The sequence below is a fragment of the Magnetococcales bacterium genome (assembly GCA_015231755.1).
Taxonomy (GTDB): domain Bacteria; phylum Pseudomonadota; class Magnetococcia; order Magnetococcales; family Magnetaquicoccaceae; genus Magnetaquiglobus.
On record JADGAZ010000007.1, the window covers coordinates 57,672 to 114,291 of the forward strand.

General features: G+C 62.1%; 49 protein-coding genes (1 of these 49 running past the window's edge). 21 read left to right on the forward strand and 28 right to left on the reverse strand.

Features of this window, described 5'->3' with window-relative positions; all coding sequences use genetic code 11:
* The 3 genes from HQL98_06310 to HQL98_06320 all read right to left on the reverse strand — a co-directional run.
* Positions 1-569: the start of an efflux RND transporter periplasmic adaptor subunit gene (locus HQL98_06310; GenBank protein ID MBF0271655.1), read on the reverse strand. 619 nt of this gene lie to the left of the window's left edge; 569 of the gene's 1,188 nt are visible here — the first part of the coding sequence; its start codon is at positions 567-569; its stop codon lies beyond the left edge, outside the window.
* An 86-nt stretch (positions 570-655) separates the two neighbouring features.
* Positions 656-1,051, reverse strand: a complete 396-nt coding sequence (locus HQL98_06315; GenBank protein ID MBF0271656.1) for an SCP-2 sterol transfer family protein — start codon at positions 1,049-1,051, stop codon at positions 656-658.
* A gap of 221 nt (positions 1,052-1,272) precedes the next feature.
* Positions 1,273-2,043: an ABC transporter permease gene (locus HQL98_06320; GenBank protein ID MBF0271657.1), complete on the reverse strand. Its 771-nt coding sequence runs from the start codon at positions 2,041-2,043 to the stop codon at positions 1,273-1,275.
* Positions 2,044-2,427: 384 nt separating this feature from the next.
* Here HQL98_06320 and HQL98_06325 point away from each other — a divergent pair, with 384 nt between their 5' ends.
* From HQL98_06325 to HQL98_06340, 4 genes are all read left to right on the forward strand, one after another.
* Complete coding sequence (locus HQL98_06325; GenBank protein ID MBF0271658.1) at positions 2,428-2,814, forward strand: hypothetical protein; 387 nt, start codon at positions 2,428-2,430, stop codon at positions 2,812-2,814.
* Between the two features lie 124 nt (positions 2,815-2,938).
* A complete protein-coding gene (locus HQL98_06330; GenBank protein ID MBF0271659.1) occupies positions 2,939-3,445 on the forward strand; it encodes a hypothetical protein in 507 nt (168 codons plus the stop codon).
* Positions 3,446-3,482: 37 nt separating this feature from the next.
* Positions 3,483-4,220: an N-acetylmuramoyl-L-alanine amidase gene (locus tag HQL98_06335; GenBank protein ID MBF0271660.1), complete on the forward strand. Its 738-nt coding sequence runs from the start codon at positions 3,483-3,485 to the stop codon at positions 4,218-4,220.
* Positions 4,221-4,286: 66 nt separating this feature from the next.
* Positions 4,287-4,760: a CreA family protein gene (locus HQL98_06340; protein ID MBF0271661.1), complete on the forward strand. Its 474-nt coding sequence runs from the start codon at positions 4,287-4,289 to the stop codon at positions 4,758-4,760.
* A 242-nt stretch (positions 4,761-5,002) separates the two neighbouring features.
* Here HQL98_06340 and pckA read toward each other — a convergent pair whose 3' ends face one another.
* The 4 genes from pckA to HQL98_06360 form a co-directional block, all read right to left on the reverse strand.
* Complete coding sequence (gene pckA, locus HQL98_06345) at positions 5,003-6,625, reverse strand: phosphoenolpyruvate carboxykinase (ATP) (protein ID MBF0271662.1); 1,623 nt, start codon at positions 6,623-6,625, stop codon at positions 5,003-5,005.
* A complete protein-coding gene (locus tag HQL98_06350) occupies positions 6,622-7,896 on the reverse strand; it encodes a glucose-6-phosphate isomerase (GenBank protein ID MBF0271663.1) in 1,275 nt (424 codons plus the stop codon). Before HQL98_06350 ends, pckA begins: the two co-directional genes overlap by 4 nt.
* A gap of 127 nt (positions 7,897-8,023) precedes the next feature.
* Complete coding sequence (locus tag HQL98_06355; protein MBF0271664.1) at positions 8,024-9,103, reverse strand: M23 family metallopeptidase; 1,080 nt, start codon at positions 9,101-9,103, stop codon at positions 8,024-8,026.
* Complete coding sequence (locus HQL98_06360) at positions 9,100-9,753, reverse strand: protein-L-isoaspartate(D-aspartate) O-methyltransferase (protein ID MBF0271665.1); 654 nt, start codon at positions 9,751-9,753, stop codon at positions 9,100-9,102. The genes HQL98_06355 and HQL98_06360 overlap by 4 nt, the downstream gene beginning before the upstream one ends.
* 234 nt (positions 9,754-9,987) lie before the next feature.
* On the opposite strand from HQL98_06360, the gene HQL98_06365 reads away from it, so the two are divergent.
* Positions 9,988-11,745: a hypothetical protein gene (locus HQL98_06365; protein MBF0271666.1), complete on the forward strand. Its 1,758-nt coding sequence runs from the start codon at positions 9,988-9,990 to the stop codon at positions 11,743-11,745.
* Positions 11,746-11,817: 72 nt separating this feature from the next.
* Here the strand turns inward: HQL98_06365 and HQL98_06370 are convergent, their stop codons facing one another.
* The 14 genes from HQL98_06370 to tolB all read right to left on the reverse strand — a co-directional run bounded on the left by HQL98_06370 (position 11,818) and on the right by tolB (position 28,367).
* Positions 11,818-14,211 carry a phenylalanine--tRNA ligase subunit beta gene (locus HQL98_06370; GenBank protein MBF0271667.1) on the reverse strand — a complete coding sequence of 798 codons (2,394 nt, stop codon included), beginning with the start codon at positions 14,209-14,211 and terminating at the stop codon, positions 11,818-11,820.
* Between the two features lie 78 nt (positions 14,212-14,289).
* Entirely contained in the window at positions 14,290-15,324 is a 1,035-nt protein-coding gene (gene pheS / locus HQL98_06375; protein ID MBF0271668.1) for a phenylalanine--tRNA ligase subunit alpha, read from the reverse strand.
* 262 nt (positions 15,325-15,586) lie between these two features.
* A complete protein-coding gene (gene rplT, locus HQL98_06380) occupies positions 15,587-15,949 on the reverse strand; it encodes a 50S ribosomal protein L20 (protein ID MBF0271669.1) in 363 nt (120 codons plus the stop codon).
* Positions 15,950-15,976: 27 nt separating this feature from the next.
* A complete protein-coding gene (gene rpmI / locus HQL98_06385; GenBank protein MBF0271670.1) occupies positions 15,977-16,174 on the reverse strand; it encodes a 50S ribosomal protein L35 in 198 nt (65 codons plus the stop codon).
* A 29-nt stretch (positions 16,175-16,203) separates the two neighbouring features.
* Entirely contained in the window at positions 16,204-16,794 is a 591-nt protein-coding gene (locus HQL98_06390) for a translation initiation factor IF-3 (protein ID MBF0271671.1), read from the reverse strand.
* Positions 16,795-16,809: 15 nt separating this feature from the next.
* Positions 16,810-18,723, reverse strand: a complete 1,914-nt coding sequence (thrS, locus tag HQL98_06395; GenBank protein ID MBF0271672.1) for a threonine--tRNA ligase — start codon at positions 18,721-18,723, stop codon at positions 16,810-16,812.
* Between the two features lie 5 nt (positions 18,724-18,728).
* A complete protein-coding gene (locus HQL98_06400) occupies positions 18,729-20,117 on the reverse strand; it encodes a phosphoglucosamine mutase (protein MBF0271673.1) in 1,389 nt (462 codons plus the stop codon).
* A complete protein-coding gene (gene folP / locus HQL98_06405; protein ID MBF0271674.1) occupies positions 20,114-20,938 on the reverse strand; it encodes a dihydropteroate synthase in 825 nt (274 codons plus the stop codon). Before folP ends, HQL98_06400 begins: the two co-directional genes overlap by 4 nt.
* A 380-nt stretch (positions 20,939-21,318) precedes the next feature.
* Positions 21,319-23,310 (reverse strand): ATP-dependent zinc metalloprotease FtsH, encoded by a 1,992-nt coding sequence (gene ftsH, locus HQL98_06410; GenBank protein ID MBF0271675.1) that lies wholly within the window; start codon positions 23,308-23,310, stop codon positions 21,319-21,321.
* Positions 23,307-24,485: a tRNA lysidine(34) synthetase TilS gene (tilS, locus tag HQL98_06415; GenBank protein MBF0271676.1), complete on the reverse strand. Its 1,179-nt coding sequence runs from the start codon at positions 24,483-24,485 to the stop codon at positions 23,307-23,309. Before tilS ends, ftsH begins: the two co-directional genes overlap by 4 nt.
* The gene (gene queC / locus HQL98_06420; protein MBF0271677.1) at positions 24,482-25,162 is read right to left on the reverse strand and encodes a 7-cyano-7-deazaguanine synthase QueC; all 681 of its coding nucleotides are present in this window, start codon (positions 25,160-25,162) and stop codon (positions 24,482-24,484) included. The genes tilS and queC overlap by 4 nt, the downstream gene beginning before the upstream one ends.
* Positions 25,163-25,164: 2 nt before the next feature.
* Positions 25,165-26,202 (reverse strand): tol-pal system protein YbgF, encoded by a 1,038-nt coding sequence (ybgF, locus tag HQL98_06425; protein MBF0271678.1) that lies wholly within the window; start codon positions 26,200-26,202, stop codon positions 25,165-25,167.
* Between the two features lie 42 nt (positions 26,203-26,244).
* A complete protein-coding gene (gene pal / locus HQL98_06430) occupies positions 26,245-26,793 on the reverse strand; it encodes a peptidoglycan-associated lipoprotein Pal (GenBank protein ID MBF0271679.1) in 549 nt (182 codons plus the stop codon).
* 224 nt (positions 26,794-27,017) lie between these two features.
* Positions 27,018-28,367 (reverse strand): Tol-Pal system protein TolB, encoded by a 1,350-nt coding sequence (gene tolB, locus HQL98_06435; GenBank protein ID MBF0271680.1) that lies wholly within the window; start codon positions 28,365-28,367, stop codon positions 27,018-27,020.
* A 388-nt stretch (positions 28,368-28,755) separates the two neighbouring features.
* Between tolB and HQL98_06440 the strand changes: the two genes are divergently transcribed.
* Genes HQL98_06440 through HQL98_06450 form a run of 3 tightly spaced genes read left to right on the forward strand, consistent with a single transcriptional unit; the run spans position 28,756 to position 31,073 of the window.
* Positions 28,756-29,691: a sulfite exporter TauE/SafE family protein gene (locus tag HQL98_06440; protein ID MBF0271681.1), complete on the forward strand. Its 936-nt coding sequence runs from the start codon at positions 28,756-28,758 to the stop codon at positions 29,689-29,691.
* Positions 29,692-29,746: 55 nt separating this feature from the next.
* Positions 29,747-30,175 (forward strand): hypothetical protein, encoded by a 429-nt coding sequence (locus tag HQL98_06445; GenBank protein MBF0271682.1) that lies wholly within the window; start codon positions 29,747-29,749, stop codon positions 30,173-30,175.
* A gap of 40 nt (positions 30,176-30,215) precedes the next feature.
* Entirely contained in the window at positions 30,216-31,073 is an 858-nt protein-coding gene (locus tag HQL98_06450; protein MBF0271683.1) for a universal stress protein, read from the forward strand.
* Between the two features lie 170 nt (positions 31,074-31,243).
* On the opposite strand, the gene HQL98_06455 is transcribed toward HQL98_06450, so the two are convergent.
* Together HQL98_06455 and HQL98_06460 are read right to left on the reverse strand one after the other, a co-directional pair.
* Complete coding sequence (locus HQL98_06455; GenBank protein ID MBF0271684.1) at positions 31,244-32,620, reverse strand: sigma-54-dependent Fis family transcriptional regulator; 1,377 nt, start codon at positions 32,618-32,620, stop codon at positions 31,244-31,246.
* Positions 32,613-34,064, reverse strand: coding sequence for a HAMP domain-containing histidine kinase (locus HQL98_06460; protein ID MBF0271685.1), 1,452 nt, complete (start codon positions 34,062-34,064; stop codon positions 32,613-32,615). The genes HQL98_06455 and HQL98_06460 overlap by 8 nt, the downstream gene beginning before the upstream one ends.
* A gap of 312 nt (positions 34,065-34,376) precedes the next feature.
* Between HQL98_06460 and HQL98_06465 the strand changes: the two genes are divergently transcribed.
* The 8 genes from HQL98_06465 to HQL98_06500 all read left to right on the forward strand — a co-directional run bounded on the left by HQL98_06465 (position 34,377) and on the right by HQL98_06500 (position 46,231).
* Entirely contained in the window at positions 34,377-34,565 is a 189-nt protein-coding gene (locus HQL98_06465) for a hypothetical protein (GenBank protein ID MBF0271686.1), read from the forward strand.
* Entirely contained in the window at positions 34,562-35,035 is a 474-nt protein-coding gene (locus tag HQL98_06470) for a hypothetical protein (protein MBF0271687.1), read from the forward strand. Before HQL98_06465 ends, HQL98_06470 begins: the two co-directional genes overlap by 4 nt.
* A 68-nt stretch (positions 35,036-35,103) precedes the next feature.
* Positions 35,104-36,822: a sulfate permease gene (gene sulP / locus HQL98_06475; GenBank protein MBF0271688.1), complete on the forward strand. Its 1,719-nt coding sequence runs from the start codon at positions 35,104-35,106 to the stop codon at positions 36,820-36,822.
* A 96-nt stretch (positions 36,823-36,918) separates the two neighbouring features.
* Entirely contained in the window at positions 36,919-38,376 is a 1,458-nt protein-coding gene (locus tag HQL98_06480) for an NADH-quinone oxidoreductase subunit M (GenBank protein MBF0271689.1), read from the forward strand.
* A gap of 15 nt (positions 38,377-38,391) precedes the next feature.
* Entirely contained in the window at positions 38,392-41,688 is a 3,297-nt protein-coding gene (locus HQL98_06485; GenBank protein MBF0271690.1) for a DUF2309 domain-containing protein, read from the forward strand.
* 47 nt (positions 41,689-41,735) lie between these two features.
* A complete protein-coding gene (locus HQL98_06490; GenBank protein MBF0271691.1) occupies positions 41,736-43,217 on the forward strand; it encodes a hypothetical protein in 1,482 nt (493 codons plus the stop codon).
* A 9-nt stretch (positions 43,218-43,226) separates the two neighbouring features.
* Positions 43,227-44,735: an NADH-quinone oxidoreductase subunit M gene (locus HQL98_06495; protein MBF0271692.1), complete on the forward strand. Its 1,509-nt coding sequence runs from the start codon at positions 43,227-43,229 to the stop codon at positions 44,733-44,735.
* Complete coding sequence (locus HQL98_06500) at positions 44,732-46,231, forward strand: NADH-quinone oxidoreductase subunit M (protein ID MBF0271693.1); 1,500 nt, start codon at positions 44,732-44,734, stop codon at positions 46,229-46,231. The genes HQL98_06495 and HQL98_06500 overlap by 4 nt, the downstream gene beginning before the upstream one ends.
* 139 nt (positions 46,232-46,370) lie before the next feature.
* On the opposite strand, the gene HQL98_06505 is transcribed toward HQL98_06500, so the two are convergent.
* The 4 genes from HQL98_06505 to dnaB form a co-directional block, all read right to left on the reverse strand.
* A complete protein-coding gene (locus tag HQL98_06505; protein ID MBF0271694.1) occupies positions 46,371-46,742 on the reverse strand; it encodes an SPOR domain-containing protein in 372 nt (123 codons plus the stop codon).
* Positions 46,739-48,286 (reverse strand): SPOR domain-containing protein, encoded by a 1,548-nt coding sequence (locus HQL98_06510; GenBank protein ID MBF0271695.1) that lies wholly within the window; start codon positions 48,284-48,286, stop codon positions 46,739-46,741. Before HQL98_06510 ends, HQL98_06505 begins: the two co-directional genes overlap by 4 nt.
* Positions 48,287-48,437: 151 nt before the next feature.
* Complete coding sequence (gene alr / locus HQL98_06515) at positions 48,438-49,583, reverse strand: alanine racemase (GenBank protein MBF0271696.1); 1,146 nt, start codon at positions 49,581-49,583, stop codon at positions 48,438-48,440.
* A gap of 5 nt (positions 49,584-49,588) precedes the next feature.
* Entirely contained in the window at positions 49,589-50,977 is a 1,389-nt protein-coding gene (gene dnaB / locus HQL98_06520; GenBank protein MBF0271697.1) for a replicative DNA helicase, read from the reverse strand.
* Between the two features lie 133 nt (positions 50,978-51,110).
* Between dnaB and radC the strand changes: the two genes are divergently transcribed.
* Entirely contained in the window at positions 51,111-51,812 is a 702-nt protein-coding gene (gene radC / locus HQL98_06525; GenBank protein MBF0271698.1) for a DNA repair protein RadC, read from the forward strand.
* Between the two features lie 124 nt (positions 51,813-51,936).
* On the forward strand, positions 51,937-52,704 hold the full coding sequence (locus tag HQL98_06530; protein MBF0271699.1) for an ankyrin repeat domain-containing protein: 768 nt from the start codon (positions 51,937-51,939) through the stop codon (positions 52,702-52,704).
* A gap of 31 nt (positions 52,705-52,735) precedes the next feature.
* Here the strand turns inward: HQL98_06530 and fur are convergent, their stop codons facing one another.
* Positions 52,736-53,167: a ferric iron uptake transcriptional regulator gene (gene fur, locus HQL98_06535; GenBank protein ID MBF0271700.1), complete on the reverse strand. Its 432-nt coding sequence runs from the start codon at positions 53,165-53,167 to the stop codon at positions 52,736-52,738.
* Between the two features lie 191 nt (positions 53,168-53,358).
* On the opposite strand from fur, the gene HQL98_06540 reads away from it, so the two are divergent.
* Genes HQL98_06540 through HQL98_06550 form a run of 3 tightly spaced genes read left to right on the forward strand, consistent with a single transcriptional unit; the run spans position 53,359 to position 56,407 of the window.
* The gene (locus HQL98_06540; protein MBF0271701.1) at positions 53,359-54,189 is read left to right on the forward strand and encodes a hypothetical protein; all 831 of its coding nucleotides are present in this window, start codon (positions 53,359-53,361) and stop codon (positions 54,187-54,189) included.
* A complete protein-coding gene (locus HQL98_06545; GenBank protein MBF0271702.1) occupies positions 54,186-55,229 on the forward strand; it encodes a cation transporter in 1,044 nt (347 codons plus the stop codon). The genes HQL98_06540 and HQL98_06545 overlap by 4 nt, the downstream gene beginning before the upstream one ends.
* Positions 55,226-56,407 (forward strand): acylneuraminate cytidylyltransferase, encoded by a 1,182-nt coding sequence (locus HQL98_06550; GenBank protein ID MBF0271703.1) that lies wholly within the window; start codon positions 55,226-55,228, stop codon positions 56,405-56,407. The genes HQL98_06545 and HQL98_06550 overlap by 4 nt, the downstream gene beginning before the upstream one ends.
* The last annotated feature ends 213 nt before the right edge of the window (positions 56,408-56,620 follow it).

The following is a 56,620-nucleotide window of genomic DNA, read 5'->3' on the forward strand; positions in this document are numbered from 1 at the left end:
AGTTTGGCTTCGAGTTCCTGGAGTTTGGCCTGGGCCTGGGTGCGGGCCGACTGGGCCTGATCGATCTGGGTGCCCTGGTTGTAGATGCGGGCGCGACGGGAGAGTTCCGGGTTGTCCAGACCCACCATGCTGCTCATGGGGCGGGTGACCATGTAGTCGAGCATGCGGGGCATGCCCATGCCGGTGTTGTCGGCTCCGCCGTAGTCCGAGCCGCTGTAGACCTGACGGGTGTATTGCACCCGGGCGTTTTTCCAGTTGATGTCCGCCGCGTCCAGGGCGGCCTGGGCCGAACGGCGCATGGCCAGCAGATCGTCGTTGTCCAGGGCCACCAGAACCGTACCGCTTTTGAACCAGTCCCCTTCCACGCCGGCCAGATATTCCACCCGTCCCGGCATTTGGGCCGTGAAGGAGACCTCCTTGAAGGGGACCACCGTTCCGCCCAGTGTGGTGGTGGCGCCGATGGATCCGGCTTCGACCGTGATGATGTTCCCTTCGGCCCGTGCTTGCGGCGCGGCCAGAGTCACCACGAGCGCGGAAAGAAGCGCGGTGAGCGTTTTTTTGCTTGTCATGACGTGCGTGCCCCCTTGACCGTGCGAGAAGACCCCGGCTTGGCAAGGCCGGGGTGTGTGCGAGCAAACCGTGGCAAAACCGATGATTACACCCGTCCCATCACCGTGAAGGACTTGATGAACGGTCCGGCCATGCGGGGATCCTTGATCATCGCGCCATAGTCACCCACCTCGAACTTGAGTTTACGGGTGGTGTAGGCCATGCCCAGTCCCATCATGCCCAATCCTTTTTCGATCCATTTGCCCCAGTTCTCTTCGCTGGCGCGCAGATCCCAGTTGATTTCCTCTCCGGAAAACGCACCGCTTTTGACTGCTTTGCCACCTTCGATCACCAGCACCCCCCGTGGTGCGGCCTCGCCTTCGATTCCATAGGCGATGGTGGAATTGAAACCGATTTTGGCCAGGGCATCGCCCAGTTCGGGTTCGTTGTTCCATTCGGTCTGGAAACGATTCATCCATTGCGCGGAAAACAGATCGGACATATGTTTGATTCTCCTTTGTATTTTCTTTTATTTGGGTGCAAGTTCCGCGTGATCCGACCGGGTCGGTGTCACGAATTCAGCGCCCGGTGACTCCCGTACCGGGTCTTTGTTCACAAATAGCCCTGGATTATAAGAGAATCCTGTTCTTTTCGCCAATCCTTTTTGATTGTGTGGTGTTCGATCCTTGCGGGCAAGGGGTGATCGGCGGGAACCGGTTCTTTTTAAACGATGATGCGTCGGGAGATGTGTTTGACGGCCAAGGGAAAGAACACGGCGGCGCTCACCAGCAGCACCCCCAGGTGCCATAATGGATTATCGAAGGGCAGACCGGTGGTCAAGGGGCGGATCAGGGCCACCACATGGGTCAGGGGCAACAACTCCGTCGCCACACGCAAGGGCGCCGGGAGGGTTTCCAGGGGATAGAAGACCCCGCAGAACAAAAACATGGGTGTGATGACCAGAGTGAAATAATACATAAAAAAATCGTAATTGGGTGAGATCGCCGTCATGATCATCCCCAGGGAGCCGAACACCACCCCGGACAAAAACACCACCGGCAGGGCCAGTACGGCGGTGGAGGCGGGAATGGCGCCCATGATCGCCCCCACCAGCAGGATGGCCGATCCGGAAAACAAGGATTTGGTCGCCGCCCAGCTCACTTCGCCGGCCACGATGTCGGCGATGCCTACCGGCGTGGCCAGCATGGCGTGAAAGGTCTGCTGACGGGTCATGCGGGTGAATCCCCCGTAGATCGCCTCGAAGGTGGCGGCGTTCATGGAGTTGGAAGCCAGAATGCCGGCGGTCAGATAGACCGGATACGATACCGGCCCCATGGACTCCACATAGCGTCCCAGTCCGTAGCCCATGCCGAGCAGATACAAAAACGGCTCGCCCAGATTGCCCACCAGGGATGAGGCGGCATTCTTGCGCCAGACCATCAGATGGCGGCGCCATACCTGGATGAACAAAAGCGTGGGCAGAAATCGGTTCATCGGGTCATCACCTCGGCGGTCCCCCAGGGGATCGGGAACGGTTGAAAGGGGTGGAACGGAAAGGGATGGGCGGTTTGCCCTCCAGGCGGGTCTGGTTTTTCGGTGGTCGGGATCGGGAGAGAGGCTTTTTATTGGGAAGGGCCTCTGTCAAAATTGGCATCATAGCCGTTTGTCGGCCTTTCAGGAAGCGATTCCGGGGGTTGGTTTTGGCTTGAAGGGGTCGATGGTGGGGTTGATGATTCGGTCCCGGGTGTGGCGGTCCGGGTGTGGGGCGTGGATTGCGATCTTTTGAGGTGGTCGATCCGGGGTCGAAGGTGTTAGGCTTAAAGCCTTTGGACAGCGATCATCGGGCCGTACGGTCTGTGTTTCGGGAGGGTAACGATCATGCGTGTCACAGGTGCAGCCTGGATGGTGTGCGGGGTGTTGCTGCTGGCCTCGGGGGAGATCGCCGCCGAGGAGAGTGGCCAGAGCGGGGCTTCCGGGAACAAAACCAGCGAATCCACCTCTGCCTCCACCCCGGTCGGAACAGAACACCCCCCGGCCACCACCACCCCGGCCACCACCACTCCGGCTTCCACCACCACCCCGGCCACTTCCGGCACTCCGGCCAGCGCCACGCCCGCCCCCCCGGGTTCCACTCCAGCCACGGCCTATGCCACCCCCCCGGTCTTCGCCACCCCTCCCGCTTTCGCCACGCCCCCGGCCTTCGCCACCCCTCCCGCCTTCGCCGCTCCCCCGGCTTTTGCCACCCCTTTGGTCCCTGCCCGTTGAGGAGGCAAAGGGGGGTATTTTCGCAACGTGGACGTGGTGGGGCAAACCGGCTACACTGTGCCATCCTGACGCCCAATCTGAAACCTGATTTTTTGGCCCGGAGTGGCGAAATCGTATCGTGATCATGCCCGTCAAACCTTTTGATGTCTTGATTCTGTCGTCCCTGGTGGGGTGGCTGTGTTGCGGCGTGGCCGGTGCGGGGGGGGGCGAGGTCACCTCGGAGGCCCAGCGTTCCTGCCTGCTGGAGCATGTCAAGTCTGCCAGAAGCGCCCTGGCCGCCCAGCATCTGCAACAAGCCTGCGCCCGCCGTTTCCCTCCCGAGTCCAGATCCCCTTCCCTGGAGATCGGACCGGAGCGGGAAGACGAACTCCACGCCTATGACCAATGCCTGTTTCGCCATCTGTCCGGGGTACAAAACGATGCCAGCGCCCAGGCCATGGAGCAGTTTTGTCACGATCAGTTTCATCCCGGGGAGTCGGCGGTCAACCGTCCCGTCCGAACCGATGGACTGTTGGAACTGCTCAATCGGATCGACCGTCCCTCGAAAAGTCGGGAGTCCCAACCCGCATCCGCTCCGGTGATCGACGGAGAGACGTTTGTTCCGTTGGCACCTGCCAAGGCCGGTCGCTGACCGGTGGCCATTGACCTCGCATCAGGGTAAATCCATCGTGTACGTCTCTGTGCTGTATACCGTGTTGGCTGTGTTGGCTGTGGTGTTTTCACAGGATCTGTGGGCAGGCTCTTGCGACTGTTCCGTGGCGGTGGATGTGGGGCATGCCCTCTTTTCCGCCGGTGCCACCAGCGCCCGGGGCAAGCCGGAATATGAATTCAACCTCTCCATGGGTACCTTGATCCACGACGAGTTGATCAAAAATGGCCTCTCCCGTAGTTTTCTCATCGTCAACCCGCCGGGACTCAAGGATCGGGTGCGCATCGCCGAGGAAAAACAGGCGGATCTGTTCGTGTCGGTGCATCACGATTCCGTGCAGTCGTTTTATCTGCGCAACTGGACCGTCGATGGCAAAAATCAGAGATATTGTGATTTGTTCCGGGGATATTCCATTCTGCTCTCCCCCAAGGGGTTGCAGTATTCCACCAGTCTGGAACTGGCCCAGATGATCGGCAGACGGTTCCGCGCCGCCGGATTTCTTCCCGCTTATCATCACTCGAAGAATATTCCCGGTGGCCGTCACAACATGATCGATGAGGAACTGGGCATCTATCAGTTCGATAATCTGGTGGTCTTGAAATATGCCGTGATGCCCGCCATCCTGATCGAATTCGGCGTAATCGTGCATCGGGACGAGGAACTTCAGTTGCAACAGCCGGAAACCCGGGACAAACTGGTGAAAGGTGTGGTGGAGGGCATTCAGGAGTTCAACGTGCGCCACTGTCTGTCCCGCTGACGCGCTGCTGCGGTTTGTTCCGCTGATTTTTTAGGGTCAACGTCTTGCATTTTTGGAGAAATCGATATGAAACAAGGACCGCTTTTCGCCCTGGCTTTGCTGTTGGCCGCTGTTCCCGCCCTCCGGACCGCCCAGGCTGAAGTTCTCGCCACCGTGGATACCGTCTTCAAGCTTCTCGGCCCGGATGACAAGATCGTCATCGAGGCCTTCGACGACCCCAAGGTGGAAGGGGTCGCCTGTCATCTGAGCCGGGCCAAACGGGGAGGGGTCGCGGGGGGGCTCGGCTTGGCCGAAGACACCTCCGACGCCTCCATCGCCTGTCGGCAGATCGGTCCCATCGTCATGAAGGACGATCTCAAGGATGGAGAGTCGGTTTTTTCCAAGAGCACCTCCCTGCTGTTCAAGAAAATGCAGGTGGTACGCTTCCTCGACAAGAAACGGAATACCTTGGTTTATCTCGTCTATTCCGACAAGCTCATCGAAGGATCCCCGAAAAACTCCATCTCCACGGTTCCGGTCATGCCCTGGCGCAAGGATTGATGGGTGGGGCTGGCAAGGGGGGGTCTGGGTTTTTCAAAAGGCGAAAAACCCAGACCCTCCAAGGCGGCGCGCTGCGCTTTTTTCGTGAAAGGATGCGAAAAAAGCGTGTTTGAAAAGTGCGCTTGAAAACAAAGTCAAAGGCCAAAGCAAAGGCAAGACCCTGGGAGAAGAATCTCCCAGGCCCTCACTTTTTTTTCAATGGTTTCAAGGATGCGGTGTCTGGATTTGGATCCGGATCGGGGCTAACGCTGCACCGGTCCGCCGGACAAAATCTCCTGGGGTACTCGATTGGCGAATTTCTCGGCGAAATTGGCTACGAACCGGTCCGCCAACTGACGGGCCTGGGCATCGTAACGGGCCGGATCCTTCCAGGTGGTGCGGGGATTCAGATGCATGGGATCCACGTTGGTGATCTCGATGGGCACCTCGAAACCGAAGGTCGGATCGATCCGGGTGGGCACATGATCCAGATGACCGTCGAAGATCCGGTCGATGATCGCCCGGGTCTCCTGAATCGGCATGCGGAAGCCTTCCCCGTAGGGACCGCCGGTCCAACCGGTGTTGATCAGCCAGCATTTGGCCTGGGTCTGTTGCAGCTTCTTGCCCAGCAGCGTGGCGTACACCACCGGATCCAACGCCATGAACGGCTCCCCGAAACAGGCGGAAAAGGTGGTGGTCGGCTCGGTGACGCCCCGTTCCGTTCCCGCCAGCTTGGCGGTGTAACCGGACAGGAAATGATACATGGTCTGTTCGATGGTCAAGCGGGCCACCGGCGGCATGATGCCGAAGGCGTCCGCGGTCAACAAGATGACGTTGGAAGGATGTCCCCCGTGGCCGCTGAGCTGGATCCGGGGCAACGACGCCAATGGATAGGCGGCGCGGGTGTTTTCCGTCAAGGTGTGATCGTCCAGATTGACCCGTCGGGAGACCGGATCCATGATGACGTTTTCCAACACCGTGCCGAACCGGCGGGTACAGTTCCAGATGTCCGGCTCCGCCTGGGGATGCAGACGGATCACCTTGGCGTAACATCCCCCTTCCAGATTGAACACCCCGTTGTCCGACCAGCCATGCTCGTCGTCACCGATCATGCGGCGGCGGGGATCCGTGGACAAGGTGGTCTTGCCGGTGCCCGACAGACCAAAGAAAATGGCCACATCATCCTGTTCGCCGATGTTGGCGCTGCAATGCATGGACAACACGCCCTGCAAGGGGAGCAGATAGTTCATCAGGGTGAAGACCGCTTTTTTGTTTTCTCCGGCGTAACCGGTGCCGCCGATGAGGGCTTCCCGGCGTCCCAGATGCAGCAGGATGAAGGCTTCCGAACGGGTGCCGTCCACCTCGGGCACCGCCAGGAAACCTCCGGCGTTGATCAGGGTGAAATCCGGTTGCATCACCTTTTCGCAAGGCGAGGCCGGGTGGATGAACAGATTGCGGGCGAACAGGGATTGCCACGCCTGGGTGGTGACGATCCGCACCCGGCGTTGATACTGGGGATCCGCCCCCACGCGACAATCCTGCACGAACAGTTCCCGGTCCTGGAGATAGGCGGTGACCCGGGTACGGAGCTTTTCGTAGGCCTCTTCGGAGAAGGGACGGTTGACCGATCCCCAGGCCACATGGTCGCGGCTGGATGGCTCGTCCACGATGAATTTGTCGTTGGCCGAACGGCCCGTATACTGGCCGGTCTCCACTACCAAAGAGCCGCCGGTGGCGATGCGCCCTTCGCGGCGGTGGATGGCGGTTTCATACAGTTCCGGGGTGGAAAGATCCACGCGGATGGCCCCGGTGTGATGAATGCCCTGTTGAACCAACTGGGCGCGAACCGCGTCGGAATAGGCTTGGGGGGAAAGGGGTTTGGTCATGAGGTCTCCTCCATGAGTGTGCCGGGGGTCGAGGATTCCAGGCGCGCGCGGGTTCGTTTTTTCCCGTCTTCCACGGCGGGCTGGTCAAAGGGGGTGACGCCGAAACATTCGGCCACCAGAGTGGTTTCCATTTCCAACAACACGATCAATTCGCCCAAAGCGACCGGATCGGTGGCGGCCAGACGGAACTCCCGCACCGGCGCCTTGCGTCCGATGAGGGCGTCACGGGTGCCGAGATATTCGGCGGTGAACAGTTCACCCACGGTGCGCCCTGCCAACGGGGCCACCGCCGACAGAGGGGCGAAACGGGTCGGAATCGTCGCTCCCAGGGTGGCGAGGGTGGGATCGAACAGCAAAGTGAACTGTTTGTCCTCGGGTCCGTCGAGATACAGTTGCAACTGGGAGTGTTGATCCACCACGCCTCGGGCTTCCACCGGGGTGAGGCCGTGTTTGCGGCCCTGGTCGTCGATCTTGCCCAGGCTTTCGGCCCATAACTGTCTGAACCAGGTGGCGATGGTCTCCAGACGGGAGCCGTAGGTCAAAAACACGCTCATGTTGCGTCCCGCGGCGGCCATCTCCGCCTGGGCCAGGGCGTGACGCAACGCCGGATTGTTCACCGGATCCGGCTCCAGGCAGCGTTGGGTCATCCGGGTGGCGCCGGCCAGCAAGGCTTCGATATCCGCTCCGGCGAAGGCGGCGGGCAGCAGACCCGTGACCGACAGCACCGAGAACCGTCCCCCCACCGGGGCGTGGGGAATGATCGGCACCTCCAGGGCGCGACCGATCGCGCTCAAAGCCCCCTGGGGGTTTTCCGTGACGATGGCCAACCGGTCCTGGGGGCGTTCTCCGAGCCGGTCCAGCACCGTGAGCAGTTGAGCGAGGGTTTCCGGGGTTTCACCGGATTTGCTCACCGCCAACACGGTGGCGCGGCTCCAATCCTGGTCATACAGGGCCGCCAGTTGAACCGGACAGATGTTTTCGTAAAAGGTGACGGCGCGTCCCTGGCCAGCCAGGGAACGGACCAGCATGTTGCCTCCCAGGGAACTGCCGCCGATGCCCAGCACCACCAGATGATCGGATTGATCCTGAAACCGTTGCGACCATTCAAGCGCCTTGGCGACCTCCTGATCGTTTTCGGTGAGGCGCACGAAGGCAGGGCGAAAAGTTGGATTATGTTTCCAACCCGAAAGGGTGTGCAGCAGAGGGGGAGGACAGTCGGTGGTTGGGGTGAAAAAGGGATGGGTGCGTATATCGAGAGCAGAGGTGTTCACAGTTGCCTATCGTCCCTGTTGGTGTGGCTTGTTTTCCGCTTGCAAAACGATGAGTGACCTGAAAAGCCAGGATTCGGGGCGTGGATTCCCCCAAAAAAAGTGTTGTTCTGACTTTGTCAAACAGGTGTCAATCCCGTTTGGGGAGATACTGTAGGGGATTTTGCGGTGCAATGCTACGGCGGATTTCAAAATGCAGACGGGGAGAGACGGTCACTCCGGATTGTCCCGCCAGGGCGATGGTTTCCCCGGCCCGCACGCTTTGGCCTTTCCTGACCATGATCTTTTGCAGATGGGCGTAGGCGGTCATGAAGGAGCCTCCATGCCGGAGCAGCACCATGTTGCCAAAGGTGGTCAACCCTTGATCCGCGTAGGCCACCACTCCGTCGGCGGCGGCGACGATGGGATCACCCGGATTGGCGGCGATGTCGATGCCGGTGTTGCGCAACGCTCCCATCTGTCCGAAGCGGCCAATGACCCGACCCGTATGGGGCCACACCCAGTACGCCGGGGGATAAGGCGAGAGGGGTTGGGCCTGGGTATAGGTCTGGGGCGGAAGGCTGGTGTCCCGCCCCGCGGTCGGGTCGGGACGCGGAAGGGGATTCCGCAGCGCCAAAGAGGGGGGCGGAATGGTGCCGGGAGGTTCTTCCCAAAGGCGGGGAGCGGGTTTGTCCGGCAGGGTGGGGCGATCCGGTTCGGGTCTGGAGGCCATTTCCGGTTCGGGTCTGGAGGCCGTTTCCGGTTCGGGTCTGGAGGCCGTTTCCGGTTTGTTGGTCATGTCCGGTTTGGCGATCACGGGGGGGGGGAGAGGGGGACGGGGGGCTTGTCCCGGCGGAGTCACCCGCAGCCGTTGGCCTACCGTGAGTTGATCCGGATTGGTGATGCGGTTCCAGGTGGCCAGTTGTTCCACGTCGATGTTGTGGCCCGTGGCGATGGCCCAGAGGGTGTCACCGGGGCGGACCGCGTAGAGAATTTCCCGTCCGGGTTGGGGGGGAGGGGGTTGGGTTTGGGGTTCGGGAGCCAAGTCCGCCGCCAGGGGTGGACCCTTGACCACCCGCACCGGAGCGGCGGAACCGTTGCCCGCTTCCCGGGGCGGAGGCGCGCCGGTGCCGGAACATCCCGACAGCAGGAACAGCAATCCGATCCCTCCGATCCAGGTGCCTCTTCGGAGGGAGACACAGCCAGAAGGTCGGCGGGATTCCGGGTTCACGGTGACTCTTCCTTCCACCCCTGGGCGCCCACCAGAGGCACGAAACAGCAGGGTTCCAGGGTTTCCCGTTGGAGGGCGCCATCCGCCAGACGGATGATGCGGATCAGGTTCTGGGCGCTGCGGCTCCCTTCCGGGGCCACCAGCACACCATTGGGAGCCAGTTGACGCAGCACGTTTTCCGGGGTGATCGGGGTGCCGGCGGTGATGATCACCCGCTCGAACAGCCGTTCTTCCGGCCATCCCAGGGAGCCGTCTCCGACCCGGCAGACCACATTGTGAAATCCCAAACGGCGCAGTCGCTTGCGGGCCGAGTCCGCCAGCGAGGGCAGTCGTTCGATGGTGTAGACTTTGTGGCTCAGTTTGGACAGAATCGCGGTCTGATACCCGGAACCCGTGCCGATTTCCAACACCTCTTCTTGTCCGGTGAGGCGCAACGCCTGACTCATGCGGGCCACGGTATAGGGTTGGGAGAGGGTTTGACCTTCGCCGATGGGGAGGTTTTCATCCCCGTAGGCCCGGCTGGCCAGGGCCTCTTCCACAAACAGATGGCGCAAGGTCTCCCGCATCACCGCGATCACCCTGGGGTCATCGATGCCGTGGTTCTGGAGCAACTCCCTGACCATGCGGTCGCGGGCGCGCGACGAGACCATGCCGTGTTCCGGTACTTTCATGCGTTCAAGAGACTCTGGCAGACGAGGATGGTCTTGGAAGTCCGTCGCGGGCTGGCATGACCTTAGAATGCGGACAGCAGACCGGATGGCCAATCCAAACGGTTATGGTAGACATATTGCAAGAATACGGGTCGGTGCGAAGTGTGTCAACGAAGTTGGCGCGTTTTCGCTGCTGTTTCGGGACTTTTGCCAGGATTACAAGAAGGAGCGGGTATGCAGACCATGGCCAAGGATCCACCCCCCGTCGGGCTGCGGCCCGATCCCTGGCTGGTCGCCCTGGTGCTGCTGGTGCATGCGGGATTGTGGTGGTGGGCCCAACCCATCGTCGAAGGCAGCGATGATCTCTCCTATGCCACCTTCGCCCATCGGATGCAGACCGGCACCTTTTTGTTCGAGGCCCACCATTTCGCCCACCGGTTGGGGATCCTCTCCCCCACGGCCCTGCTGTACGCTCTGTTCGGTGTCAACCCCTACACCACCACCGGTTGGTCTCTGATCTGTTCTCTGCTGACCATCTGGGGGGTGCATCGGGTCGCCTTGCCCCTGGCGGGTCGTCTGGCCGCGCTGCTGGCCGCTTTGGTGCTGGCCACCAACACCTTTTGGCTGGAACAGGCCTTGGGGCTCGGACCCGACCTGCCCGTGGCCGCTTGCGCCTTCGCCGCCCTGGCGGTATTGGCCCAGGCCCGCGCCCCCGGCGGTTGTCGTCTCTCCCCCCGAGAGGCGGGGCTGCTGGTCTCTTTGGCCCTGACGGCGGCGGTGTTGACCAAACTTTCCATCATCTGGGTGATCTATTTCCTGGCTTTGGTCATGCTGCACGATTTGTATCATGGCCGTCATCGGGCCTTGTGGGGCTGGATCGCGGTTTCCGGCGGGGTGATGGGGGCACTTTATCTGGGGGTCTATCAACTGTTGCGGGGGGATCCTTTGTATCATCTCCACGTGGTCAACCAGATCTATAACAATCCCTATGGCATCTGGACCTACTCCGCCGAATCCGGCAACAGTCTCATGGCCCGGCTGACCTATCAGCCGATCCGCATGATCCTGGAAATTCCCGGCTTCGTGACCCTGGTGTTTCTGTCCATCCCGCTGGCGTGGCTGTTTTTGAAAGGGGTGGAGCCGGAGCGGCGCGGGGAGTACCGCTATTGGCTGGGGATGATGGGGCTGGTGTTGTTCGTCTTCTGGTTTGCCACCAATTCGTTTCAGTATTACAACCCCATGATGCTGTGCGGGCGTTATCTGATGTTTCTGTTTCCCCCCGCCGCCTTGCTGGGTGGAGCCATCCTGGCGGGTCTGATCCAGCGGCCACAACGCGGCGCCCTGGTGGTGCCCATGGCCGGAGTCGGAGCCGGGATGGTGGTCGTGTTGCAGGGGTTTGGTTTCTGGAAACGGGAAATCCTGCTGCTGGAGCTGTGTCTGCTGGTGTTGGCCGCGGAACGGTGGTGGCCGGCGGTGGCGAGGCGTCATCAGCGGTGGCTGGCCACAGGCCTGGTGGCGGCGACCCTGGTGATCCTGCCGGTGCTGGCGGTGGGGCAGGGGGTGTTGGGTCCCACGGTCTGGCAGAAGATCTATCGCGGTCTGATGCGTGAATCCCTGGCGCCGTTGCAAGAACCGGTGGTGCTGTATACCGATGCCCGGGTGATCACCACCTTGGAATGGATGGCGGGTTTCCGCAGCCCCGACTTTGTGCAGATGGTCAACTGGCGCACGCCGGGTCTGCGGGTGGTCCTGCCCGCTGGCGGGGCGCGGCGTTGGATTCTGCTCAATGCCCGGGATGAGCAGGCGGACCGTTTGCAGGCACTGTTGAAGGATCCCCCCCGGGAGTGGAAACTGCTGTGGAAATCCCGTCACACTCCCAAAGAGGCGGCCTATCTGTTTGAAACCAGCGAGGCGGATCCGATTCCGACGTTGTTCAGCCGTTTTCCGGAACAGATGACCCCCAATGTGGTGAAACCCAAGAGCGTCCCCTGATTCCTGCCCTGCGCGCCGATGGCCTTCCCGGCAGGATGGGGAATCCATCGGCGCCCGCGCAAGAAGGGGAAATCACTGGCGCATGGTGGCTCCGAAACGGGTGTGGGCGCAGGCGATGACTTGTTCCGACAGGGTTTTGCTCTCCGAGTCGGTGAGGGTACGGTCGTCGGCTTGCAACAGCAGGCTCAAGGTCAGACTTTTGTGACCCTCCGGCACACCGGTTCCGGTATAGATGGCCGTCACCTGCACCCGGCGGATCAGGGTGGGATCTACCGCCAGAATCTCCTGAATCACCGCTCCCGCGGGTGTTTTTTCCGGCATCAGGAAGGTGAAATCGCTTTGGATCCCCGGGAAACGGCTGGTGGCGCTCTCCGACACCCGCGCCGGGGGGCGGGCGGGTAGGGCTTCCAGATCCAGTTCAAACAGATAGACCTCTTTGCGCAGATCCAGTTGTGCCATTTCCTGGGGATGCAGTTGTCCCATCCAGCCCAAAGGCGTGCCGTCGGCGGTGGAGACCTGCGCCTTGCGCATCGGGTGCAAAAAGCTCGGTCCGCCGGCGGTGAATTGGGGCAGCGCGCCGGTCAGTGTGGACAACAAGGACTCCAGATCCCCCTTGAGATCAAAAAAATCCACCCCCCGGGCCGGGGCATGGGGGGAAAGCTCTTCCGCCGGGCCGGTGATCACCCCGGCCAGCCGTTCGTGTTCCGCGAGGGTGCCATCGGCCTGATTCAAAAAGACCCGCCCGGTCTCGAAAAGGCGCAGACGCAGATTGCCCCGGTTGAGATTGCGCTGGGCGCTTTCCATCAATCCGGCGATCAGGTCGGTGCGCAACACCGACTGCTCTTCGGAGAGGGGATTGATCAGCGCCAGAGGGATGGCCTCCCGGTTGAAACAACGCTGGATGGCCGGACTCACGAAAGCGTAGTCGATGGCCTCCTGATAGCCCTGTCCCACCAGCAGGGTCCGCACCCGGTCGGCCAGACGGCGTACCGGATCCGGGGTCGGGGGAGAGGCGGGCACCCGGGGCAGGGTGGTGGGGATCCGGTCGTAGCCGTGCAGGCGGAGGATCTCTTCCAGCAGATCCTCTTCGCGTTTCAGGTCGTGGCGCCAGCTCGGCGGAGTGACCGCGAACCGGGGGGAACCCTCCCCGGAGTCCGGCTCGACCCGGCATCCCAGGGCGGTGAGCAGGGTATTCATGGCTTCCGGGGTCAGGTCGATTCCCCCCATGCGGTTGACCCGTTCGGGCCGGTAGGGAATGGCTTGGGGAGGCGTCCAGGTGTGACCGTCCACCAGGGTGATGGGTCCGGCCTGCCCACCCGCCAGATCCAGAATCAGGCGGGTGGCCCGTTCCATGACCACAGGGAGTGCTTCCGGATCCGTGCCCCGCTCGAAACGGTGGCGGGATTCCGAGACCAGTTCCAGGCGGCGTCCCGTGCGGGCGATGCCGATGGGCTCGAAATAGGCCGCTTCCAAAAACAGATCCGTGGTGATTTCGGTGACGCCGCTCTCCTCTCCTCCCATGATGCCCGCCAAGGCCAGGGTGCGTTGCTGGTCGGCGATCACGGTCATGGTGTCGGTCAGGGTGCGTTCGATCCCGTCCAGGGTGCGCAGGGTCTCTCCCGCTTGGGCGCGACGCACCACCACCGGCAGGGCCAGACGGTTGAGATCAAAGGCGTGCAGCGGCTGGTTGAGATCCAGCAGCAGATAATTGGTGATATCCACCACATTGTTGATGGCCCGCAGTCCCACCGCCTCCAGGCGTTTTTTCAGCCATGCGGGGCTGGGTCCGACGGTCACCCCCCGGATGATCCGACCCGCGTAGCGGGGACAGCCGAGGGGATCTTCCAGCCGCACCGGGGCGATGGCTTCGGGTATCGTGACCGGCACCGGTGTGGATTCCAGGGGCAGCAGGGGCCGGGCGGTGAGGGCGGCCAGTTCCCGGGCCACACCCCGCACTCCCAGACAATCCCCCCGGTTGGGGGTGATGCCCAGCTCCAGCACCACATCGTTTTTGCCCAGGGCGTCGGCGATGGACAGGCCGTCCGGGGTGGCGGGATCCAGGATCAGCACCCCATCGGATTCGGTGGCCAGTCCCAGTTCCTTCAGCGAGCAGAGCATGCCGTGGGAGGTGACGCCGCGGATTTTCCCCAGTTGAATCTCCATGCCATTGGGCAGGTTCGCCCCGACCCGCGCCACCGCCACCTTGTCGCCGGGGCGATGGTTCTTGGCGCCGCAGACGATCTCCAGGGTTTCCGGTCCGACTTTGACCTGACACACGGTGAGCCGGTCGGCGTTGGGATGGGGTTGCACCGTTTCCAGCAGTCCCACCTGAACCTTTTCCAGACCTTGATCCAGGCGGATCAGGGCATCCAGTTCCAGTCCGGCCATGGTGAGCCTGGCGCCGATGGTGGCCGGGTCAAGCGCGGTGTCGATGTGGTCGCGGAGCCAGTCGAGGGTGATTTTCATGCGCGGGTCCAGTCTTTGTGTCGATAAAGGTCGGGAGAGGGGATCGGTGGGTGGAGCCTGGTGTTCTCCGCCATGCCATCACGCATAGCGGCTCAGGAACCGTATATCGTTGTCGAACAGGGCGCGCAGGTCCGGGAAGCCGTATTTGAGCATGGCGAGCCGTTCCACCCCCATGCCGAAGGCGAAGCCGGTGTAGCGTTCCCGGTCGATGCCCACGTTGGCCAGCACGTTGGGGTGGATCAGGCCGCAGCCCAGCACCTCCAGCCAGCCGGTGCGTTTGCAGACCCGGCAGCCTTGGCCATTGCAGAACAGGCAGCCCATGTCCACCTCGGCGGAGGGTTCGGTGAAGGGGAAAAACGAGGGGCGGAAGCGGACCGGCAGGGGGCGTTCGAAGAATTCCACCAAAAAGGCTTCCAGCAGGCCCTTGAGTTGGCCGAAGTGGACCCCTTCATCCACCATGAACCCTTCCACCTGATGGAACATGGGGGTATGGGTGATGTCCGAGTCGCAGCGGAACACCTTGCCCGGGGCGATGGCCCGCAAGGGGGGTTGGCATCCTTTCATGACCCGGATTTGCACCGGTGAGGTATGGGTGCGCAGCAATCGTTTGTGGCCATTCGGGTCCGGGGGCAGGTAGAAGGTGTCGTGCATCTCCCGCGCCGGGTGGTCCGGGGGAATGTTGAGGGCCGCGAAGTTGTACCAGTCGGATTCCACTTCCGGGCCGGAAGCCGGGGGAAAGCCCATGGCGGTGAAGATGGCGATGATTTCGTTCTGGGCGCGGGTCACCGGGTGGAGGGTTCCGGTGGTGCGGGGGCGTCCCGGCAGGGTGACATCCACCCATTCCCGTTCCAGGCGTGTGTTGAGTTCCGCCTGTTTGAGGTGTTCCATGCGGTTGGCGAGGGTCTGGGCGAACTCCTCCTTGAAGGCGTTGGCCATGGCGCCGAGGGTGGCCCGTTGTTCTTCGTTCATTTGGCCCAGTCCCCGCAGGATCTGGGTCAGGCTGCCTTTTTTGCCGAGGGTCTTGACCCGGATGGCTTCCAGATCGGCGGGGGAAGTGGCGGTGGTCAGTTCGGAGAGCGCGGTGGTTTTCAGCAGCGACAGTTCTTCAAGCATGGCACATACTCGGCAGGGTCAGGAATGGAATCCACTATTGAAAAAAAAGAGAGGGTCTGGGAGATTCATCTCCCAGGACTTTGACTTTTAAGATTTTGACTTCAAAACAAAAAATTTTAATTAAATTTTATAATAAAAATTTTATTTTTAAAATCAAAACCCTGGGGGAAGAATCCCCCAGACCCCTTCTTTTTTTCAATAGTATAAATAAAGAAAGGGTTCCGTGGGGAACCCTTGACTTTATTTATTTCGGAGAATGGCGTCAGGCAGCGGCGAGGGCGGCCTTGGCACTCTCGGCGATGCGGGCGAAATCTTCGGGGGTATGCACGGCCATATCCGCCAGCACCTTGCGGTCCAGCTCGATGCCGCTCTTGGCCAACCCGCAGATGAACTGACTGTAGGACAGACCGCTCAACCGGGCCGCGGCGTTGATACGCACGATCCAGAGTTTGCGGAAATCCCGTTTCCGGGCACGGCGGTCCCGATAGGCATACTGCAAGCCATGCTCGACCCGTTCCAGGGCGATGCGGAAACAACTGCCATTGCGGCCACGGTAACCTTTGGCCAGATCCAGAACTTTCTTGTGGCGTGCATGAGCTGACACGCCTCGCTTGATGCGCGACATGGGGGGAACACTCCTTCGTTTTAAGACTTATAAATAGGGCAGCATCTGCCTGACCGCGCGGTTATCCGCCTCGGACATGAGGCAGGTGCCACGCATGTTGCGTTTGCTTTTGGGGGACTTCTTGGTCAGGATGTGACGCTTGAACGCATTGTTGCGTTTCAGTTTGCCGGATCCGGTGGCGGAGAACCGCTTGGCCGCGCCCCGGTGACTTTTGATCTTGGGCATTTCCGATCCTTCGGTTGATGGTTGGTGTGTCAGGGTACTTTTTTGGTCTTCGAGGGTGCCACGACCATGGTGATTTGACGCCCCATCAGTTTGGGCACCTGTTCGACCTTGGCCACATCGGCGACCGACTCTTCCACACGCTTGAGCAAAGCCATACCCAGCTCCTGGTGGGCCATTTCGCGGCCACGGAAGCGCAAGGTGCATTTGACCTTGTCGCCATCCTCCAGGAATTTTCGCATGCTTCGCAGCTTCACGTCAAAGTCGTGCGTATCGGTGCCAGGACGAAATTTGACTTCCTTGATTTCGATGCGCACCTGTTTTTTGCGCGCCAGACGTTCCCGCACCGATTTTTGGTACTTGAACTTGGCGTAGTCCATGATTTTGCAGACGGGAGGCCGGGCTTCCGGGGCCACCTCCACGAGATCCTGACCGGCCTCCATGGCGCGCCGTTGGGCCTCGTAACTGCTGACAACGCCAACCTGCTGACCCTTTTCATCGATCAGGCGCACTTCCGGGACACGGATTTGTTCGTTGATGCGCGTGTTGTCGGTGGGGGCCGGGGGGGCGCGGTCCTTGGTGCTGTTGGGAATGGTAGGTTTGATGATGATCGGTTCTCCCATGATGGTGATGGATCCTTAAGTCCGGTTCGCGGCTTCTTGGAGCAGACGTTGCAGCATGTCATCCACGGGGATCAGACCCAGATCCTTGCCGTGACGATCACGGGGGCTGACCGCCCCTTCCGCCTGTTCGCGTTCGCCGACAATCAGCAGCCAGGGAATCTTCCTCATGGCGTGCTCACGGATTTTATAGCTTACTTTATGATTACGCAAATCCGTTTCCACGCGCAGACCCGCAGCGCGCAATCTTTTTCCCACTTCCACGGCCCAATCGTTGTGGGCTTCGGTAATGGTCAGCACCACGGCTTGCACCGGGGCGATCCACAAGGGGAAGTGACCGGCGTAATGCTCGATGAGAATGCCGAAGAACCGTTCCAGGGAACCCATCAGCGCCCGGTGGATCATGATGGGCCGATGACGCCCTCCATCTTCGCCAATATAGCCGATATCAAACCGTTCGGGAAGGTTGAAGTCCAGTTGAATGGTGGAACATTGCCACTTGCGACCGATGGCGTCGGTGATCTTGACATCGATCTTGGGTCCGTAGAAGGCCCCGCCCCCCACATCCTCGGCATAGTCGAGACCATGACGGGTGATGGCATTGCGCAACGCGGTGGTGGCCTTTTCCCAGATTTCGTCCGATCCCACCGATTTTCCCGGTCGGGTGGAGAGGTTGACCTCGAACTTTTCAAATCCGAACGTGCGCAGGGTTTGCAAAGTGAGGTCCAGAATGGCGCTGATCTCCTCTTCGATCTGGGATTCCCGGCAGAAAATGTGGGCATCGTCCTGGGTGAAACCCCGCACCCGGAACAGTCCATGGAGAACTCCAGACATTTCATAACGATAAACCGTACCCAGTTCGGCCCAGCGCATGGGCAGATCCCGATGGGAACGGATCCTCGACCGGAACACCAGAATATGGAACGGACAGTTCATGGGCCGGATCTGGTAGGACTGTTCATCCACCGTCATGGGATTGAACATCGAATCCCGATAGAAATCCAGATGACCCGACGTGCGCCAAAGATCCAGATTGGCCATGTGGGGGGTGAACAGGAATTCGTAACCCGCTTCCCGATGGGTCTGTTTCCAGTAGTCCTCGATGGTCTGGCGCATGCGCGCCCCCATGGGATGCCACAACACCAAGCCGCCCCCGGCGTCATCCTGGATGGAAAACAGATCCAGTTCCTTGCCCAGACGGCGGTGATCCCGTTTGGCTGCCTCTTCCAGCAGGGTCAGATGGGCCGCCAAAGCCTTTTTGTCGGCGAAGGCGGTGCCATAGATCCGTTGCAGCATTTTGTTTTTCGAGTCGCCCCGCCAGTAGGCGCCGGCCACCCGGGTCAGCTTGAAGGCTTTCAGACGACCCGTGGACGGCACATGGGGGCCGCGACACAGATCCATGAACTCCCCCTGACGGTACAAAGAAAGCGCCTGATCCGACGGAATGTCGCGGATGATCTCCGCCTTGTAGTGTTCCCCCTGGGCCGTGAACCAGTCGATGGCCTCCTGACGCTCCATGAGGCGACGTTCCACCGGCAGATCCCGCTGTGCGATCGCCTCCATGCGGGCCTCGATGGCGGTCAGATCTTCCGGGGTGAAGGGGCGCTCGTAATCGAAGTCGTAATAAAAACCATCTGCCACCGCCGGTCCGATGGTCACCTGGGCCGCAGGATACAGCTCCTTGACCGCGTGGGCCATGAGATGACTGGTGGAGTGACGCAGAATTTCCAGGCCGTCCGGGGTGGAGGGGGTGATGATCTCCACGGCGGCGTCGGTTTCCAAAGGGGTCTCCAGATCCACAAGGCGTCCATCCACCCGACCGGCCAAAGCCGCACGGGCCAGACCGGCGCCGATGGCCGCAGCGATGGCCGCCACGGTCGCGGGGGAGGCGATCTCCTTGATGGATCCGTCGGGCAGGGTGAAACGGGGCATGGGACTTACACTCCTGAAGCGTCGGCAGTACGTTGAATGAGCTGGCACAGGTCATCGACCACCGCGGCAATGGTCGCGGCGCAATCCCCCTCGGCCATGACGCGGATTTTGGGTTCCGTGCCCGAGGCCCGCACCAAAACCCGACCCCGACCTTCCAGGGTGGCCTGGGCGTCGGCGATGGCCTGACGGATGGTGGCATCCTTCAAGGGCTGGGTGCCGCGGGGAATGGTCACGTTCTTGAGAATTTGCGGTACGGTTTCCAGTTGGGCGGCCAGCTCCGACAGGGGACGCTGTTGGGTGACCATCCGTTCCAGAATCTTCAAACCGCTGACAATGCCATCCCCGGTGGTGTTGTAATCCAGAAAGAGCATGTGACCCGACTGCTCCCCCCCCAGATTGCACCCTTCCGCCAGCATGGACTCCAGCACGTAACGGTCTCCCACGTTGGCCCGGATCAGACGCAAATCCCGGGCCGACAGAAACCGTTCCAGGCCCAGATTGGACATGACCGTACCCACCACCGCACCGCCTCGCAGGGTGTTGTGTTCCTGCATCATCATGGCGCTCATGGCCAGCAGTTGATCCCCGTCCAGCAGGCGACCGTTCTCGTCGCACACCAGCAGGCGATCCGCGTCCCCGTCCAGGGCCAGTCCGATATGGGCACCGGTCTCCTTGACCTTGGCGCGCATCAGTTCCGGATGCAAGGTGCCGCAGCCGTGGTTGATGTTGAGTCCGTTGGGCTCCACACCCAGAGGGATGACATCTTCCGCGCCCAGTTCCCAGAACACCTCCGGGGCCACCTTGTAGGCCGCGCCATGGGCGCAGTCGATCACGATCTTCATGCCGGTGAGGCGCAGATCCCGGGGAAAGGTGTTTTTGCAAAATTCGATGTAGCGGCCACGGGCATCCTCGATCCGTTGGGCCCGTCCCACATGGGCCGGGTCCGGGGGATCGCTCACCACCGGATCCTGGAAGAAACGGGACTCGATGGCCAGTTCCACCTCATCCGGGAGCTTCATGCCATTGGGGCCGAAAAACTTGATGCCGTTGTCGTGGAACGGATTGTGGGACGCGGAGATGACCACGCCGATTTCGGCCCGGAAGGCCCGGGTGAGATAGGCCACCGCCGGAGTGGGGATGGTGCCCACCTGTACGCAGTGCATGCCCACGGAGTTGAATCCGGCCCGCAACGCCGACTCGAACAGATAACCGGAAAGCCGGGTATCCTTGCCGATCACCACCGTGCCCCCCCGGTGATCCGGACGGCGCAACACCTGACCGGCGGCCTGACCGAGGCGCAGGGCGGTTTCGGCGGTCATGGGGTGAAAGTTGGCCAAGCCCCTGACGCCATCGGTGCCGAAGAGTCTGCGGGGAGTTGCGGCGTCCGTACTCATGACAGGGATCCTCCCTCTGAAAAGGAACGATAGCCGGTGGCGACCGCCATGGCCTGACGGGCGCCCGCCACGTCATGCACCCGCAGGATGGAGGCGTCGGCCAGGGCGGCCAGCAGATGACCAGCCGGATCCCGTTGGCGGGGTGCGTCGATGCCGGTCAGTGCCCCCAACAGCCGCTTGCGGGAAAATCCCAGCAGCAAGGGGGTGCCCAGGCCGCGAAACAGACGACGACGACGCAGCAGGGTCAGATTGTGGGCGGTGGTCTTGCCGAAACCGATGCCCGGGTCGCAGATCAACCGTTCCCGTGGCAGACCGTGGGCGACACACAAGGCCATGCGCCGCGCCAAGAAATCGTAGACCTCTCCCACCACGTCGTCATAGGCTGGGGCCTGTTGCATGGTGGCGGGACGGTTTTGCATGTGCATCAGCACCGCCGGGGTTTGACTCTCCGCCAGCAGGCGGGCGGTATCCTGACCGGCTTCGGGATCGTCCGGAGCCTCGCCACCACCCCGCAAGGCGGTGACATCGTTGATCAGTGCCGCGCCCGCCTGGATGGCGGCGCGCATCACCGCGGGCTTGGAGGTGTCCACCGCCACCGGAATCGGCAACGCGGCGGCCAGCTCCCGAATCACCGGCACCACCCGTTCCAGCTCTTCCGCCAGCTCCACCGGCGCGGCTCCCGGACGGGTGGACTCTCCCCCCACATCCAGCAGATCCGCCCCCGCCTCGGCCATGGCCAGACCCTGATCGATGGCGGCCCGTTGATGGCCCGCCAGACCGTCTCCGGAAAAAGAGTCGGGGGTCACATTCACGATGCCCATGATCCGGGGAGCCGTCAGATCCAGATGCCAGGATTTGTCCCCCAGACCCCAATGCCAGATCGGATCCGGACGCAGATGGTTGGCCAGGGTGGTGGTCAGTTCCCGAGATGGGGTCTCCAGTCCCGCGTCGTTCAGGGTGCGGGCCAGGGCTTCCAGCGCCGGGCGGTTCAGGCGACCGGCGGCCATGCGCCGTGTCCCACGGTGGAAGATCTCCATCCCCCGGGGCAGCACGCCATCCCATTCCGCCGGCCAGGAGGTGATCCGCAAGGCCCAGGGGGTATCCGGATCCTGCGGAGCGCCGGGTCCATCCGGTTGTGCGCCGTGCTGCGGGACAAACCAGGAACCATCACCGGTCCAGGGTTCCAGCAGAAAACGGGTGGTCATGGCCTGCCGGTCGGAGGATCGTCGGACGGAGCCTGGGAACCGGAAGTTCCTTCCTCCTCCGGATCCTTGGCCAGCCGGGGTTTGCCGTAACGGCGCACCTTGGAGGCGTTGGACTCCTCATCCCCGTCGTCTGCGCCTTTGCCCTTTTTCTTGGAGGGGGGCGGCACCGGGGGCAGGGGCTTCAAAGCCTCTTCGGCGGGCATGCCTTTCATCAGGTTGGCCACCTCGTCCGCGTCCAGGGTCTCCCGCTCCAGCAGGGCGGCGGTCATGGTGTGCAGCACCTCCATTTTTTCCGTGAGGATTCTTCTGGCCCGCTGATAGTTGCGGTCGATGAGTCCCCGGATCTCCTGGTCGATGGTCTGGGCCGTGGCCTCGGAAATGGATTTGTGCTGGGTGATTTCCCGACCCAGGAAAATCTCCTCTTCCTTGGCGCCGTAGGTCATGGGGCCCAGTTGATCGCTCATGCCCCATTCGCATACCATGCTGCGGGCCAGTTCCGTGGCGCGCTTGATGTCGTTGCCCGCGCCGGTGGTCAACTGGTTCAAGACCAGCTCCTCGGCCAGCCGTCCCCCCATCAGCACGGAGATGTTGTTTTCCAGATGTTCCCGGGAGTAGCTGTGACGATCCTCCGTGGGTAGTTGCATGGTGAGTCCCAGGGCGCGGCCACGGGGAATGATGGTCACCTTGTGTACCGGATCCGTGCCCGGAATCGAGGCGGCCACGATGGCGTGTCCGGCTTCGTGATAGGCGGTGGTGCGGCGTTCGTGTTCCGGGATGATGGCGGACTTGCGGGGCTTGCCCATCATCACCTTGTCCTTGGCGGTCTCGAAGTCTTCCATGTCCACCAGTTTCTTGTCGGCGCGAGCCGCCCCCAGGGCCGCCTCGTTGACCAGATTGGCCAGATCCGCGCCGGAAAAACCAGGGGTGCCACGGGCCAGGATCTCCGGATCCACGTTGTCGTCGATGGGCACCTTGGCCATGTGCACGCCCAGAATCTGGGTGCGGCCCCGGATGTCCGGATTGGGCACCGTCACCTGACGGTCGAAGCGCCCCGGTCTCAGCAGGGCCGGATCCAGCACGTCGGGCCGGTTGGTGGCCGCCACCAGGATCACCCCTTCGGCGGACTCGAAGCCATCCATCTCCACCAGCAACTGGTTGAGGGTCTGTTCCCGCTCGTCGTGACCGCCTCCGAGACCGGCTCCGCGATGGCGACCCACCGCGTCGATTTCATCGATGAAGATGATGCAGGGGGCGTTTTTCTTGCCCTGCTCGAACATGTCCCGCACCCGGGCCGCGCCCACGCCCACGAACATCTCCACGAAGTCGGAGCCGGAAAGATTGAAGAACGGCACATTGGCTTCGCCGGCGATGGCCCGGGCCAGCAGGGTCTTGCCGGTGCCCGGCGGACCGATCAGCAGCACGCCTTTGGGGATCTTGCCCCCCAGACGCTGGAACTTTTGCGGATTTTTGAGAAATTCGATGATCTCTTGCAGCTCTTCCTTGGCTTCGTCGATGCCGGCCACATCGGCGAAGGTGACCTTGCCCAGGGTTTCCGAGAGCATTTTGGCCTTGGACTTGCCGAAGGACATGGCGCCCCGGCCTCCCCCGCCTTGCATCTGGCGCATGAAGAAGACCCAGACTCCGATCAGCAGCAGCATCGGAAACCAGGAAATGAGGATGGTCAGCAGCAGCGGGGTCTCTTCCGGGGGACGGGCGGTGATGTTGACCTTTTTCTCCCGCAGCAGACGCATCACGTCCGGATCGTTGGGGGTGTAGGTGGTGAAGGCCACCCCGTCGGCGTAGACCCCGGAGATGCGCCGGTCCTGAACCACCACGTCGGTGATTTTTCCCTGATCCAACTGGAAGAGGAAATCGGAAAACGGGATGCTTTGATCCCGGGGGGTCGGCTGGTTGAACAGGTTGAACAGCATGATCAACAGCAAACCGATGACCAACCATAAAGACAGATTCTTATAAAATCCGTTCAAGCGGACTTCTCCTGGATCGGACGGTGTTCTTGAGAGTGATGATTCATGATTTGGCGCGGGGCATCCGGATGGGTGAACCGTCTTCCTTCATCATAAGGACACCATGAGGAAAATTCAACCGTTTCCCATGGCTCTTTTTCGACTGGAGTGGCATTCTGGCTTTTGGCGGCTCCCGAGCAGGGGGCGAAAAAGACCCGATCCTGGATGCGTTGGATGCGCATCCCCCGCAAGATCATGTTCCAGCGGCGGCGGGGGGTGGTGATCAGATGGATGAATTGTTCGGTGGCCCGTTCTCCCGGGGCGTGAAAATCCCGGGTCAAGCGATCGTGACAGCGTACCAGAATCCGTCGCAGCAGCTCGTCGGGCAACGGGCGCAGCGCCTGCCATGCCAGGGAGATGGCCTGGGGGTGGGGATGCAGCCGGGCGTCGAGTCGGGGCCAGAGGTGTTCCAGGCTCCACTCCAGGGCCTCATGGGCGCGGGAGATGTGTTGGGCCGCCAGGGCGATGGCGGGGGCCGGATCACAATCCGCGGATTTTTCCAAAGCGGGCAGTCCCCATTGACGCATGCGGTTGCGCCGGTAGTCCAGCGACTGGTTGGATGGATCCTCCCGCCATTTCAGGTGGTGGGCGGTGAGCCAGGAGATCAGTTCATGGCGTCTGGCAAACAGCAAAGGCCGGATCAGCCGGATGCCGTCCGTCAACGGACGGCTGGCCCGCATGGCCGCCAGTCCGTGGACCCCGCTGCCCCGCAACAGGCGATCCAGAAAGGTTTCCGCCTGATCGTCCAGATGGTGGGCGGTGGCGATGAACGGAGCCTGGAATCCCTTGGCGGCCTCGATCAAAAAAGCCAGCCGGGCTTCCCGGGCCTGCTCCTGGAGGTTGCCGGAGGAGGGGGGATCGGTCCACACCCCGTCCACCGCGGCCACCCCCAGTTGCCGGGCCTGTTCCCGGGTGAAGTCCGCATCCTGACGGGATTCCGGGCGCAGGTTGTGATCGAAATGGGCCACCAGCAGCCGGTCGGGGGGAGTGATGCGGCTGGCCACCAGCAGATGGAGCAGGGCGATGGAGTCCGCCCCTCCGGAGACCGCCACCACGATGCGGCTGTTTTCGGGAATCCGGTGCGTCGAGACCCGGCGCAACCGCTCAGGCAGGGGAACGCCCCATGCGGATTTCATGAGCGGGCGTAGCGGATGGGGTCGGGGATTCCCGCGGCCTGGAATCCGGCGAGTCTCAGACGGCAGGCGTCGCAGGTGGCGCAGGCCAATCCGTCGGGGGTCGGGTCGTAGCAGGAGCGGGTGAGGGAGAAATCCACCCCCAGTTCCAACCCCAGGCGGATGATTTCGGCCTTGGAGAGGTTTTGCAACGGCGCCCGGATGGCGAAGGGCTGGTTGGCAATCCCTTCCCGGGTGGCCAGATTGGCCAGGGTGGTGAACGCCGACACAAACGCCGGGCGACAGTCCGGATAACCGGAATAGTCCACGGCGTTGACACCGATGAAGATGTCGAAAGCCTGCAGGGTTTCGGCCCAGCCCAGGGCCAGGGAGAGAAAAATGGTATTGCGGGCCGGGACATAGGTGGCGGGAATGCCACTGCCGGGACCGGTTTTGTCGGGGATCTGGCTGGGGTCGGTGAGGGCGGAGCCGCCGATGGCGTCCAGGGGCAGATCCAGGATCAGCCAGCGGGCCACGGGCAGGGCGGAGACCAGGGCCTCGGCGGCTTTGAGTTCCTGGTGATGGCGCTGTCCGTAGCGGAAGGAGAGGGGATACAGCTCGAATCCCTGCTGGCGGGCCGCATGCAGGCAGACTGCGGAGTCCATGCCTCCGGAGAGCAACACCACCGCCCGACGGGTCACCTTCAACGTCCCAGTTTTTTCTTGATCACGTCCAGACGCGGTTTGGCCACAGCGGCTGGAGAGGAGTTGGGAAAGTCCTTGACCAGACGTTGCAGGCTGGTATTGGCGTTTTCCATGTCGTTGAGTTCATAGAAGGAGAAGCCGATCTTGAGCAGGCTGTCCGGCACCTTGCCACTGTTGGGCCAGCGGAGCAGCACTTGATTGAAGGCCATGAGGGCTTCCGGGAACTGCCGTTGCACGTAATGGAGTTCGCCGATCCAGTATTGGGCGTTGTCCGCCATGGGGTCTTTGCCATGGGACTTGAGGAAGCTCTGGAAGCCGGTTTTGGCGGCTTCGTACTGTCCCTGCTTGAGTTGCTGGAAGGCGGCTTCGTAGATCTCTTTGGGATTGCCGGTGGCGGCAGGCGCAGCTGCAACCGGAGCGGCGGGTGCCGCCGGAGTCGCGGGTTTGGCGGCAGCCGGAGCGGGAGCCGTTGCGGTGGCCGGAGCGGCGGGGGGCGTGGCCGGGCGCGGGGGCTGGGAAGCCGCGGCGGTGGCGGCGGCAGACGGTGGCGCGGCCACGGCAGCCGGAGGCTGGTTGGGGGTCGCAGCCGCCGCGGGCGGTGGGCTTTCCACGGTCGGGGCGGCGGGTGCCGTCGGCATGGTTTGCGCCATCTTGGGTTCCGGAGGGGGAATCATGTCGATGCGTTCGTTGAGGCGTTTGCCATCGTGACGCACCTCCTCCACCGATCCTTGGAGGGTGCTGACCTGTTTTTCCATCATGGCGAGGCGATTGTTGAGTTCGGCCATGGCCTGACGGTGGTTTTGTTCCGACTGGTCCAGACGGTCGGCGAGATCGCCGACACGCTGGGCCCATTCGGGAAGGTTCTTGCGTGACCGTGCGGGGTCGTCCGCTGTCCGTGGGGGTTCCCCGTCCGCGCCATCGGGAGGCGGGGCGCCCGTGCCGCCGCACCCGGCGAGCAGGGAGAGGGTTCCACAAAACATCAGAACGCGCGCGTGGGATGCGAGCGCGCCTTTCCGGTCCAGCAACGCGATGCGCATGGTTGTCAAGAGACCTTGTTCAAGAGGGAAGTAAAAGCAACCTTACGGAACGAGGTCGGCACGCCGGTTTTGGCCCCAGGCGGCTTCGTTGTGTCCGTTGACCAGGGGACGCTCTTTGCCATAGCTGACCGTCTTGATGCGGGAGCCGTCCACGCCTTGGGAGATCAGGTATTGCTTGGCGGCGTCGGCGCGCTTTTGACCCAGGGCCAAGTTGTATTCCCGGGTGCCACGTTCGTCGCAGTGACCTTCGACGGTGACGTTGCGTTTGCCGAGCCAGCGGGCGTTCTGGGCCAGGATATCGGAGGCGCGGGCGTCGATGATGGAGGAGTTGAGGTCGAAGTGGACCCGGTGTTCCGGTTCGCCATTGGCGCCGCGACCTGAGGGATCGTTGGGATTGCGGCCATCGAGATAGGCGGAAGAGCCGTCGTGACGACCCAGGGCGCGTCCGTCTTCACCGACACCGGCCTGACCGGTACCCGTGGCACCGGCTTCGCCGGAATCCGGGGATCCGCCAGGGACAGCGCCGCATCCGGCCAACAGGCCCAGGGAGAGCAGGGAGACGGCCAGGAGATTGGAACGTTTTGTGATCATGATGTTTGAATCCTCGTTTGAAACAGTGTTAGGTACGCGGACTTGCCGCGTCCACTCGGTTGGTCAAATCCAAAAAAAGGTCAGTCACGACGTGTGACGGTCGTTGGGGTGCCGGATTATCGTTCAAATTGCGATAATCGGGCATGGTCGGGTCGTTTGTAAACCAAAAAAACGTGACCAAACCAAACAAAATTTAAAGCAATCTTCGTGCCAGACCCCGGGTGTCAACGAATCAACGGTGACCAGGAGGGGTCGGAGGCGCGGATTTCCGCGTCCATGGGCACGATCCGTTCGTTTTGGCCGGTGAGGTCGATGGTATAGAGTTTGGAGCCTTTGCCCTGGGATTCCCGGGTGAAGGCGATGACCCGTCCGTTGGGTGCCCAGGCCGGGGATTCATCCATCCAGGAGCTGGTGAGGGCCCGTTGCTGGTTGCCCTGGGGGTTGATCACCGAAATGCCGAATCCGCCGCCGCCGCCTTTGACGAAGGCGATCAGGTCGCCCCGGGGGGACCAGGAGGGGGCCGCGTTGTAGTTGCCGTCGAAGGTGATGCGGGTCTGGTTGGAGCCGTCGGCGTTCATGGTGTAGATCTGGGGAGAGCCGCCCCGGTCGGAGTTGAACACGATGCGCCGTCCATCCGGAGACCAGGAGGGGGAGGTGTCGATGCCCGGATTCTGGGTGAGCCGGGTGAGGGAGCCGGAGGCCAGTTCTTTCACATAGATTTCGGCGTTGCCGTCTTTGTTGAGGGTCATGGCCATGCGGGTGCCGTCCGGAGACCAGGAGGGGGCGCTGTTGAGTCCCGGATAGTCGCCTTCCAGAAATTTCTTGCCGGTGTACAGTTCCCAGCGGTAGATGCGGGGTTCGCCGGACACATACGAGACGAAAAAGAGGTGTTCACCGGTGGGGGAGAAGCGGGGGGTGAGCACCAGGGAGCGGCCTTCGGTCAGGTCGGTGCGGTTGAGGCCGTCCTGATCCATGATGGAGAGCCATTTCTTGTCGCCTTTTTCGGCCACGAACACGATCCGGGAGGTGAAATAGCCGGCTTCGCCGGTGAGGCGGGAGTAGATTTCATCGGCGATGCGGTGGGCCACCAGATGCCACTCCTGCTTGGGAGCGCTGAACCGTTGCCCTTTCCCCACTGCGGTGCCCTTGAAGACATCGTGCAGAAAGAAATCCGCGTGAACCGTGCCGCCGGCATCGGTGACCGCGCCGGAAACCACCGCCTCGGCTCCGGTGAGACGCCAATCCTTGAAGTTGGGTCCATCTTTCCACAACGAGGCGGGATCTTGCAAGAATCCTTTCTTTTCGAGAATTTGGAAGAGTCCGGACCGTTCCAGGTCAGCGGCGACCACGTCGGAGATGCGGTTGCCCATGGCCGCCGAGGGGTTGACCGATCCATCCGAATTGATGTCGAGAAATTTGGGGATGGCGATGGGCAGTGCCTGCACCCCGCCTTTGGAAATATCGATCTGCACCACCGCCTGGGCGGTGCCCACACACATCAGGAGCCAGAAGAACAGACTCGTGACGAACAGGGTGGATCGGGTCTGGGGGAGTCGTTGCGCGGAGTGGTTCATGGGATTGACGCATCCGTAATTGGTGTGCCGTTCATGATAAGGGAAGCTGGCACCTTAACACATTTCCTTGGCTTCCCCAACCCTATTTGACATCGGGCGCGGGGATTGTTGGTAGAGGGGGGGCGGGGGATGGAGTTGGGAGAGTCGGTGGAAAGGCGGGGGGGAATGGGGATGCGAAAGTGACCGATTTTTTTACATTCTTTTGATTTGACACGATAATATTCAGATCTTGAATGAAATTAAGATAGATTAAAATCAAATCCCATTTTTTTGCTGTTGCATAATTCAACGGTCTGGACTATGTATTAGAGTATCAGTGCTATCTGATGTACCGGGAGTTCTCGCCTTGATTTTACCATCGATAAAGAGCCATAACATGACGCGCTTGATGAAAGGATCGTGGTCCTGGGGTCTGTTTTTCGTGCTGCTGCTCATGGCCGGGGAGGGGTGGAGCGCCACAAGCGCTTCCACGGCTGCCGTCACGCCCTGGTGGGTGTGGGCGGCGGCTCTGTTTGTCACCTCTTTTCTGCTGGGCATCGTCGCGGTGCTGGGTGGCGTGGGGGGCGGTGTGCTGTTCGTGCCCATCGTGGGTGGTTTCTTTTTTCCGTTTCATCTGGATTTCGTGCGGGGAGCCGGGCTGATGGTGGCTTTGGCCGGAGCGTTGGCCGCCGGACCCGGACTGCTCAAAAGCGGCATGGCGAATTTGCGGTTGGCCATGCCCCTGGCCCTGATCGCGTCGGCTTCAGCCATTGCGGGGGCCATGGTGGGGCTGGCCCTGCCCACCAACGTGGTGCAGACCGCTTTGGGGGTCACCATTCTGGGCATCGTGGCGCTGATGTGGAGTGCCAAAAAATCCGAACGTCCCGAGGTGCCCAAGGCCGATGTCATTTCCAGCGCCTTGGGGATCCATGGCCTCTTCTTCGACGCCGCCCGCAACCAGGAAATCGACTGGAAAGTCCATCGCACCCCCATGGGACTGATGATGTTCGTGGTGATCGGCATCATGGCTGGCATGTTCGGCCTGGGGGCCGGATGGGCCAACGTGCCGGTGCTGAACCTGCTGATGGGAGCGCCCCTCAAGGTCTCCGTGGCCACCAGCAAGTTCATGCTCTCCATCGTGGATACCTCCGCGGCCTGGGTCTATCTGAACAAAGGCGCGGTACTCGCCTTGATCGCCGTGCCATCCATTCTGGGGATCATGTTGGGTTCCTTGGTGGGGGTGCGTCTGTTGCGGCGCGCCAATGCCTCGGTGGTGCGCAAGGTGGTGATCGGCATGCTGCTTTTGGCCGGTTCCCGGGCCTTGATGAAAGGATTGGGTTTTTAAAAGACGGTTTCCAAACAACCCGCAGCAGACATTTTGGATCAGGCGAGGATTGGCCATGGCGGATTATCCCTTTGACCCCAAGTACGCCTCCGAAGAGCAGGTGGCCTATGCCGGCACCCTGGATATCGGCTGGAAGATCGGCTTCGTGCTGATGGTGATCTTTTTCGGCTTGTATGTCTTCGGGGTGCTGCCGGCCCATGTTTCCATGGATGAACTGGCCCGCTATTGGGTGCTGCCCGCGGATGAATACCTCAAGTCGGTGCATGGCCCCACCGGCTGGGGATGGGTCGGATTGATCCATAAAGGCGATTACATCAACTTCATCGGCATCGCCATTCTGGCCGGGATCACCATGGTCTGTTATTTGCGGGTGCTGCCCCTCTTCTGGAAAAAAGGGGACAGGGTCTATAGCGCCATTATTGTGGTGGAGATCCTGGTGCTGGTGTTGGCCGCTTCCGGAATTCTGGGCGGCGGTGCCCATTGATCGGTTTGGTTTGATACGTTTTAAAAATAAGGATGCAGCCATGAGCGAAACGCGCCCGCTTCTGCCGACAGGTCGGTTTGCCAATATTCTGCTGGCCACGGAGTGTTCCGAGTTCTCCCGTAGCGCCGAGGAGTTGTCCGCCGCGCTGGCGAGGCTGTTTTCCGGTCGGGTGACGGCGATGCACATGTTGTTTTCCAACCCGGAATACGAAACCCTGGCCCCGGAACAACTGCAAAAACAGGAAATCTCCGCCTTGCAGGCCACCAACCGGGTCAAGCAGTGGATGGAGGATCAGGGGGTGGTTTGTGCGGTGGATATCCGTCGGGGGGTGCATCCCCATCAGGAGATCATCGACGCGGCGGTGGACAGTGACGCGGATCTGGTGGTGATGGGGCGCCGCGGTCGGCGGGGATTGGCCCGCTGGATGGTGGGAGACGCCACGGCCCGTGTGGTGGCCCAGGCGCCGTGCAAGGTGCTGGTGGTGCCCCGTGGATCGGTGATGTGGCGCACCGCCATTTTGCTGACCACCGACGGTTCCCGCTACAGCGAACGGGCCGGTGTGGTGGCGACCATTTTGGCGGCCCGGTCCAACCTGCTGTTGCGGGTGATCTCCGTGGTGGAAAACAAGGGCAACGTCGCCCGTCTGAAACTGGCCACCGAAGCGGTGGAGCGGGTGGTGGAACATGCCAGGGCCGCTGGCGTGGAGGTCTCCGGCGAGGTGGTGGAAGGCCATCCCCCGGTGGATGTGATCGCCCGGGAAGCCCAGCAGTGTGGCGCCGATCTGGTGGTGGGGGGCAGCCATGGCCGTACCGGCATCGAACGGGTGTTTCTGGGCAGCGTGATGGAACGGCTGATCGGACGGGTCTCCTGCCCGGTGCTGGCCATCAAGGGGGGGTGAGTTCTGGGGGTGTGGAACCCAAGATTCCGGTGCTGTCGGAAGAAAGGGATTCAAAAATTGGACGCCTTCCAGGTTTGGAAGGGACAACCCATCTCTAATGAATGTGTCCGGGTGAAGTTCATCGTGATCAGGGCGTCGTGGTCAGAAAGGCAAAGTCCGAGGGATCTCCCTCACCCCCCCACATCCTCTCCCGCCACCAGTTTCAGCCGTTTCAGCTTGCGCCACAACGAAACCCGGTCGATCCCCAGAATGGTGGCGGCCAGGGTTTGATTGCCGCCGGTCTCCCCCAGTACCCATTGAATGTAATCCGCTTCCAGCTCTTCCAGGGTGGGGGAGCCGCCGGGGCGTTTGTGAAAGGCCCGGATCACCCCCAGACGCAAGGTGTCGGGCCAGTGGACCGGCAGGATCTCCACCCCGTCGCTCAAGGCCACGGCCCGCTCGACGATGTTTTCCAACTCCCGGATGTTGCCGGGAAAATCATACTCCCGCAACAGGGCCATGGCTTCCGGGGAGATGCGTTCCACGGACCGCTCCATTCGTTCCGCTCCCCGTTTGAGAAAATGATTGGCCAACAGTTCGATATCCCCCCGGCGCTCCTTGAGGGGAGGAACCGCCAGGGTGATCACGTTGAGCCGGAAATACAGATCCTGACGGAATCGTCCTCCGGCCACCGCCTCTCCCAGATCCCGGTTGGTGGCGGCGATGAAACGGGCATCCACCGGGATGGGTCGGGTGCCCCCCACCCGCACGATCTCCCGTTCCTGAATGGCCCGCAGCAGCTTGACCTGCATGGAGAGGCTCATTTCCGTCACCTCGTCCAGAAACAGGGTGCCTCCGGCGGCGGTCTCCATCAATCCCTGGCGGGTGTTGACCGCTCCGGTGAAGGCTCCTTTTTCATGGCCGAACAGCTCCCCGGCCAACAACTCTTCGGTGAACACCCCGCAATTGACCGCCACGAAGGGTCCTTCGGGGCGTCCGCCATGGGCGTGGAGGTCGCGGGCGATCAGTTCCTTGCCCACGCCGCTTTCGCCGGTGATCAGGATGTTGCAGCCGGTGGGGGCCACCTGTCGGGCGGTTTCCAGGAGTTTGAGCATGCCCGGATCCCGGGTGATGATGGGTCCCTTGGCGCGCAGTCCCCGCAATTGTTCTTTAAGTTGACGGTTTTCCCGCCGCAGGTGGACCTTGTGCATGGCTTCGCGCACCACCTTGCGGGCCTCTTCCAGACGGTAGGGCTTGGCGAGGTAGAAAAAGGCCCCTTCCCGCATCGACTCCACCGCCGATTCCAGGGTGGCGAATCCGGTGATCAGAATCACTTCGGTATCGGGGAAACGGTTTTTGCACCCCCGCAATACCCCCATGCCGTCCACCCCTTCCATGCGCAGATCCGTCAATACCACCTCGAAGGGCTGACGGGTCAACAGTTCCAGAGCGCGGGCGCCGCTGTCGGCGGTGGTCACCCGATACCCCTCCTTGCGCATCACGTGAGCCAGATTGCGCACCGCGATTGACTCGTCATCCACGATCAATACCGCACCCGTGTCACCCATGGTTTTCTCCTGTCATCATGGGCAGTCGCACCATAAAGCGACTCCCTTCGCCCGTTCGGCTCTCCACCGCGATGCACCCTTCGTGCTCTTCCACCACCTCATGCACCACCGCCAATCCCAAACCCGAACCCTGACCCACCGGCTTGGTGGTGAAAAAAGGATCGAAAATCCGTCCGATATGGGCCTCGTCGATGCCTGAGCCGGTATCCACCACCTCGATGTCGCACCAGGGGGTCTGACAGCGGCATCCGGCAAAGGGCCCGGATTCGGGTTGGGGATCTGGTTCATCCCGGCGTCTGGCGCGGATGCGGACCTCGCCGGTTTCGGGAATGGCGTCGATGGCGTTTTTGATCAGATTGATGAAGGCCTGATGCAATCGTCTGCGGTCTCCGGGAATCCAGATGTCCGCGGGGATGTCGCGGATCACCCGGATTCGGGCGGGAATGTGGCCCTTGCTGAACCGGAACGCCTCTTCGACGGTTTCCGCGAGGCGCACCGGCCCCCGCTGAAAGGCCCGGTCCCGGGCCAGATCCAGCAGGGAACGGACGATATCCCGCGCCCGTTTGGTCTGTTCGTCGATCTGGGAGACCAGATCCCGTTGAAAGGCCGGATCCGGGTTGTCCAGTTCTTCGGCCAGGATCTGGCAGGAGGTGGAGATGTTGGACAAAGGATTGTTCAACTCGTGGGCCACGCCGGAGAGCAAAGTGCCCAGGGATGCGAGTTTTTCCGAGCGCAACAGATGTCTTTGCCGTTGCCGCAACTCCTGGAGTACCCGGTTGAAGGCGCTGGTCAAAGAGACGATCTCCTGGTCCAGGGAGGGGATGTGGATTTGATGGAACTGTCCGTTGACCACCCCCATCATCGACTCTTCGATGCGGCGCAAGGGCAGTACGATCCGTTGGGACACGGTTCCCCCCAGAATCACGATCACGGCGATCACCACCACCATGGCCGCCAGCAACAACAGCCGATGGCGCTCCAAGGCGTGGCGCACCTCCACCCGTCCGGATTCCGACAATCCTTCGGCGGTGGTGACCAGGGATTTGCCCAACACCCGGATGGCGTCCTGATCCACGGCCCGGTCGGCCCGGTCGGCAGGATGGCGTGCCAGTTGGTCGTATGCGACGATCCAGCGTTGGGCCTGCCCGATGGTGGCGCGGGTGGCGGGATCCTGGCCTGTTTCCTGATCCAGATCCTGCTTGACCCGGAGGATGTAGTCCAGCAATTGCTCCCGGTCTTCGGCCTGATGATACAGGAAGAAATTCTTCTCGAAACGGCGCATCTCCAGCACGTCATTGAGCAGCATGATGCGCTGTTCCCCGGAGAGCAGACGCTGGGAGAGCAGTCGCAGCTCCACGATGGTGAAGAGGCTCAAACCCAGGGCAAGGGCGCTGATCAGGGCATAGCCCAGCATCACCTTGCGCCGCAACGAGGTTTGGAACATGGGAACACTCCATGGGATATCGAAAGGGTGTTGCATTTTGCAAAAGTGGATGGCGTTTGGCAATGATTATTCGGGATTGCTTTATTATTTTGAAAAGATTGGAATTTATTGTCATTTTTCCAGGAATTCCGGATGCTTTGGGAATGAGCTATTGCAAGATGCAATAGCCTTGGAGGGGCCGGATCGGGTGGTTTTTTGGTCAATCCATTGAAAAATAAAAATTATATGTGATGGAACGCTGCATGCAATCGTATCCGCATCGCGTGTTTTTTCGGAAGCGAGTGTTTTTCAAGTCTAAGGAGAGACCCAGCCATGTCCGGTTTGAAAGCGTCCCTGGAGCAGCATTGGATGGCCATCGCGTTTGCCGAGGCCGGAGAATGGGAGACGGCCCGAGGATTGATGGATCCCACCCCTCCCGATCCCCGCAAGCCGACAGGAGAGCCTTCCGCGGCTCCCCGTCGTCAAGGGGAGCGCCTGAAACCGGTGGGCGTTTCCCGATGATGGCCCATTCGGCCACGCTGGAGCGTTTTTTATCCGCCACGGCCTTCGCCGAGGCCGGAGAGTTCGACACCGCCAGGGAACTGGTGCGTGAAATGCGGGATATTTTACTGGTGTTGCGCCACGGCGAGCCTCAAACCGGGGTGCTGGTCACCGCCAGCTCCATGATGGAACGTCTGGACGCCGGGGTGGAAATTCTCCTCGCCGCGCCCCCGGAGGGGGAGACCCAGACCTTGACCCGTTTTCTGGAGGATGTGGCCCGGCAGGGTCGTTCCGCCCGGTTGCTGCATCGTCCCGGCCTCTCCTGGAAGGCGGTGCTGGCCCATGCGGGGGCGGTTTCCGGGATTGTGTGCATTCTCGTGGAATCGTTGGAAAAATGGGGCTTGCAAAGCCATCCGGAACGGCGGCGTCCACCCCCCTGGAGCCAGCGTCTGCCCTGTCCATTGGTGGTGGCTTCCCCCCTCGGACAGTGACCGTTCCGACTTTATTTGAGTCGCATCCCCCTTGTTTCATGCTTTTGAGGATGGTTTCCATGTTTTCCATGCGCCGGTTGTTTCCCTTTATCGCCTGGTTTCCCATGCGCCGCGAGGCGTTGCGGGCCGATGCCCTGGCTGGCATCACCGTGGCTTTGGTGCTGATTCCCCAGTCCATGGCCTATGCCAATCTGGCGGGATTGCCCGCCTATTACGGCCTGTACGCGGCGTTTTTGCCGGGTGCCATCGCCGCCTTGTTCGGATCGTCCCGTCAGTTGGCCACCGGACCGGTGGCGGTGGTCTCCCTGCTGACCGCCTCGGCCCTGATGCCCTTTGCCCAGCCCGGCAGCGAGGGCTTCGTGGCCCTGGCCATCCTGATGTCGTTTCTGATCGGGGTGATCCAACTGGTGCTGGGGATGTTGCGCCTGGGAGTGGTGGTCAATTTTCTCTCCCATCCGGTCATTCTGGGCTTTACCAACGCGGCGGCCTTGATCATCGGCCTGTCGCAACTGTCCAAGATTTTCGGCGTCAAGATGGGACGCAGCGAACACTTCCTGAATGACATCTGGGGGGTGTTGCAGCAGTTGCACGCCCTCCATTGGCCTACCCTGGTGTTTGGCGTGGGCTCCTTTGCCCTGATGTGGATGCTGAAAAAACGTCACCCGGCCCTGCCCAACGTGCTGATCGCCGTGGCCCTGGCCACCCTGGCCAGCTGGATGGTGGGCTTCGAGGCCATGGGAGGCAAGGTGGTGGGTCAGATCCCCAAAGGACTGCCCTCCCTCTCCTGGCCCGATCTGGATCCCCGTCATGTGGGCAGTCTGTTGGGTACGGCTTTGGTGATCTCCCTGGTGGGCTTCATGGAGGCCATCTCCATCGCCAAGGCCATGGCCGCCCGCACCCGGGACAGCATCGATCCCAATCAGGAGTTGATCGGACAGGGATTGGGCAATCTGGTGGGGGCCTTCACCCAGTCCTATCCCACCTCCGGATCGTTTTCCCGCTCGGCGGTCAATCTCGACGCCGGGGCCAAAAGCGGTCTGGCGTCGGTCTTCACCTCCCTGATGGTGCTGGTGGCCCTGCTGTTTCTCACGCCGCTGCTGTATCACCTTCCGGAGGCGGTCCTGGCCGCGGTGATCATGATGGCGGTGGTGGGATTGATCAATGTTCACGCCATCCAGCACGCTTGGCAGGCCAGCCGTCACGACGGGGCGGCGGCCATTGTCACCTTTTTCGCCTCCCTGGCCTTCGCCCCCCATCTCGATCAGGGCATCTTTCTGGGCGGGGGACTGGCCATCGTGTTGTATCTGTACCGTTCCATGAGCCCCAGAGTGGCGTTGCTGGGTCTGTTTCCCGATGGCACCTTGCGGGATTTGGCGTTCAACCCGGAACTGCCCACGGATCCCAAGATCATCGTCATACGTTTCGATGGTCAACTGTATTTCGCCAACGTCTCCTACTTTGAAGAGACGGTCTTGAACGCCGTGGCCGCCAAACCCCAGGCCCGTTTCGTGCTGCTGGTGGGCGACGGCATCAACCAGATGGACGCCTCCGGCGAGGAGGTGGTGCGTCATCTGGTGGAGCGCATCGAAAAAAATGGCATGGTCATGGTCTTTTCCGGACTGAAACGGCAGATCCTCCAGGTGATGCACGCCACCGGACTGTTCGATCTGGTGGGCGGCAGCCGCAACATCTTCGCCACCGAACAGGCGGCCCTGAACAGCATCTACGATCGGCTGGGTCGCTCCGAAGACCGTCCCCTGCTGCCTCAGGTGGATTGTCCCGCATGAACCGTTGACTTTTCCATTGGAAAATTGAGAGAAAAGTGGGAGTGTCCGGGGTGGACTCATCCTCCCCGGGATTTCTACTCTTTTTGTTTGCCGGCCATGAAGCCTCTTCTGACACTTTTGTTGTTACCTGTGTTTGGCGCGGTCCTGATGGCCGTGCTTCCCCCCCATCGGGCCCGTGGCGTGGCCATCGGCACCGCGCTGGCCACCCTGCTGATGACCGTGTGGGTGGCGGGTCGGTTCGTGGTGACCCAGAGCGGACCCCAATTGCTGGAAAAAAACCTGTGGCGTCCCCAGTCCGGCAGCTATTTCGCCCTGGGGGTGGATGGGCTGTCGTTGCCCATGGTGCTGCTGGCCGCCTTGTTGTCCCTGGTGGCCATTCTGGCCTCGGGAGGGGTGACCAGTCGGCTCCGGCCCTATTACAGCCTGTTGCTGCTGCTGGAAACTGCCATGCTTGGGGTCTTCATGTCCCAGGACTGGTCGATTTTCTACATCTTCTGGGAACTCACCCTGCTGCCCCTGTTTTTCCTGATCAACACCTTCGGCGGCAAACGGCGCAATCAGGCGGCGTTGAACTTCGTGCTTTACACCATGGGGGGATCGGTCTTCATGCTCATCGGCCTGCTGCTGGCCTATGACGCCTCCCAGCTCCACACCTTCTTCATGACCGAAATGGCCGTCGGATTGCGCGGCGTGGCCCGGGAACACCAGATTCTGATCTTTTTGGGTTTTTTGATCGGTTTCGGGGTCAAGATGCCGATTTTCCCGTTGCATGGCTGGCTGCCGCTGGCCCATGTGGAAGCCCCGAGTCCGGTGAGCATTCTGCTTTCCGGGGCGTTGCTGAAAATGGGTTCCTATGGCCTGCTGCGGGCGACCATGATGCTGCCGGACGCGGTGGTGGCCCTCCAGGAATGGCTGGTGGTGTTGGGTTTCATCAATCTGATCCACGGGGGGGTGCTGGCCTGGAGACAGGTGGATCTGAAACGGATGATCGCTTATTCCTCCGTCAGCCACATGGGGGTGGTGCTGTTGGGCATTGCCACCTTGACCCGGGACGGCATCACCGGCGCCATGCTTCAGATGGTCTCCCACGGTGTCACCGCCGGGGCGATGTTTCTGGTGGTCGGGCTGTTGTACGAACGGACCCATACCCGTGACATCCGGGATTACGGCTCCTTGACCCGGGTGGCGCCTCGGTTTTCCTTTTTTGTCGCGGTGGCCTTCATGGCTTCGGTGGGGGTGCCGGGCACGTCGGGTTTCCTGGCGGAGTTGCACGTGATGATCGCCGGACTGGAACGTTGGGGCTGGCCGGCGGCGTTGTTGAGCGTCGGCATGCTGGTGAGCGCCGCCTACGCGGTGCGTACCGCCGGTTGTCTGTGTACCGGACCGGAACAGCCCAGACTGGGAGAGTTGGCCCCCATGGGGCGGATGGAACTGGCCGCAGCCGGACTTCTGGTCGTGTGCATCGTGGCTCTGGGGGTGTTGCCGGCGCCGTTGCTGGATCTGATGAATCTCTCTTTGACCCGGTTCGGCGATCTGTTCGCCGGACGGTTGTGATCCGGGAGCCGCACCATGGCCCATGAGGATGACGTTTCCGCCACCCCCCCCACCCGGAAAGAGCGGATCCACGCCGCGCTCCACCATCTGGAACACCTGGTGCCGGGACAGGCCTCCATCACCGATTTTGTCCACCATAATACCCTGCATGGTTTTCAGCATCTGCCCTTTCCCCAGGCCCTGATCGAGGCCAAACGTTGGACCGGGATCCATGGTTATCTGCCTGCGGAGCGGTTTCGCGCCCTGTACGCCTCGGGACGGATCCGCCGCGTCGATCTGGAGGCGGTGATCGGATCCGATCCGGAACTGCGGGCCGCCGAACCTCTGGGACCGACCCGGCGCGGGGAGGTGATCCTGTTGAAACTCATCCACGGCATCGATTCCATTCCGGCCCGGCAGTTGGCCTGGGAGATCGAGGAGCGGGGCGCCTTGGAGCGGTGTCAGCCGGGGATGGACGCGGCGGTTCGGGCCGCTTTCGCCGTTCCCGACGAGGCTGCGGCGGTGGGAGGGCTGTGGCGGGTCTGTCTGGAACGGTTCGCATTGAGCCATCACGACTGGTACCGGGAGGAGCGGCTCGATCTGGCCAGCGAAGAGGAGCTGCTGTTTTCCGGAGACGGGGAACCCGGGGAGGATCCCGAGGCCCAACGGCAGGTGATCGAGGCGATTCGCGCCGAGGCGGAGCGGTCATGGGAGGCGTTGTCGGGTCGGGTGGGGGAGGATCTGACCTTGCGGGGTCTGCTGCTGGCTGTGACCGGCGAGGATGTGTTGGCGTCGATTCGTCCCTATCTGGTACGTTTTCTGGCGTCGTTTCTGGATCTGGGGGTGGCGCCGTGGCCGTTGCCGCTGCGGGAGGCGGGATTTTATACCGCCTGGAAGCGCTGCGCCGAAGGGGAGATGGTCCAGGCCTTGGAGGAGCTGCCCGACTGGCTGGATCATCTGGCGGAACTGCCGGAGCAGGCCATGGAGGCGATAGAATTCTGTCTGCTGCGGCTGGGTCTGCCGGAGGAGCGTTGGCAGGGCTATCTGGAACGGCTGGCGTTGGAACTGCCGGGCTGGTCCGGCATGGTGACCTGGAGAGGTGCCCGTCCCGGCTACGGGGGGAGCGAGGCCAGGGTGGCGCTGGTGGATTATCTGGCGGTGCGGCTGGTGCTGGAGCGGTTGTTCGCGGTGCGTCTGTGTCGCGCCCAGTGGTTGCTGGAGCCGACCTTGCAGAGTCTGGGGCGGTATTTTCAGCGTTTTCGCGGGGAATTCTATGCCCGTCGGGTTTTGTTCACCGGGGAGTTGCCGGAGTTTTTGGCCACCCGGGCCACCCGTTTGGTGCAGCGTCCTCCGGAGGAGTCCGGATTGGCCAAGGAGTGGCGCAAGCTGGCTTTTTTGATCTGGACCCAGACCGGGGGCGGGAGTGCCGGTCAGGGGGGTGGGGCGAGCGGCAAGGTGTGGCCGTTGTTTGTGTTGGCCCAGCATCTGGGGGCGGGGGCCGACACGGTGCGCAACTGGGACGAGGCCACGGTGGAGTCCCTGTTGTCCTGCATGGCCTCCCTGGATGAGGACACTGCCGGATTCATCTGGCTGCGGGCCTATGAACGTCACTACCGGGAAGGGATTTTCGCCGCCTTGGTGGCCAATCACGGTCGGGGGCGTTGGGCCAGCCGTCCCACCCGTCCGGCGGCCCAGGTGATTTTTTGCATGGATGACCGGGAGGAGGGGATCCGCCGTCACCTGGAAGAGGCAGACCCGGAGATCGAGACCTTGGGAGCCGCCGGATTTTTCGGGGTGCCGGTGCGCTGGCTCGGCCTGGATGATACGGCTCCGGCGGATTTGTGTCCCGTGGTGGTGGTGCCGGCCCACGAAGTCCACGAACAGCCTGCGCCGGGGGCGGAAGAGCGGGTGCGGCGCCATCGGCTTTGGCGGGGCTGGCGGGAGCGGTGGAACCGGTTGTTCATCCGGGAGAGCCATCGGGGATTGATCCTGCCGGCGTTGCTGCCGGTGGTGCTGGCCCCCTGGGTCTGGTTGATGCTGCTGGCCAGAGGATGGTTTCCCGGTCAGTTGGGCGGCGTGTTGGAGCGGCTGGTCGTGGGCATCGATCCTGGCGTGCCCACCACCGTGACCCTGAACGCTCCGGAAAATGCCCCCCCCGCCACGTCCGGACGGCCCCGGATCGGGTTCACCCGGGCAGAGCAGATGGGCCGGGTGGCGGGATTTTTGCGCACCATCGGCCTTACCGACGGCTTCGCCCCGGTGGTGGCGATTCTGGGCCACGGGGGGCACAGCCAGAACAATCCCCATCTGGCCGCCTACGATTGCGGAGCGTGCAGCGGTCGTCACGGCGGTCCCAATGCCCGGCTGTTCGCGGCCATGGCCAACGATCCCCAGGTGCGTCAACAGCTGGGGGAGCAGGGGATCCACATTCCGGCGGATACCTGGTTTGTCGGCGGGGAACACGACACGGGTTGCGAACGGATCGACTGGTATGATCAGGATGTCTGGCCCCCGGGCCATCATCCCGTCATGCAACGGCTGATCGTCCGTCTCGACGCGGCCCGGTTGGGTTCGGCCCACGAGCGCGCCCGTCGTCTCGCCTCGGCTCCCCATGGTCCTTCGGCCCGGCGCGCCCTGGCCCACATGGGGCGGCGGGGCAGGGATTACAGTCAGGCCCGCCCCGAGCTGGGCCACGCCACCAACGCCGTGGCCTTGATCGGTCGCCGTTCGGTGACCCGTGGGGTCTTTTTCGACCGGCGCATGTTTCTCATCTCCTATGATCCCACCCGGGATCCGGATGGGACCATCGTGGAGTCCATTCTGCTGGCCGCCGGTCCGGTGGGGGCGGGGATCAGTCTGGAATATTATTTTTCCAGCGTGGACAACGAACGGTTCGGCTGTGGCACCAAGGTGGCCCACAACCTCACCGGACTGTTCGGGGTGATGGATGGCACCGCTTCGGATCTGCGTACCGGCCTGCCCCGGCAGATGATCGAAATCCACGAGGCCATGCGTCTGCTGGTGGTGGTGGAGCAGCGTCCGGAGGTGCTCACCGGGATCTATCAGCGTCAGGAGCCGATCCGGGAACTGGTGGGGCTGGGCTGGATCGAACTGGCCTGCATTGATCCGGATACCGGAGCGATTCACCATTTTTCCCCCCGGGAGGGGTGGCGACCCTGGGAGCCTGTGGGTGATCCGGTGCCGGTGACGCCCCGATCCGCGGCGTGGTATGCGGGGTGTTCGGATCCGTTGCCTCCGGCCTTGATCGGGGACAATCAGACGGCCAACAAAGGAGAACGATCATGTCCTGGCGTGACGGGTGGATCCTGCTGATTCCCATGCTGCCGTGGCTGGCGGCCTTGTGGATCGGGGTGGGACTGATGACGGGGCGGCGGCAGGGGGAGGCGTTGGAACGCTCCACCGCCTGGATCGCCCTGGGCGCGGTGGGAGCCGCCTGCGTCGGGGTGCTGGTTTTGGACGGATGGTTTTGGCTGTTCGGAAACCTCGGCCATCGGGTTTTGGCCCCTTGGCTGACCAGCGGACCGGTGCGGGTCTCCATCGGCGTGCTGATCGACACCCCGGCCTTGATTCTGGCCACCCTGTCGGCGGCGGGATGTCTGGTCACCGTACGTTTTTCGGTGGACTACATGCATCGGGAGCCGGGTTTTCATCGTTTTTTCGCGGTGATGTGTCTGTTTGCCGGGGGCATGCTCTGGATCGCCCTGGCGGGCAACGCGGTATTGACCTTCGTGGGCTGGGAGGTGGCGGGGCTGTCGTCTTATCTGCTGATCTCGTATGCCCGGGAACGGGCCGTCGCCGCCGAAAATGCCACCCGCGCCTTTGTCACCAACCGCTTCGGGGATGCGGGATTGATTTTCGGCATCGCCATGGCCCTGTCGTGGGGGGAGAGCGTGGAGTGGCCGGTGATCTTGCAGGCGGTTCCTCCGGCGGGCACCCCCCCCGTGCCCATCGTCTTGACGGGATTTTTGATCGCCGCCCTGGCCAAGTCCGCCCAGATTCCCTTTTTGGCCTGGATCGCCCGGGCCCTGGAAGGCCCAACCCCCTCCAGCGCCGTGTTCTACGGCTCCCTGATGGCCCATGCCGGAGCCTTTCTGGCGATCCGGCTGGAACCGCTGTTGTGGCGTTCGCCCTTTTTGATGGGCATTTTGCTGCTGCTCGGTTTGAGTACCGCCGTGCTTGCGGCGGCCATGGGACGGGTGCAGACCGATGTCAAAAGCGCGTTGATCTGTTCCACCCAGGCTCAGATCGGATTGATCTTTTTTGAATGCGGGGCCGGACTGTTCGAGGTGGCCCAGTGGCATCTGGCCACCCACGCCTCCTGGCGGTTGTATCAGTTTCTGCTGGCCCCTTCCTATCTGCAAAGGGGAGGCATGCGGGTTCGACCCGTGCCCGGCTGGCTCAAACACAATCCTGCCTTGCACAACCTGTTGCTCAATCGCGCTTGGTTTGAATCCCTGGCCGATGCCCTCGTCACCCGTCCCACCCTGGCTTTGGCCAGGGATGCCCGACTGTTCGAGGAGGTGGTGGTCAACCGCATCGCCGGACGCCCCATGCGGGAGAGCATCCTGGCCAGCCGCGCCGAATGGGCCGATCCCGAAGCGGTCGCCAATCCCGAGGTGGCCACCGCCACCCAGGGGCGGGGTCTGCTGGGTCGTCTGCTGGAAGGAGCGGCCCGCGCCTTGTCGTGGTTCGAGGAGCGACTGGTCCTCAACAGCAGTGGCGATGGCCTCATCAAGGCGCTGGCCTTTTTGGGGGGCTACCTGACCCGCGCCGAGACCTCCCTTGGTCAGCCCCGTTATTTGATTTTGTTGGTCGTCTTGACTTTTCTGGTGATTCTGTAGGGTGCCCCCATGGCTGTTGTGGACTCTTTTCTGCTCGGATGGCTGCAACTCGTGCCGGTCATCGGTGCGGTGGCCTTGCTGTTTGTCCGGCACAATCGATTGGCTTGGCTGATCGCGCTGGGCTGCGCCGGGGTCGAACTGGCCCTGGCTTTGTGGTTGAATCACCTGTTCGACCCGCAGCAATCCGGCTGGCAGTGGTATCGACGCCTGCCGGTGACGGATTGGCTGGTGCAGGTGTCGGGGGCCGACGGGATCACCGTTTTCTTCGTGCTGCTGACGGCGTTTTTGTCTCTGCTGGTGGTGCTGTACGGGGGATTGGTGCGCCATTTCACCCGGCTGCCCCGTTTTTTTTCCGTGGTGCTCGGCTGCGAGGCCGCCTTGATGGGGCAGTTCGCCGCTTTGGACCTGATGTGGTTCACCCTCATGGCCGGGTTGCATACCCTGTTCATCGGGTATCTCTTTTCCACCTGGTCCCTGTCCACCGATGAACGCTCCGCCATTCACCGTTATTATCAATTCATGGGTACCAGCCTGCTGCTGCTCCTGGCCGCCGCCGTCATGCTCGGCTGGAATCACGCGGAATCTGCCAAAGGCGCCTGGTCCTTTGAATTGACCCTCCTGCTCCAGGATGAACGCTCCTCCTATCTCCAGGGGGTGATCTTTTATCTGTTGTTTTATGGTCTGGCCATCCGGGTGCCCCTGTTTCCGTTTCACGGCTGGCTTCCCCAGGTGATGGAACACGGTACCGTGGCTTCGGCCATGGTGCTGCTCCTGGGCCTGAAAACCGGCATCTATGGCATGTTGCGCTTTTTGATACCCCTGTTTCCGGACGCGGTCTGGAGTTGGCGGGAGTATGTCATCGTCATCGCCGCCCTCGGCATCTTCTACAGCGCCCTCCTGGCCCTGGTGCAGACCAATCTGCGCAAACTTCTCGCCTATGCGGTGGTCAGCCATACCGGCCTGCTCGTGATCGGCCTGTTCAGTCTCCACCCCCATGCCTTCCAGGGAAGCATCATGCTCACCGGCTCCTTCGGGTTGGCCATCTCCACCCTGATGCTCATGGCCGGCATCGTCCATCAACGCATCCATGGCGTCTCCCTGGAGCGGCTCGGGGGACTGTTCACGCCTCTGCCCCTGGTGGGTGTGGCTTTTCTGGTGGCCGCCCTGTCGGTGGTGGGCATGCCCGGCACACCGGGTTTCGACGCGGTCCATCTGCTGCTGGAAGCCGCCATCGACCGGTTCGGCGCCCTGGTCACGGTGCTGGCGGCGCTGGGCAACGTGGCTGCCGCCTCCTGTCTGCTCTGGGCCTTTCAGCGGGCCTTTCTGGCCACCCCGTCTCCGAGTCTGCCTCCGGTCGCCTCCCTGCCACGGGCCACCTGGGCTGAAAAAGGATTGGCCGCCGTGCTGGTGATGGTGCAACTGGCCTCCGGATTCAACGCGGATCCCTGGCTCGATCTGGTCAAGAATGCCTCGCAAACCCTGGCCGCACCCTACCTGGAACGGGGAGAACGGCCATGACGCTCCTGGATCTGCCGCTGCTCTCCGGACTGATCGTCCTGCCCATGGCGGGGGCTTTGGGGGCCTGGATCGTGCCCAATGGCCGTCTGGCCCGTCGGGTCGCCCTGGTCTGTGGAACCCTGGAGCTGCTGTTGGCCCTGGCCGCGGTGGCGGCCATGGATTTTTCCCTCTCCGGCTTTCAACTGGTGGAGCGCCATACCTGGATTCCCACCCTGGGGGTCACCTATCTGGTGGGGGTGGATGGCCTCTCCGCCCTGTTTCTGCCCGCCAGCGCATTGTTGTTTCTCGCCACCCTGGTGGCCAGTTGGAATCTGGCCAATCGGGTGATGCCGCGCTTTTATTTCGCGTTGCTGCTGTTTTTTGAAGGGGTGACCATCGGGATTTTTTGCGCCCTGGATACCATCCTGTTCTTTTTCTTCTGGGAATTGACCCTGATTCCCATCTATTTTCTCATCGCCTTGTGGGGCATGGGCCCCAATCGTCGGCATGCGGCGGTCAAGTATACCCTGTTCATGCTCGCGGGGGGGGCGGCGTTGCTGTTCGGTCTGCTGCTCACCACCCTGGCCCATCCCGGTCCCCACACCTTCGACCTGACCCGCCTGCTGGCCGCTCCCCTCTCCAAAGAGGCCCAGTGGCCGATTTTCTTTTTGTTGCTGATCGGTTTCGGGGTCAAGATTCCCATCGTGCCGCTGCATGTCTGGCTGCCCATCGTGGCCATGGAAGGGCCGGTGGTGATCGCGGCCATCATGACCGGGCTGAAACTGGGGGCTTATGGTCTGCTGCGCTTTTTGTTCCCCCTGACCCCCCTGGTGGCCCGGGAACTCCATTGGCTGCTGACGGGCATCGCCGTGGTCACCATCGTCTATGGCGCCCTGTCGGCCCTGTCCCAAAGCAATCTGCGTCGCCTGCTGGCTTTTTCCAGCATCGGCCATGTGGGACTGGTGGTGTTGGGACTCTCCAGCTTCACCCTGGCGGGGGTGCAGGGGGCGGTGGCCCAGTTGCTCAACTTTTCCCTGATCTCGGGGGGGCTGTTTCTGTTGGCGGGATTCCTCCACCAAAGGCTCGGCTCCACGGATCTGATCCATCTGGGAGGCTTGTTCCGACCGTTGCCGGTGCTGGCGGGATTTTTCCTTTTTCTGGGGCTGGCCGGCATGGGCATGCCTTTGACCTCGGGTTTCCCGGGGGAGTTGTTGTTGCTGACCAGCGCGTTGCGGGACCATGTGGGTTCCGGATTGGCCGCTTTGGGTGGGGTGATTCTGGGAGCGGGTTATTTTCTGGGCTTTTATCGCAAGGCCTTTCTCGGCCCCCTGGGCACCCGCGTGCCCGGGGATCTGCCTGCTCTGCTGCCCCGGGAACTGGCGATCCTGATGGTGTTCGGGTTGCTGATTCTGGTGGCCGGCTGGTTCCCGGATCTGTTTTTGCTGGATCCCACCCGGGCCGCGGCTCGGGCATGGGTGGAGCAGGTGGGAGTTGCCACCGTGGTGCCCATGCGTTGACGAAAGAGCGTGCCGGAAGGGTGTCATCGTGGCGACTGGCCAGAAAAATCCCCCCGGTTGATGATCTTTGAAGGGAGAATCAAAGACCGTCAACCGGGGGGCGGGGAGAAAAGGCGGTTTGGATTGAAAACCGTGTGGCTTAGTGGACCGGCAACGCCTTGGCCAGGACACCGACTTCTTTGTGGATCGAACTCACTTTCACATCGGCTTCACGCTGGGAGGAGTAGGGGCCCACCATCACGTGGGTGTACTCTTTGCCGTTGATCGTGGAAACCTTGGTGTAGGAGGTGATGCCACGCTCCGTGAGACGACGACGCAGTTGGTTGGCGTTTTCCGCATTGCTGAAGGATCCGGCATTGGCCACGAACTCTCCGGCATGGGAAGCCGCGTTCTCTTTGGCCTTGGCGGTGGTGGTCTCCTTCTTGGCCGGCGTTGCGGCTTTGGCGACTTCTTTCACCGGAGCCTTGGCGGTTTCCTTGGCCGGAGCCGTGGCTTTGGCGACTTCTTTCACCGGGGCTTTGGCGGTTTCCTTGGCCGGAGCCGTGGCTTTGGCGACTTCTTTCTCACCGGAGCCTTGGCGGTTTCCTTGGCCGGAGCCGTGGCTTTGGCGACTTCTTTGACTTCCTTCGCGTCTTTGGCTTCTTTGGTCTCTTTCACCGGGGCCGTGGCTTTGGCGAGTTCTTTGACCGGAGCGGAGGCCTTGGCGATCTCTTTGATCGGAGCCGCGGCTTTGGTGGTCTCTTTGTGGACCGGGGCCATGGCCTTGATGATCTCTTTGGCCGGAGTCGTGGCTTTGGCGTGCATCTCCTTGGCCGGGCTCTCCTTGGAGGCCGTGGGTTTGGCAGCCGTCGCCGGTTGCTTGACCGCATTCTTGGCCGACTGGGGATTGGCCTCAGGCATGCTCACCGAACGGGCTTCGATGCCGGTGCGCTCCTTGATGGTGGCCACGGCCTGACTCGCCAATTCCGCATTGGCGAAAGGACCGGTCAGCAGATGATGCACCGTGTGGTTGTTGAGGGTGCTTTTGCGCAACCGTACCGGAATGCCCGCATCCGCCAGCTTCTTTTGGATCTTCTCCGCGCCCATGGCGTTGGAGTAGGATCCAGCGGTCACCAGGAAATGACCATCCGCCTGGGCCTGGGGGAAACCCGCCTTGGCTTCGGAGTGGGTCGCCGGAGCGGCTTTGGCGTCGGTTTTGGTCGCTGCGGTCGCCGCGATGGTGGCGGGCTTGGCATCGGCTTTGGTCGGCGCGGCCACGGCTTTGGCCTCGGCGGCGTGGGTCACGGCCTTGGGCGCGGGCAACGGGGCCGCCTTGGCTTCCGCTTTGGTCACGGAGACCGCTTTGGCTGCCGGAATGGCGCTCTCCGCCCCTTTGACCGGCTCGCTCTTGGCCTGGATCACCGGCACCTGACGGGATTCCTCCGCTTCGATCTTCGCCGGGTTGGCGTGATCTGCGGCATTGGCCGTCTCGGCCAGGGAGGGGGGATCCATCTCCGCGCTGATGGCGTCTTCCATCATCTCTTCGGTGGGTGTCGCGCCGTTTTTGGCGAGGGTCTCCCGGGCCGGATTCTTGTCGTCCATCCTGGCGGCTGCGGCAGGAGGATTCATCGGCATGGCCGTCGGGGTCGGGATCGTCTCGATCCTGGCGGTGGTCTGGGCGCTACCCTTGTTGAGTTCCGTTTCCGGATGGGCGGCGACGGGTTTGCTCTCCGCCTTGGGGGCGATGGCCGCCATCTGGGCGTGGGCGTTGGCACCGGATTGGGCCGGCAGGGTGATCGGATTCGCGCTGGTGCCCAGCTCGGCTCCGGCGATCACCACCGATTTGGTTTCCGTGGTCTGGGCCGTGGGCGGGGAGGCCTGATGCCAAACCATGATCGTGACCACACCACCCACCACGGCGGCGATCAACGCTTCGGACAGATGCTTGCCAATGCGCTTCCGGCGTTGGATGGTTGCCGCACGGCGTTGACCCTCGGTGGGCGCGATGAACACATCGGGCTTGGCTTGAGGGGGTTCTTGACGGGAGGGGTCCAACTCATTTGTGGCGCCGGTCACAGGAATTCTCCTTTGCTCTGTAGTCTTCAAATTGCCGTCCTTGGTATGTCGAGGCGCGGCGGTTGGGATGTGCAGACCTTTAGAGCAATTTGTGTGCCGTTTGAAATTGACGATACCCAGAAACGGGAAAAAACGTAACAAAGACGGTTGATTATGGGAGGTCAGTCCGGTAGTGCCGCGGTACCCGGGCACCCAAACGACACAAAACCTCATAGGGGATGGTCTCCATCCAGTCTGCCATCTCTTCGACACCGATGAACTCCCGGCCATCGGTGCCAAGCAGGGTAACCTGGCTTCCTGCAACGGCTTTTGGGATGTGGGTCACATCCACCAGGGTCAGATCCATGGAGATGCGGCCCACCACCGGAGCCCGACACCCCTGTGTCAAAATTTGAGCGCGTCCTTTCAACAGTCGCCCATACCCATCCGCGTAACCCACCGGCAGCAGGGCGATCCGGGACGGTTCCCGGGTGACAAATTCGTGACCATAACCCAACGGGGTGCCCGCCGGCACCTCGCGGATCGACAGCACATGGGTCACCCAGCGCACCACCGGACGCAGGCCGTCGTCGCGCCAGTTGCGGCGGGGATAAAACGGCGAGGCGCCATACAGGATGATTCCGGGGCGGCCCCACTCCAGACGGGCTTCCGGAGTGCCCAGCAGACCCGCGCTGTTGCCGATGGAGCGGCGCAAGGTCCGACCCCGTGGTCCCAGACCCTCCACCGCCCGCAGCAGGGTGTCCAACTGCTGACGGGTGGTGGCCTGGCCTTCGATTTCGTCCGCCCGGGCCAGATGGGACAGAATGGAATCCAGATGGATGCCGGGCAGTGGATCCAGGCTGGCCACCACCTCGGACAAGCGGTCGGCGGAGAATCCCACCCGTCCCATGCCGGTGTCGATTTTGACGTGGACCGGAATCGGCGGCGCGTGCGGCCCCCGCAGCCGGCTCAGGCGACGGGCCGCCTCCAGATCGAAGATGACCGGCTCCAGATCCAGGGCGCACACCTGATGCTCCAGACCGGGAATGAATCCGGACAATAAAATGATGGGCAATTCGATGCCGGCGGCCCGCAACGGGATGGCCTCTTCCACCATGGCCACGCAAAAGCCGTGGGCGCCGGCGGCTGTCAAGGCCCTGGCGACGGGGACCGCGCCCAGACCGTAGGCATTGGCCTTGATCACCGGATACAAGGCGCAGCCCTCCCCGGCGCTCTGCCGGGCCACGCGGAAATTATGCACGATGGCCGCAAGATCGATCTCCAGCCAGGTGGGGCGTCCGGGAGGATGGGGAGTCATGGGGTTCAACCTCCGTGGCTGGCCATGTATTCGGTCGAGGCGTGGTTTTCAAAGCGGGTGTACTGTTTCTGGAAGGTCAGCCGGGCCGTGCCCGTGGGACCGTTACGCTGCTTGGCCACGATCACCTCCGCCAGACCCGCCAAGGAGGGATCGTTTTCCTTGTAGACCTCCTCCCGGTAGACGAACAGCACGATGTCGGCGTCTTGTTCGATGGAGCCGGATTCCCGCAGATCCGACAGGATCGGTTTTTTGTTGGGGCGTTCTTCCACCTTGCGGGACAACTGGGAGAGGGCCAGAACCGGAATGTCCAGCTCCTTGGCCAATCCTTTGAGTCCCCGGCTGATTTGGGAAATTTCCTGGACCCGGTTTTCCAGATCCCCGTCCCCTTGCATGAGTTGCAGATAGTCCACGATCAGCAGTTGGATGCCCTTTTCCCGTTTGAGGCGTCGGGCCTTGGCCCGCAGCGACATGATGGACAGGGTGGGGGAGTCGTCGATGTAGATGGGCGCCTGGGAGAGTTCCTGGGCGGCGTGGACCAGTTTGTTGTAGTCCGCGTCCTGGATCCGACCGGTACGCAGTCCCTGGGCGTCCACCCGGGCGGTGGAGGCGAGCAGACGGGTGGCCAACTGCTCCTTGGACATTTCCAGGGAAAAGACCGCCACCGGCGCGCCGTGATCCAGGGCGGCATTGGCGGCCATGTTCATCACCAGGGTGGTCTTGCCCATGGCGGGACGACCCGCCAGAATCAGCAGGTCGGATTTTTGCAATCCGGAGAGCAGCCGGTCCAGATCGGTGAAACCGGTGGAAACCCCGGTCACCAGTTCCTGACGGGACATCAACCGTTCGAGCCGCTCGAAAATGGGAGGCAGGATGGTCTTGACATCGGTATAATTGGAACGACGCTTGGCCCGGTTCTCCCCCACCGCGAAGATGCGCTGTTCGGCGGTGTCGAGCATGTCGTCCACGGTGTGGGTGGAGTCCCGGTACACCTCGTCGGCGATGGAGGAGGCGGCGTGTACCAGGGCACGCAGGATCGCCTTGTCCCGCACCAGATGGGCGTAGGCCTTGGCGTTGGCCGTGGCCGGAACCGTGTCGATGAGACGGGAAAAGTAGCCCGCTCCCCCCACGGATTCCAGTTCGTTGTGTTTTTCCAGATATTGTTTGAGTATGACCGGATCCGCCGGATCCCCCCGGTCCAGGATGGCCAGCATGGCCTGATAGGTGATCCGGTGGGCACCGACATAAAAATCTTCCGGCACCAAAATATCCGTGACCTGATCCATCACCGAGTTGTCCAGCAGAATGGCTCCCAGTACCGATTGTTCGGCTTCGTGGGAGTAGCTCGGACGGCGGGTGGGGGAGGAGGGACGCGACTCGGGATCCGGGGGTATCATGGAGTCGTCTGGCGGGGGTGCGTCGTCGTCGATCAAGGAGGCCTCCGGGCGCTCATCGTTTTGGATTGAAACCATCTTAAAGAAAGGTTCCCATGATACCACCTCGGACCGGTCCGGCATAGGAAGCGCATCCATGGACAAAAAACCCGATCACGCCGGACTGCATCACGGTCATCGTCAACGGCTGCGGCGTCGTTTTCTGGAGGAGGGACTCGAAGGATTCGAGGACCATCAGGTGCTGGAGCTGTTATTGTTCAACGTTTTGCCCCGTCAGGACACCAACGCCCTGGCCCATCTGTTGTTGAAGCGGTTTGGGGGATTTTCGGCGGCCCTGGAGGCCGATCCGTCGGATCTGGCCTCGATTCCGGGCATGGGAGAGGTGGCGGCGACTTTTTTGTCCCTGATTCCGTCGGTGACCCGGCGTTATCTCGAAGATCAGGCGGGCCGGGACAAGCCTTCCCTCAACGATCCGGACAAGGCTACCGCCTATGTGCGCGCCTTGACCGCCGGACGTACCGAGGAGGTGTTTTATGTGTTGTGTCTGGATCAGCGTGCCCGTTTGTTGTTTCCGGCGTTGTTGAGCCGGGGCACGGTCAACGAGGCCCATGTCCATCCCCGGCAGGTGGTGGAGGTGGCGTTGCGTCACAAGGCGGTGGAGGTGATCCTGGCCCACAATCATCCCTCGGGGAATGTCACCCCTTCGGCGGCGGATCGCCATCTGACCAAAATTCTGCTCCATGCCCTGACCCCCATCGGCGTGCGGCTGGTGGATCACCTGATTACCGCCGGGGATCGTTGTCTGAGCATGGCCAGAGAAGGGATTCTGGGGCTTTAGCGGGGATGGGGGAATCCGGTTTTTTTTGGTTGCAACCGGGGTGAATTGCACGGATCATGAGATTTCGTGTATCACAGGCTTTCGTGATGGCGCGGGTTTTAAGAGACAACCAAGGAGAGGGGGTATGGCGGACGATCAGAACGGGGTATGGGTGGTGCCGCAGGATGTGGAACGCCTGCTCGCGGAAGGCAAAAACCTCAATACCCGCGACGCCGAAGGGTGGACACCGCTGCATCGGGTCATCCAGGAAGGGGATGTGGCCCTGGCCGAGCGGCTGCTGGAGGCCGGAGTCGAGGTCAACGTGATCGATCCCCAACGCTGGACCCCATTGCATTGGGTGGCGGTGCGGGGTTTCGCCGGTCTGGCCCGGCGTCTGCTCGCCCTGGGGGCCGACCCCAACGCCCGGGACCGGGACAAGGAGAGTCCCCTCCATTGGGCCGCCTCCTGGGGTCATCAGGAGACGGTGCGGATTCTGCTCGACGGCGGCGCCGAGATCGACGCCCGGGATCGCCATGGGGAGACCCCGTTGTTTCAGGCGGCCCAGGAGGGGGATGTGGAGATGGTGGAACTGTTGATCGCCCGGGGGGCGGCGGTGGATCCCCGCAATGTCGATGGGGGACCGCCCTTGCATTGCGCGGTGTTTTACGGTCAGCCCGCCGTGGCCGAATGTCTGTTGGCCCACGGGGCCGAGATCGACGCCCGCAACAAGTTCGGCAAGACCGCGCTCCATTTTGCCGCCATCCGGGGCCGGGTCGATGAGGCGGAACTGCTCCTGGCCAGAGGTGCGGAGATCAATGCCAAGGATCTGACCGGTCGCACCCCCCTCATGGCGGCCCGGGAGAATGGTCGGGACGATATGGAAGTGTTGTTGCAGGAGCAGGGGGGAATTTAGCGTTCCGTTTGCTGGCCGTTTCGGGAAGATTTTAGAAGGATTGCCGGTTGGGACAGGTGGGATTCAGGCAGTCGGCATACAGGGAGAGGGCGTGATCCTGTACCGCGAATCCCCGTTCCCGGGCGATTTCGGCTTGACGGTTTTCGATCAGGGGATCCACGAACTCCTCCACCCGACCGCATTGCAAACAGACCAGATGATCGTGATGCGCGCCTTGATTCAGCTCGAAAATGGCCTTGCCGGACTCGAAGTGGCTGCGGGACAACAGGCCGGCGTGTTCAAACTGGGTCAACACCCGGTAGATGGTGGCCAGACCGATCTCTTCCCCGTCGGCGAGCAGACGTTTGTAGACATCCTCGGCGCTCATGTGTTGGCAGGTATCGGACACGAAGAGGCGCAAGACTTTCATCCTCGGTGCGGTGGCCTTGAGGCCGACGTTTTTGAGATCCTGGTTCATGTCCATGGTCCCTCCACAGGCTTAGTGCTTTGTCTTTTGTCAGGAATTTTCCCATCCGCGCGTCAAAAACGCAACCGGCATTGTATCGTTCGGAACAAATGCTTGAACTCCCGCCCTGACCGCACCATAATCGGGGCTGAACGGGGGAAAAAGGACGATTGTACGAACACTTTATCCATCGCGTAAGGAGGTTTTTCATGATCCATGCCATTGTGGCGCTGTTGATCGTCTTGGGCGGCCTGTTGATGCCGGCCACGGCCCGCGCCGACCTGCTGCTGTTGGTGCATGGCTATCTGGGCAGCGCGGCCTCCTGGGAACAGGGGGGCGTGGTGCCGGTGTTGACCACCCATGGTTGGGAACGGGCCGGGATTCTCAGGGCCGGTCCCGGAGGGGTGCAGGAGATTCCGGCTCCGGGTCGGATGGCGAAAAACCGCATCTATCTGGCGGAACTCCCTTCCATCGCGCCGGTGAGCGTCCAGGCGGATCATCTGGTTCCCGTGCTGCGACTGCTGGCGGCGCGTCACCCCCGGGAACGGCTGATTCTGGTGGGTCATTCGGTGGGCGGGGTGGTGTTGCGGCTGGCCCTGGTGCGGGGTGATGTCTCCAATCCCGCCGCGTTGATCACCATCGCCTCTCCCCATCTGGGCACGCCCCTGGCGGAGCAGGCTCTGGACGCCACCGACGACTGGGGACCGGTGGAGGTGATCAAGGATTTCTTCGGGGGTGGCGGGTATCAGACCCTCAAGGTCTCCCGGGGGCTGTATCTCGACATCGTGCGTCAGCATCCCGGTTCGTTGCTGTTTTGGCTCAACCATCAGCCCCATCCGGATATCCGTTATGTCTCCTTGGTCCGGGGCGGACCCATGGTGATGGGGGATATCCTGGTGCCGGGGATCAGCCAGGACATGAACAACATTCCGGCCCTGCGGGGACGCCGGGTTTCCTCCCGGCTTGCGGGCCAGGGGCATGAGCTGGTCTGGCCCGACGGCCATATGCTGGCTGCCGTGATCCAGGAGTTGGCCCCATGACCACCCACGCCGTTTGGCAGCATCAACACCGTTTCGGTCTGGACGAAAAACAGGCCGCCGAAAACCGCACCCATTGGGTGATCGGGTTGACCATGATCACCATGATCGTGGAGTTGATCGCCGGTTATCTCACCGGCTCCATGGCCCTGACCGCCGATGGCTGGCATATGGGCACCCATGCCGCCGCCCTGGGACTGGCCGCCTTTGCCTATGCCTTTGCCCGGCGTCACGCCGACAATCCCCGTTTCACCTTCGGTTCGGGCAAGACCGGACCTTTGGGTGGTTTCGCCAGCGCCGTGGCTTTGGCGATCGTTGCGTTGTTGATGGCGGTGGAATCCTTTCAGCGTCTGCTCTCCCCGGTGAGTGTGGAGTTCTCCACGGCGCTGCTGGTGGCGGTTTCCGGTCTGGTGGTCAATCTGGCGAGCGCCTGGCTGCTGGGGGGCGCCCATGATCATGGGCATCATCATGGCCATGGACACCATGACGATCACGACCATGACGATCACGACCATGACGATCACGACCATGACGATCACGACCATGATGATCATGCCCATGACGATCATGCCCATGACGATCACGACCATGATGACCATCCTGTCGTGCATCAGGACCATAATCTCAAGGGGGCCTATTTGCATGTGCTGGCCGATGCCCTCACGTCGGTGACGGCGATTGTGGCCTTGATCTGCGGCATGACCTTGGGGTGGGTGTGGATGGATCCGTTGATGGGGATCATCGGTTCGGTCGTGATCGGCGTCTGGTCTTTTGGTTTGATCCGGGAGAGCGCCAAGACCTTGTTGGACGCGGAGGACAATGGTCCGTTGCAAGACAAGGTGCGCCGTCGTTTGCTGGAGCATGGGGAGTGTGAAATCGCGGATTTGCATCTGTGGCGGGTGGGGCCCACCAGTCACGCCTGCATCGTGTCGCTGATCACCCACGATCCCCAGGGTGCGGATCATTACAAATCCTTGTTGCGTGGTATCGGCGGTCTGGATCACGTCACTGTGGAAGTCAACCATTGTCGGGTCTGTCCATGAATCTTCTCGCCATCATTCCCGCCCGTTGCGGAACCAAGAACAATCCGGGCAAGTATCTTCAGGAACTGGCCGGCAGACCTGTGATCGTCTGGTCCATCGAACACGCCTTGAGCTGTCCGGCGGTGACCCGGGTGGTGGTGGCCACGGATAGCGAGGAGATCGCCCAGGTGGCCCGCATGGCCGGGGGATTGCCCATGCTGCTGGCCACATCGCTGACCCGGGAGGGTACCCCTTTGGAATCGGCCCTGGCGCCCATTCTGGAGGAGTTGAGCAAAAAAGAGGGGTTTCATCCCGATGCGGTGATGATTCTCAATCCCAATACGCCGTTGCGTTTGCCTGGACGGGTCACCGCGGCCATCTGGCAGTTCGAGGCCGAGGGGGCCGACTCTTTGGTGAGTGTGTGCGCCACTCCGGCCTTGTTCTGGACCAACGCCCGCCATCCCCGTCCCGGTTATGATTTGCGCCACCGTTCCCGTCCCCAGGATCTGGGGGAGGACGGGCGGAGCTATCGGGAAAACGGTTCCATCACCATCACCCGCGCCGCCTTGTTGCGGGATTCTCGCAGTCTGGTGGGGGGCAGGGTCAGCCTGTTCATGATGGACGAGCGGGAGAGTCAGGAGATGGATGCGTTGGTGGTTCCCCGTCTGGCCGGAGAGTGGAGCGGAGAACGGGTGGGTGCCGAGACCGCCCGGGGCAATCCTTTGGAGTGGATGGACGCGGTGGTGTTCGATTTCGACGGGGTGTTGACCGACAACCGGGTGTTGGTGAGTCAGGATGGTACCGAGTCGGTCTATTGCAGCCGGGGGGATGGCATGGGGTTCGACATTCTGCGCTCCGCGGGCATTCCGGCCTTCATCATGTCCACGGAGACCAATCCGGTGGTGAGCGCTCGTGCCCGCAAGCTCAAATTGCCGGTCTTCCAGGCGGTCAAGGACAAGGGCGCCTCATTGGAGGCGTTGTGCCGGGAGCAGGGATTCAAACTGGAGCGGATCGTTTTTGTCGGCAACGATGTCAACGATCTGCCTGCCATGCGTCTGGCGGGATTTTCGGTGGCGGTGGCGGATGCGGTGCCCCTGGTGCGCAAGGCCGCTTGGCGGGTACTCAAGACGCCGGGAGGGGCGGGAGTGGTGCGGGAGTTGATCGAGACCGTGCTGGGCATGCCCGACGCCATACCCTGAGATCATTCCGGTTTCGGTATGCTCCACCAACGGGGTCCAGGGGCCATTGGCCCCTGGTGGAATCCAAGGGCGAAGCCCTTGGGACTTGTCGTGTTGAGGCGCGCTGCGCTTTTTTCGCAAAAGACGCGAAAAAAGCTGGTTTGAAAGCGCGCAAAGACAAAGACAAAGACAAAGACAAAGACAAAGACAAAGACAAAGACAAAGACAAAGACA

Coding starts and splice junctions, on each gene's coding strand:
- HQL98_06315 (MBF0271656.1), bottom strand. CDS start 1,051: ATGTCCGATCTGTTTTCCGCGCAATGGATGAATCGTTTCCAGACCGAA.
- HQL98_06320 (MBF0271657.1), bottom strand. CDS start 2,043: ATGAACCGATTTCTGCCCACGCTTTTGTTCATCCAGGTATGGCGCCGC.
- HQL98_06325 (MBF0271658.1), top strand. CDS start 2,428: ATGCGTGTCACAGGTGCAGCCTGGATGGTGTGCGGGGTGTTGCTGCTG.
- HQL98_06330 (MBF0271659.1), top strand. CDS start 2,939: ATGCCCGTCAAACCTTTTGATGTCTTGATTCTGTCGTCCCTGGTGGGG.
- HQL98_06340 (MBF0271661.1), top strand. CDS start 4,287: ATGAAACAAGGACCGCTTTTCGCCCTGGCTTTGCTGTTGGCCGCTGTT.
- pckA (MBF0271662.1), bottom strand. CDS start 6,625: ATGACCAAACCCCTTTCCCCCCAAGCCTATTCCGACGCGGTTCGCGCC.
- HQL98_06360 (MBF0271665.1), bottom strand. CDS start 9,753: ATGGTCTCGTCGCGCGCCCGCGACCGCATGGTCAGGGAGTTGCTCCAG.
- HQL98_06365 (MBF0271666.1), top strand. CDS start 9,988: ATGCAGACCATGGCCAAGGATCCACCCCCCGTCGGGCTGCGGCCCGAT.
- HQL98_06370 (MBF0271667.1), bottom strand. CDS start 14,211: ATGAAAATCACCCTCGACTGGCTCCGCGACCACATCGACACCGCGCTT.
- pheS (MBF0271668.1), bottom strand. CDS start 15,324: ATGCTTGAAGAACTGTCGCTGCTGAAAACCACCGCGCTCTCCGAACTG.
- rplT (MBF0271669.1), bottom strand. CDS start 15,949: ATGTCGCGCATCAAGCGAGGCGTGTCAGCTCATGCACGCCACAAGAAA.
- rpmI (MBF0271670.1), bottom strand. CDS start 16,174: ATGCCCAAGATCAAAAGTCACCGGGGCGCGGCCAAGCGGTTCTCCGCC.
- HQL98_06390 (MBF0271671.1), bottom strand. CDS start 16,794: ATGGGAGAACCGATCATCATCAAACCTACCATTCCCAACAGCACCAAG.
- thrS (MBF0271672.1), bottom strand. CDS start 18,723: ATGCCCCGTTTCACCCTGCCCGACGGATCCATCAAGGAGATCGCCTCC.
- HQL98_06400 (MBF0271673.1), bottom strand. CDS start 20,117: ATGAGTACGGACGCCGCAACTCCCCGCAGACTCTTCGGCACCGATGGC.
- folP (MBF0271674.1), bottom strand. CDS start 20,938: ATGGGCATCGTGAATGTGACCCCCGACTCTTTTTCCGGAGACGGTCTG.
- tilS (MBF0271676.1), bottom strand. CDS start 24,485: ATGAAATCCGCATGGGGCGTTCCCCTGCCTGAGCGGTTGCGCCGGGTC.
- ybgF (MBF0271678.1), bottom strand. CDS start 26,202: ATGCGCATCGCGTTGCTGGACCGGAAAGGCGCGCTCGCATCCCACGCG.
- pal (MBF0271679.1), bottom strand. CDS start 26,793: ATGATCACAAAACGTTCCAATCTCCTGGCCGTCTCCCTGCTCTCCCTG.
- tolB (MBF0271680.1), bottom strand. CDS start 28,367: ATGAACCACTCCGCGCAACGACTCCCCCAGACCCGATCCACCCTGTTC.
- HQL98_06440 (MBF0271681.1), top strand. CDS start 28,756: ATGAAAGGATCGTGGTCCTGGGGTCTGTTTTTCGTGCTGCTGCTCATG.
- HQL98_06445 (MBF0271682.1), top strand. CDS start 29,747: ATGGCGGATTATCCCTTTGACCCCAAGTACGCCTCCGAAGAGCAGGTG.
- HQL98_06450 (MBF0271683.1), top strand. CDS start 30,216: ATGAGCGAAACGCGCCCGCTTCTGCCGACAGGTCGGTTTGCCAATATT.
- HQL98_06455 (MBF0271684.1), bottom strand. CDS start 32,620: ATGGGTGACACGGGTGCGGTATTGATCGTGGATGACGAGTCAATCGCG.
- HQL98_06460 (MBF0271685.1), bottom strand. CDS start 34,064: ATGTTCCAAACCTCGTTGCGGCGCAAGGTGATGCTGGGCTATGCCCTG.
- HQL98_06465 (MBF0271686.1), top strand. CDS start 34,377: ATGTCCGGTTTGAAAGCGTCCCTGGAGCAGCATTGGATGGCCATCGCG.
- HQL98_06470 (MBF0271687.1), top strand. CDS start 34,562: ATGATGGCCCATTCGGCCACGCTGGAGCGTTTTTTATCCGCCACGGCC.
- sulP (MBF0271688.1), top strand. CDS start 35,104: ATGCGCCGGTTGTTTCCCTTTATCGCCTGGTTTCCCATGCGCCGCGAG.
- HQL98_06480 (MBF0271689.1), top strand. CDS start 36,919: ATGAAGCCTCTTCTGACACTTTTGTTGTTACCTGTGTTTGGCGCGGTC.
- HQL98_06485 (MBF0271690.1), top strand. CDS start 38,392: ATGGCCCATGAGGATGACGTTTCCGCCACCCCCCCCACCCGGAAAGAG.
- HQL98_06490 (MBF0271691.1), top strand. CDS start 41,736: ATGACGGGGCGGCGGCAGGGGGAGGCGTTGGAACGCTCCACCGCCTGG.
- HQL98_06495 (MBF0271692.1), top strand. CDS start 43,227: ATGGCTGTTGTGGACTCTTTTCTGCTCGGATGGCTGCAACTCGTGCCG.
- HQL98_06500 (MBF0271693.1), top strand. CDS start 44,732: ATGACGCTCCTGGATCTGCCGCTGCTCTCCGGACTGATCGTCCTGCCC.
- alr (MBF0271696.1), bottom strand. CDS start 49,583: ATGACTCCCCATCCTCCCGGACGCCCCACCTGGCTGGAGATCGATCTT.
- dnaB (MBF0271697.1), bottom strand. CDS start 50,977: ATGATACCCCCGGATCCCGAGTCGCGTCCCTCCTCCCCCACCCGCCGT.
- radC (MBF0271698.1), top strand. CDS start 51,111: ATGGACAAAAAACCCGATCACGCCGGACTGCATCACGGTCATCGTCAA.
- HQL98_06530 (MBF0271699.1), top strand. CDS start 51,937: ATGGCGGACGATCAGAACGGGGTATGGGTGGTGCCGCAGGATGTGGAA.
- fur (MBF0271700.1), bottom strand. CDS start 53,167: ATGGACATGAACCAGGATCTCAAAAACGTCGGCCTCAAGGCCACCGCA.
- HQL98_06540 (MBF0271701.1), top strand. CDS start 53,359: ATGATCCATGCCATTGTGGCGCTGTTGATCGTCTTGGGCGGCCTGTTG.
- HQL98_06545 (MBF0271702.1), top strand. CDS start 54,186: ATGACCACCCACGCCGTTTGGCAGCATCAACACCGTTTCGGTCTGGAC.
- HQL98_06550 (MBF0271703.1), top strand. CDS start 55,226: ATGAATCTTCTCGCCATCATTCCCGCCCGTTGCGGAACCAAGAACAAT.